Below are 57,671 nucleotides of genomic sequence, written 5' to 3'. Positions count from 1 at the left end.
CGTCCGTTCAGCCGTCCGCCCCCGGCCGGAAGCGCCGGCGCAGGACGACTCCCCCGACCACCAGTGCCGCGCTCGCCGCGACGGCCTGGAGGGTGTGGTCCGTGCCTGTGCGTGCCAAGGCGCCGGTGGCACGGGGGGCCGTGTGTGGGGCGGGTTCGGGGGCCGGGTGAGGCCGGGGTGGAGTGGGCGGCTTCGAGGCCGGCTCCGGTGGGTGGTGGGGGCGGACCGGGCGGTCGCCCGGTGTGTTCGAGGACTCGTTTCCGGTCGACGCGTTGCCGGCGCCGACCACGTTCACGGTGTTGCCGGTGACGTTGACCGGCACGTCGACGGGCAACTGCACGCCGTTGCCGGAGACCACACCCGGTGAATGCTTTCCGCTGCCTTCCGCGACCGCGCCGCCGGGCTTGCCGGGCCGGCCTGCCCGCCCGTCGTCCTTGTTCGCGCAGCTGTTGCCCGCGGCGGGGTTGAGGAGCCCCACCACGTTCACGGTGTTCCCGCACGCGTTCACCGGGACGTGCACCGGCAGCTGGACAGTGTTGCCGGAGACCACCCCGGGCGAACCGGCCGCCGAGCCGTCCGCCCCGGAACCGGCGTACGCGGGGACGGTCAGGGCCATCGCGCCAGAGGCGGCGGCGACGGCGATCACGCCGTTTCGGGTAACCCGTTTCATAGGTTCCCTGCCTTCCAGACATCGTCGCGGGCACTCGCCCGCACGAGATAAAACGCGGACAGCCGATCCGAGTTATGGCTTATCGGCCTTTCACTCCATCGAGCGGCCCGGTTGTCGAACTAGCGGTAAAGCCCTTCGTATACGCGACGCGGCCGCGCAGCATAGGGCACTCCGCCCACGCCCGCCCGTCCGGAGGCGCGGCTCCCGGTGCCCGCTTATGGTGAGCGAGGGCGCCGGTCCCCGGTCCGCTGCGGGGCGCCCCCTGGAGGCATCGATGCTGGCCAAGCTGTCCACGCGCCCCACGGTGAGGCGCTGCGCGGTCCCCTGTGCGGCCGGGCTCGCCCTGCTGGGTGCGGGGCTGCCGGCGGCGGACGGCCCCGGGCCCGGCCTGGGGCGCTTCTACGACCAGAAGGTCAAGTGGTCGGCGTGCGAGGGCGAGGACATGCCGAAGGACCTCCAGTGCGGCAAGGTCACCGTCCCCCTCGACTACGCCGAACCCGGGAAGGGGACCCTCGATCTCGCCCTGGCCCGCTACCGGGCCACGGGAAAGTCCCGGGGGTCGCTGTTGCTGAACTTCGGCGGCCCGGGCGGTCAGGGCGTGGGCCAGCTCGCCATGGCCGGCAAGGACTTCATGGGCCTGACGAACGGCTACGACGTGGTCGCCTTCGACCCCCGGGGCGTCGGTCGCTCCTCGCCGGTCAGCTGCGGCAACGCTCCGGACGACCCACTGGACGCGACGGACGGCGACGCCGCCGTGGCCGATCCGCAGGCCGTGCTCGAAAAGCTGCGCGACGCGGCGGCCGAGTGCACCGAGCACTCGGGTGCCGTCCTGCGCCACATCGGCACGGTGAACGCCGCCCGCGACCTGGACGTCATGCGCGACGCGCTCGGCGACGGCGAGCTCAACTACCTGGGCTTCTCCTACGGCAGCCGGCTCGGCGCGGTGTACGCGGCCCAGTTCCCCGACAAGGTCGGCAGGATGGCGCTGGACGGCGTCGACACACTCACAGAGCCGCTGTCCGAGCAGGGTGTGGTGAGCGCACAGGGGCAGCAGACCGCGTTGGAGAACTTCCTCGCCTGGTGCACGGAGGACATCGCCTGCCCGTTCGGGCAGAATCCGCGGGAGGCCAGGGAGCACGTCGTCCAGGTGGTCGAGTCGCTCGACGAGGACCCGGTGCCGACCGACTTCGGCGAGGCGTTCTCCGGCCAGGACTTCGCGGGCGCCCTCGCACAGGGGCTGTACAGCAAGGAGCTGTGGCCCTCGCTCCAGCGGGCCGTCGCGCAACTGCTCGAGGACGGCGACACCAGCCGCCTGGAGGCCTTCGCGTCCGGAGGCGTCGGCCTTCCCCCGTGGCGGGCGGCCCACGGCGGGCTCGTCGACCCGCAGGACGTGCCCCCGGACAACCTGTCGGCGGCGCTGATGGCGGTCAACTGCGCGGACGATCCCGACCGCCCCTCCGCCGCGCAGGTCGGCAGGGACCTCGGCCGGCTGCGCGCCCGCTACGAGCGGGCGTCGCCGGTCTTCGGCCGGTACCGGCTCACCCAGGTGCTGATGTGCTACGGCCGCCCCAAGGGCACCGACTTCATCCGTGACGAGGTCAAGGACCTCGATGCCCCGAGGATGCTGCTCGTCGGCACGCGGGGCGACCCGGCCACGCCGTACCGCTGGACGGTGGAGACGGCCGAGCGGATCGGGTCGTCGGCCGTGGTGCTCGACAACCGGAGCGAGGGCCACACCGGCTACGGCTCCTCCAAGTGCGTGCACCGCAAGGTCGACGCGTTCCTGCTGTACGGCACTCTTCCGCCGGACGGCAGTTCCTGCGGCTCCGACCACGACTCCGAGTGAGCGGGTGCGGCCACGGGCCCCATGGTCAGGCGAGTGAGACCTCGGGTGCGTAGAGGTCCAGCCACATCGCCAGGTCGCCGGTCCGCTCCAGGCCCCGCCGTGCCGCCTGGCTGCTCACGGGAGTGTCGCGGTGCGCGGCCTGCCGGAGCCGTTCGGGGTCGACGAGGTCGAAGACCGGGTGGTCCGGCCGCGCCAGGAGATCCTTCGCCTGGTTCCGGAGGGCGACCGCGTACTTCGGGCCCTGCGTGGACGCGTAGGGGCTCTTGACGCCACGCGCCGGCGGGCCAGCGGGTTGGCGAGGATCGCCTTCGACTCGGAGCCGAACAGGACGCCGTCGGGAGTGGGGTGGTAGTAGAGGGGCTTGATGCCCATGCGGTCGCGGATCAGCACGAGCCGGTCGGTGCGGCCGTCCCAGACGGCGAAGGCATACATGCCGTTCACGCGCTCGGCGACGGCATCGCCCCACTCGAGATGGCCGCGCAGGACGACCTCGGTGTCGGAGTCGGTGGTGAAGCGGTGGCCGCGGGTGGTGAGCTCACCGCGCAGTTCGGTGAGGTTGTAGGCCTCGCCGGAGTAGACGAGGGCGACGGTGCCGTGCGGGATGGCGGCGGTCATGGGCTGGCGGCCGCCGGGCAGGTCGATGATCAGGAGCCTGCGGTGTCCGAGGCCGGCGGGCCCCTCAGCCCAGACGCCGCGGTCGTCCGGTCCGCAGCAGCCCATCGTCTCGGTCATCGCGTCCAGGGTCGCTGCGTCGGCACTCAGGTCGCGGTCGAAGGAGACCCAGCCGACGTCGCACGTACGCGCATCTCCGCAAATCAGCTGTATTGACCATCTAGATTTCGAGCGTGCGACAGCGACCGGCCTCCGGTCGACTCGCCTGCAACCTGAGCGCGACCTACCCCCCGGTTCCCGAAATTTGCACGCGCAATGTCCGAGGATCCGCTCCCTGACGGGGGTCTCCGTCGGAAATCGGCCAGCGGCAAAAACTTCCCCAACTCCCGGGCGACGCGGCCGCATCCCCACACACCCGAACCGGTGGGACGGTTGCCCCAAATGCCCCAATGGTGAATCGGTTCTATCGTTCTGTCATGGAGCACGTTATGAGTCCCGCGACCCTTGCCGAGCTGCGGCGCCCGCGCCCCTACCCCGCGGTCTCCGTGCTGACGCCGACCCACCGGCGCGATCCCTACAAGACCCAGGACCAGGTCCGGCTGCGCAACGCGGTGGCCGAGGCCAAGCGACAACTGGAGGCGGATCCGGCGGTAAGCCGCGAACGACGGGCCGAGGTCGCCCGGCACCTCGACCAGGCCCTGTCCGAGGTCGATCTGACGCACGCCGAGGACGGCCTGGCGATCTTCGCCGCTTCCGGCGAGCACCAGGTGTGGTCGCTCGCCCGGCCCGTGCCCGAACGCGTGGTGCTCTCGGACACCTTCCTCACCCGCAACCTCGTCTCCGCCCAGACGGCGGAGCGGCCGTTCTGGGTGCTGTCGCTCTCCGCCGACCGCGCCACCCTGTGGAACGGCGGTGTCGACCGCGTCGCCGAGGAACGCGCCGACGGCTTCCCGTTGACCCGCCGCGTGGAGAACTTCGACCCGGAACGGCAGCAGCGGGTCGGCGACCTGGCGAGCGCCTTCCGGGAGGAGCGCACCCGCCAGTTCCTGCGTGAGGCCGACACCGCGATGAGCACCGTCCTGCGCGAGCACCCGCGACCGCTGTACGTCACCGGCCCGCCGGCCGCCCTCGCCCTGCTGGACGAGGTCGGAAGCGCCACCAAGGGGGCGGTGCACGTCCCGCACGGCGGTCTCGCACACGGGACGCCCGAGTCCGTGTGGCAGGCCGTTCGGCCCGTGATCGAGACGGAGGCCCGCAGGAACACGGAAGCCGTGACCCGCACCCTCGAAACAGCCCGCGGGCGGAGGGAGTTCGCCGCCGGTGTCGACGAGCTCTGGCAGAGCGCCCGGGACGGCCGTGTCCGGCTGCTGGCCGTCGAGGAGAACTACCGGGTGACGGTCCGCGAGGCCGGGGACCATCTGATCCTCGCCGAGAGCGGCGACCTCGAGGGCCGCGAGGACATCGTGGACGAGATCGTCGAGCAGTGCCTGGAGACCGGAGCCGACGTCCGCTTCGTACCGGACGGCACACTCCGTGAGGCGGACGGCATCGCAGGAGTTCTGCGGTACTGAAACCATCGAACACAGGGTCGTCGAACACTCGCGGCAACTGAGTGCCGCCTTCCCGACGGGTCGTCAAACTCCCTGTGTAATCTACGACTTGATCCTCCGGGGAGCCTGCTCCGCACCTACCTCGGAGTAACTCCGTGAGACTATGGCATATGCCAGAAGCACCACCGTATCGTGTGTTGCCGATTCCCTTACAGGGCGTCGCGGGCTGTGCAACAGTCGTAACGGTCCCTCCGTCCGCCTTGGTCGAACCGTCCCCGCATCGGAGTGCGTCATGCCGTCCCACCTCTCCGCGGACCGCCCAGCCGCCCAGCCGCCCGGACGCGGCTCGGTCGAGTCGCTGATATCGCAGACGCGGCGGCTCAAGGGCGACGTGGACGCCGTGCGGCGCGACGCCGAGGAGGACGGATCGGACCACCCCCGGGGACGCTGGCAGCGCGCCCTGTGCGACCTGGCCCTGCACCAGCTCAACGACCTCGACGAGTACCTGGCCCAGCTGCGGGACGAGCCCCTGCCCACGGCGGCCCCCGAAACCGCCGCGCCCGCACCCGGCTCCCTGCTCAGCCGGGTCGGCAGCGCCGAGTGGAACCTGCTGACGGACGAGGCCAGTTGGTCCCGGGAGCTCTACCAGATCCTGGGCCGCGGCCCCGCCGCTCCCCCGCTCACCCTTGACGAGCTGCCGTCCCTGGTGCTCGACGAGGACCGGCCGAAGCTGACGGCGATGGTCACGAACTGCCTCGTCGACGCCCGGCCCATCGACGGCGAGTTCCGCATCGCACGTCGGGACGGCGACGTACGGACCGTGCACATGATGGGCGAACCGGTCCTCGACACTGACGGAAGCACCGCGTCGATGTGGGCCGTGCTGCGGGACGTCAGCGAACTGCGCCGCAGCCAGCGGGAGGTGAGCGAGACCCGTGACTCGCTCACCGACCGGCGGCAGGAAGCGCAGACCGAGCACCGGATCGCGGTCGAGTTGCAGGAGGCCGTGCTGCCGCAGTGGCGCGGCTCCCTGCGGCTCCCGTGCCAGGGTCCCAGGACCCTCGACCTCGTGGCCCGGCACCTGCCGGCGTCCACGAACACGCTGATCGGCGGCGACTGGTACGACGCGCTCGAACTGACCGACGGCGAGACGCTCCTCGGCGTCGGCGACCTCACCGGACACGGCGTCGGCGTCACGTCGAACATGGCGATGCTGCTCGGTGCCGTACGCGGCATGGCCATGGCCGGCGCCCCGCCCGGCCGGCTGATGGCCTGGCTGAACCAGTTACTCGACGCCACCGTGCAACCCACCCTCGGCAGCGCCGTCTGCTGCCGCTACCGCCCCGGGACCCGCACCCTGGTCTGGGCGCAGGCCGGACACCCCGCCCCGCTGCTGTTCCGCGACGGGACGGGGCGCGTGCTGAACGCACCGGACGGCGTCCTGCTCGGCGCCACCTCGGGCGCCGTCTACGGGCAGACCGAAGAGACCCTCGAGGTGGGCGACCTGCTGCTCCTGCACACCGACGGGCTGGTACCCGGGCACACCGGAACAGCTGCCGCGAACCTCCTCCTCGGCCTGGCGCCGCGCCTGGCCGCTGACCGCACCGCGGAGGACTGCCTGCGGACGGTCGTCCAGGAGTTCGGCGCGAGCGATCGAGCGGACAACGCCTGCGTGCTCGTCGCCAAAGTCACCTCATAGGAATCTCAGGTCTGTGCGTTGTTGCCGCCCCTGCCCTTCGTCTTCGGAAGCGCGAGTTTGATCTCCTCCCGCAGCTCCTGGATCTTCGGGTAGCCGGAGTACTCGGCCGTGAGCCGGTACATCTGGCGCAGCCGGTCCCAGGTGCGGTGCGAGGAGTTCGATCCCATCGACACCAGGGCCAACCTCGCGTACCGGTCCGCCTGTTCGGGGTCGTCGGCGATGAAGCAGGCCGAGGCCATGGACAGGTAGTCGAAGATCTTCGACCGCTGCCGCCCGTCGATCCGCAGGGCGAGAGCCCTCTCCGCGTAGTACTGCGCGTGCACGGCCGCGTCCGGTTCGAACTCCGCCAGCGTGCGGTAGGACAGGGCCTGCATTCCGTACAGGTCGGCCTCGTCGAACAGTTGCATCCAGCTCGGCGCCGGGACGTCACCCTTGTCGGAGACGAAGAGGTCCTCCGCCTGCCCCAGGGTGCGTCGCATCGCCTGGCCCTTGCCCATGGAGGCCTGCGCCCAGGCCTCCACGGTGCACAGCATGGCCTTGGTGCGCGGCAGCACCTCCTCGCCGGAGCCGGACTGGGCCAGCTTCATCAGGTCCAGGGCGTCGTCCGGCCGGCCCAGGTGCACCATCTGGCGGGCCGCGCGGGAGAGTGCCTCGCCCGCGCGGGGCCGGTCCCCGCCCTCTCTGGCCGCGTGCGCGGCGATGACGAAGTACTTCTGGGCCGTGGGCTCCAGGCCGACGTCGTGCGACATCCAGCCCGCGAGAACGGCCAGGTTGGCCGCGACGCCCCACAGGCGCCGCTGGAGATGGGGTGGGTGACGGTAGGCGAGCATGCCGCCCACCTCGTTGAGCTGGCCCACCACGGCCTTGCGCTGGAGCCCGCCGCCGCGGGCCGCGTCCCAGGCGCGGAACACCTCGACCGAGCGCTCCAGTTCCTCGATCTCCTGCGACCCGATGGGGGCGGCCTCGTAGCGGTCGAACCCAGCGGGGTCGGCGTGCAGGGGATGATCGAGGTCGGGAGCGTCGGCGGTCAGGGCAGGGTCGGTGTGCAGCCAGTCGTACATGGCGCTGCTGAGTGCGGATCCCGCGGCGAGCGCGGCGCCCGCGCCCACCAAGCCGCGTCGGTTGAGCATGAGGTCCATTCCCGTGAATTCGGTGAGGACCGCGGCGGTCCGCTCGGGCGCCCACGGCACTCCGTCGGGAGACTCCGCACTCCCGCCGCCCTGCCGTTTCCCCGCACGCCCGTGCCGGACCAGACCGAGGTCCTCAATGGTCACGACACGGCCGAGACGCTCGGTGAACAGAGCCGCCAGCACCCGCGGTACCGGATCGCGCGGGATCTCTCCCATGTCGATCCAACGCCGCACCCGGGAGGTGTCGGTCGACAGCTGGGGGTGGCCCATGGCCGCCGCCTGCCGGTTGACCAGCCTCGCGAGTTCGCCCTTGGACCAGCCGGCCAGGCCGAACAGGTCCGCGAGCCGGGTGTTGGGTTGTCCGCTCACGTCAAGCCCCCAGGTTCTCGGCTGAGTTGACAGTAGCCCGGGGAGACTTGCCGGGCGACTATTCGCCAGGGTTCGCCAGGGTGCGCCAGATGGTGTGCCACTGGGCATCGGGTGTCAGGTAGGAACGCGCCACCCCGACCCGGTCGCCGCAGGGACATTCCCCAGGGTGCTCCCGGGAGCCCGGGCCGGGTGGTGCGTTGTCGTCGCAGGCACACGAAGGGATCTGTTCAACCCATGTACGCAGCATCGTCCTCCGTGTCCGCACCGCCCCGGTCGCTGCACTCCCGTCCCACGGACAGCGGCCCCTACCTCGCCCCCGCGCGTTCGGCGTCCCCCGTGCTCGGTGCGGGCAGGGCACGGCGCGGCGCGGTACTCGGCACCCAACCGCTCAGCGGGAGACTCGACTTGTCCGGCCCCCAGGGAGCGCAGCTGCGCACGGCGATCGCGTCGGTGCACCGCATCTGCCCGGAGTTCGCCCCGGTGCAGGTCCTGCGCCGCAACGGACGGGCCGTGCTCCTGGTCGGTACGACCGGTCGCAGCTCGGCCGTCGCCAAGTGTTTACTGGACCACTCCCCCGCCTGGTCCGAGCGGATCCGCCACGAGATAGCGGCGTACCGCTCGTTCGTCCGGCACCGCCCTCCGGTGCGGGTGCCGAGACTGATCGCGGCGGACCCGGACAACTGCACACTGGTGATCGAGCGGATGCCGGGGCGGGTGGCGGCGCTCCAGCGGCACCCGGCCGAGGCGCCACCGCGGGCGGACATCAGGGCGGCACTCGGCGCGATCTGCCGGCTGAACGCCTGGCGGCCGCCGACGGGCACCTTCGACGCACCGCTGGACTACGCGGCCCGCATTTCGCGGTACCACGAGCTGGGCCTGCTCACCGACCGGGACCTGGGTGATCTCCAGAAGCTGCTGCACGGCATCGCTCAGGCAGCCGGGCGGCAGGGCATGGGCCAGTTCTGCCACGGCGACGCACTGTTGTCGAACATCCTCCTGTCACCGGCCGGTCCAGTGCTGGTGGACTGGGAACACGCGGGCTGGTATCTGCCGGGGTACGACCTGGCGACGCTGTGGTCGGTGCTCGGGGACGCGCCGGTGGCACGTCGCCAGATCAGCCAGATCGCCCAGTCGGCGGGCCCGGCGTCCAGGGATGCCTTCCTGGTGAACCTGATGCTGGTACTGACCCGGGAGATCCGTACGTACGAGACGGCCGTGCAGCGTTCGATGCACGACGCGACCCCGGCGGCACCGGGTACGGCCCACCCTGGTGCTGCGCCGTCCGGCGAGGAGCAGCGGCTGCTGCTGCGGCGGCTGCACGACGACTGCCAGATGGCCCGGCGGGCCGTGCGCGCGGCGGTCGGCACTCGCTGACGGGGACGAAGAGGCCGCTGTGCGCCTGGTCAGGCGCACAGCGGCCCTTTCGTGTGCGGGCTGCCGCCGGGTTCAGCCCTGCTGGAAGAGCTCCGCGGGCAGTGGTTTGAGGAGGGCGTAGAGGTCGTCCGTGATGGGGCGGTCCCAGGCGGCGATGGTCACCAGGACGTTGTCGCTGCGGTCGAACTGCACGCAGGAGATGCGGCCCTCGGAGAGCTTGACGCGGCGCACGATCAGGAGGTTGTCGCCCTGCATCACCGGCACGTCCTCGGTGCCGACGACGGTGACCTCCTCGTCGTTCTCCAGTGCCAGCAGCAGCTGCGCCACCTCGAAGGGGACCTGTCCCTCGGGGACCTCGCGGGCCGGGGAGCCCTCCGGCAGATTGCCGATGATCATGGCGGGGCCGCGGCCGCCGAACAGGTCGTAACGCAGGAAGACGCCCTGGCAAGTGCCGTCGGGGGCGGGCAGCAGTCCCGCACCGAGGTTGCCGGGCCAGTCGCCCGGGTCCATGGCCAGTACGTCGAAGTCGGGCCCGGCGGGCGTGGCGCTGCGGCGGCGGAGGAACGACATGCCGCCATGGTACGTGGCCCGGCCTGCGAAGTGTCGGGAGGGCGGTGACCCGATCGCAGCTACACCGTCGTCCGGTGCCGTTGGTGGTGGCGGGCCACCCGGGCGCGGTTGCCGCAGGACGGTTTGCACCACTCCTGGCGCGGGTGGTCCTTGAGGAAGTACCGCACGCAGCGGGGCGCGTGGCAGGCCCGCAGCCGGTCGCGGTCGGGGCTCGCGAGGAACACGATCACGGCGTGTGCGAGGGCGGCCGTCAGGTCGTCGCCGGCGCGTACGGGCTGTCGGCGGACGTCGGGTCCGGCCCCCTCGGGCCAGTCCAGGACGGGCACGGTGGGGATTCGGGCGGCGGCCTCGTTGAGGCGCCGTACGGCCTCGGGTACGGGCAGGAGGCGGGTCGCGTCGGCGGGGCTCGGCTCGCCGGGGCGCACGGCGCGGGCGAAGAGCGCGCGGACGGCGGCCCGCAGGTCTCGGACGGCGGCGAGCTGCGCGGCGTCGGCGGTGAAACGGCCGGCGTCCGGCAGGACCTCGGGGTGTGTCCGGACCCAGGCGGTCAGGCCGGCCGGTTCGGTCAGGTCGTCGGCGACACCGCCGTTGGCGTCGTGCCGGACGGTGAGGGCCAGGTCCAGGGCGAGCCGGGCGTCCCTGCTGATCGGTTCCCGCATGTGCCTAATGATAGGCCTGCCGGTATCCATTACAGCGGGGTCACTCCTCCGGCGGTGCCGGCGGGACCACCGCGACGGGGCTCGCGGCGTGCAGCAGGACGGCGTGGGTGACCGAGCCGAGCATGCGTGCGGGTGCCAGCAGGTGCCGCCGGTGGCGGCCCACGACGACGAGGTCGGCGCCCGGGGAGGCCGCCACGAGGTGTCCGGCGGCGTCGCCCGCCGCCGCGACGGGCTCGACCGGGACGTCGGGGTGCCGTTCGCGGTACGGGGCGAGGAAGCCCTCGGCGAGGATCCGGGTCTCGTCCTCGATCACGTCCTGGTCGACGATCGGCGGTGGCAGTTCGCCGGGCGTCATCCAGGGCTGCGCGGGCCACGGGTAGGCGGCGACCGCCTGGAGCCGGGCGCCGCGCCGGGCGGCCTCCGCGAAGGCGAACTCGAGCGTGGCCTCGTCGGGGCCGTCCACCTTCAGGCCGACGACCACGCGCGAGCCGGGGCCGCCCCCGGTCCCGCCCTGGACCTCGCGTCCGGGCCGGGGCACCACCACGACGGCGCATTCGGCGTCGCGGGCGGCGGCGATGCCGTTGGAGCCGAGCAGCAGGCCGGCGAAGCCGCCGCGGCCCCGGGAGCCCAGGACCAGCAGCTGGGCGGAGGCGCTCTGTTCGGGCAGGACGGCGCCGGGCGCGCCCTCCAGGCCGAGGTACTCCGTGTCCGGCAGATCGTCGAGGCCCTCCAGGCCGGCGCGGACCCGGTCGAGCACCGGGTCGTCCTGCGGGTCCGGCGGTCCGGCCGCGAGCACCTCGGGCTGCGCCCAGTGGGCGTACTGGCGTACGTGCACCACACGCAGAGGTGCCGAACGCCGGCGGGCCGCGTCGAGGGCCCACTCCAGGGCACGCATGCTGTGGTCCGAACCGTCGACCGCCGCGATGACCGGCAGGGTGCTCATGGGTTCCTCGCCTTCCGGAATACGACCGTGCCTCCGGGCTCAGCCTGGCTCAGGCGGGGCCCCGGGAGGACGTCTCAGGTCGCGTGTCCGCAAATGCGGGCGGAACACCCCCGGATCGGCCGTGGGGTCACGGCCGTCCGGAACGGTTCCCAGGGTGCCGCCGTCGAGGTCGCACGGCAGCGCGTCAGGTGAGGTCGAACTCCCCTTCCCGCGCTCCCGACACGAACGCGCCCCACTCGGCGGGCGTGAAGATCAGAGAGGGGCTCTCCGGGCGGGCACTGTTCCGCATGGCGATGAAGCCCTCGACGAAGGCGATCTGGACATCCCCCCGCCCCCGGCTGCTGGACTGCCACTGTGCGTTGGTGAGGTCCAGCTCCGGCTTGTCCCAGCCCGTGAGCGGGCGCTGCTGGGTGGTGGTCTCGGCCACGTCCGTGCTCCTCCCGGTTCGTCGTCCGCGGCCAGCCTAGCGATCGTGTCCCATGGCCAACAGGGCACGTGAGGGGGACCTTTCAGGAGTCCGGGGGTTCGGCTCCCACGAGCCACATGGAGAAGAACTGCGAACCGCCGCCGTAGGCGTGGCCGAGGACCCTGCGGACGCCGTCCACCTGGTGTTCCCCGGCCTGTCCGCGCACCTGGAGCGCCGCCTCCGCGAAGCGGATCATGCCGGAGGCACCGATGGGGTTGGTGGACAGCACGCCGCCCGACATGTTGACGGGCAGGTCCCCGTCCAGTTCGGTCACGCCCGCCTCGGTGAGCTTCCACCCCTCGCCCTCGCCCGCGAAGCCGAGGTTCTCCAGCCACATCGGCTCGTACCAGGAGAACGGGACGTAGATCTCGGCGCCGTCGATCTCGCGGCGGGGGTCGGTGATGCCGGCCTGCCGGTAGACGTCGGCCGCGCAGTCCTGGCCGGCCTGCGGTGAGACGAAGTCCTTGCCGGCGAAGAGGGTGGGTTCGCTGCGCATCGCGCCGCCGAGCATCCAGGCGGGCGGTCGCGGTGCCCGGGCGGCTCCGGCGCGGTCGGTGAGGATCATGGCGCAGGCGCCGTCGGAGGAGGGGCAGGTCTCCGAGTAGCGGATCGGGTCCCACAGCATGGGCGAGGCCATGACCTTGTCGAGGGTGATGTCGTGTTCGTGCAGATGGGCGTAGGGGTTCTTCAGCGCGTTGCGCCGGTCCTTGTAGGCGACGAGGGCGCCGATCGTCTCGGGCGCGCCGCTGCGCCGCATGTACGCGCGGATGTGCGGGGCGAAGAACCCGCCGGCTCCGGCGAGCAGGGGCTGCTGGAAGGGGATGGGCAGGGACAGGCCCCACATGGCGTTCGACTCGGACTGTTTTTCGAAGGCGAGGGTGAGGACGGTGCCGTGGACACGGGCCGCGACGAGGTTGGCGGCGACGAGCGCGGTGGATCCGCCGACCGAGCCCGCGGTGTGCACGCGGAGCATGGGTTTGCCGACGGCGCCGAGGGCGTCGGCGAGGTAGAGCTCCGGCATCATGACGCCCTCGAAGAAGTCGGGCGCCTTGCCGATCACGACGGCGTCGATGTCGGCCCAGGTCAGCTCGGCGTCGTCCAGGGCCCCTCGGGCCGCCTCCCGGACGAGTCCCGCGATCGACACGTCCCGACGTGCCGCGACGTGCTTGGTCTGGCCGATGCCGACGACGGCCACGGGCTCCTTGCTCATCGGGGCTCCCCTTCGAGTACGGCGACCAGGTTCTGCTGGAGGCAGGGGCCGGACGTGGCGTGGGCGAGGGCGCGGTCGGACTCGCCGCGGTGGATGCGGGCGGCGGCTTCTCCGATACGGATGAGACCGGCGGCCATGATCGGGTTGGCGGCGAGGGCACCGCCGGAAGGATTGACGACGACACCGTCGCCGAGGCGGAGGGCCTTGCGCAGGACGATCTCCTGCGCGGTGAAGGGTGCGTGCAGTTCGGCGGTGTCGAGGGGACTTTCGAAGGCACCCGCCCGCTCGGCGGCCAGGCGGGTGGACGGCGAGTCGGTCAGGTCGCGCACGCCGAGGCCGTGGGCCTCGATGCGGTGGTCGATGCCGCGGATCCAGGCGGGGCGCGCGCACAGTTCACGGGCCCGGTCGCCCGCCGCGAGGACGACGGCGGCGGCCCCGTCACCGATGGGCGGGCAGTCGCCGCTGCGCAGGGGCCGGACCAGGTACTCCCCCTGCGCCACCGGCCCCTTGAGCTGGGCGTGCGGGTTGGCGGACGCCGCCTCACGGTCGCGGGCGGCGACGGCCGCGAGGGCGGGCTCGTCGGTGTCGCCGGCGTCGATGAGGGCCTGCGCCTGGAGGGCGGCGAGCGCCACGGAGTCGGGCCACAGGGGTGCCACGTAGTACGGGTCGAGCTGGCGGGTGAGGACGTCGCGGACCGAGCCGGGCGAGGACTTGCCGTACGCGTAGACCAGCGCGGTGTCGGCATCACCGGTGAGGAGTTTGGTCCAGGCCTCGTACAGGGCCCAGGCGCCGTCCATCTCGACGTGGGACTCGGAGATGGGCGGCCAGGCGCCGACGCCGTCGAGGGCGAGGGTGAAGGAGAAGGCGCGGCCGGCGAGGTAGTCGCTGGAGCCGGAGCAGGTGAAGTCGATGTCGGCGGTCTTCATGCCGGTGCGGTCGAGGACCTCGTGCAGGACCGGCATGAGCATCTCCACCTCGGAGAGCTCGTCGCTGGTGCGCCGGTGGACGGTCTGGGCGAAGGCGACGACGGCGATCTGGCGGTCCCCCGGTGCGCTCGTCACAGCAGCTCCTTGTAGGTGTCGTAGTCCGCGTCCGGTTCGCCCGTGGGCCGGTAGTGGTCGGGATAGCGGGCGCCGTCGGTCCACACCGGTTCGACGCGCAGCCCCATGCGGACCTCGTCGTAGGGGATGCCGCCGATCCGGCCGTGCAGTGCGAGGTCGGCGCCGTCGAGGGCGATGTGGGCGTAGACGTAGGGCACCTCGATGTCGAGGTTCTTCGCCTTGATGTTGACGATGCAGAACGTGGTGACGGTGCCGCGCGGCCCCACCTCGACCTGTTCGGATGTGGCCACCCCACATGTGGGGCACGCACCCCTCGGGGGGACGTAGACCTTGCGGCAGGCGGGGCAGCGCTCGCCCACGGTCCGGCGGCCGGAGAGGGCGTTGATGTAGGCGGTCTGGGCGCGGCCGGGTGAGTAGGTGTAGTCGAGGCGGGCGGCGGCGACGATGCCGGTGACCGGGTCTGCGAACTCACCCGTGTGCCCTGCTGGTTCGGCCCGGGCGCCGTCGTACGGCTCGAAGCAGGCGATGTCCGTGATGGCGCCGGTGCGTTCCGCCGCCCAGCGGATGCGGACGCGCATGCCGGTGTGCACGGAATGGGGGTCCGGGGCGTCGAGGGCGTGCAGCAGGGCGGTGTCGGCGCCGTCGAGGCGGACCAGGACCCAGGCGAAGGGGGTGGTGAGGGGCTGGCCGCGGCGGGGGGCGTGGTTCCAGGCCCAGGTGGTGACCGTGCCGGTGGGGGCGACCTCGATCAGGTCGCGGATCTCCTCGGCGGTGACGGGGTCGTACTCGACGGGCGGGACGAGGGTGCGGCCGTCGCCGGTGCGCACGCCGAGGACGACGCGTTCGCGCAGGCCGGTCAGGAAGGCGCTCTGGACGGGGCCGAGGGAGCGAGTGAAGGGGAACTCGACGACGAGAGGGGCTTTGAGGACTTCGGGCATGCCGGAGGGCTCCTTCGGTCAGGCGCGCTTGTAGACGGGCGGTCGCTTCTCCGCGAAGGCGCGGGCACCCTCCTTGGCGTCGGCGGTGTCGAAGACCGGCCAGCCGCGAGTGAGTTCGGCCGCGAGGCCGTCGGACTCGGTCATCTCGGCGGTCTCGTAGACGGAGGCCTTGACGGCCTCGACGGCCAGCGGGCCGCAGGAGTTGATCTGTTCGGCGATCTCCAGCGCCTTCGCAAGCGCGGTGCCGTCCGGGACGACGTGTCCGATCAGGCCGATGGCGGCGGCTTCGCGGGCGCTGTAGGGGCGGCCGGTGAGGAGCATCTCCAGGGCGTGGGTGCGCGGGATCTGGCGTTGCAGCCGGACCGTGGAGCCGCCGATGGGGAACAGGCCGCGCTTCACCTCGAACAGGCCGAAGGTCGCGGACTCGCCGGCGACGCGGATGTCCGTGCCCTGGAGCATCTCGGTGCCGCCCGCCACGCAGTAGCCCTCGACGGCGGCGATCACCGGCTTGCGCGGGCGGTGATGGCGCAGCATCGCCTTCCAGTGCAGGTCCGGGTCGGCCTTGAGCCGGTCGCGGTACTCCTCGTCGGCCATGCCGTTGCCGGCGAGGGCCTTGAGGTCCATGCCGGAGCAGAAAGAGCCGCCCGCGCCGGTGAACACGATGGAGCGGACCGAGTCGTCGGCGTCGGCCTCCAGCCAGCCGTCGTAGAGGCCGACGAGCATCGGCAGCGAGAGCGCGTTCCTTGCTTCGGGCCTGTTGAGCGTGAGCACCAGTGTGGCGCCTTCGCGCTGCACGGTGAGGTGTTCCGTCCCACCCATGGCCAACTCCCCTCTCGTGGAACGAGAACAGGTTGCAGTAGGGCGGGAAGCACTTCAAGAGTTTTCTGACAGGTAGTCAGTTTTCTTCGCCCGAGCCCTTCACAGTTGGACCGCCCTTTGCTCTGATGACCGGCGAACCGTCCGATGCCAGGCACGTCCCGGGGTCAGGAGGAGCGGTGGAGTACAACCTTGCCGACCTGTTCGAGTCGGTCGTCGACGTGGTTCCCGACCGTGAGGCGCTGGTGTACGTCGACCATCCGGGCACGGGCGCGGAGCGCCGCCTGACATACGCGGCGCTGGACGCGGCGGCCAATCGCGTCGGCCATCATCTGCTCGCCAGCGGGATCCGGCCCGGTGAGCACCTTGGGCTCCACCTCTACAACGGCGTGGAGTACCTCCAGACGGTGCTGGGCTGCCTGAAGGCGCGGATCGTCCCGGTGAACGTCAACTACCGGTACCTTGAAGAGGAGTTGGTGTACCTCTACCGGGACGCGGATCTGGTGGCGCTGGTCTTCGACGCGGAGTTCACGGACCGGGTGGCGGCTGCGCGGCCCCGGGCGGAGAGGCTGCGGCATCTGGTCCGGGTGGGTGCGCCGGCGCCGGGGGCCGCCGCGGTGCCCTGTGTGGAGTTCGCCCAGGTGGAGGCCGCGGGGTCGCCCGAGCGCGGCTTCCCGGACCGCTCGGGCGATGACCAGTTCATCATCTACACCGGCGGTACGACCGGGATGCCCAAGGGTGTGATGTGGCGGCAGGAGGATCTGTTCTTCGCGGGACTCGGCGGGGGCGCGCCGACCGGTGAACCGGTGAAGAAGCCGGAGGAGGTGGCCGAGCGGGTCGCGGCCGGTGGCTCGGGGATCACCTTCTTCCCCACGGCCCCGCTGATGCACGGCACCTCCACCCTCACGGCGTTCATCGGCTTCAACTTCGGGCAACGGGTGGTGATCCACCGTAAGTTCTTGCCCGAGGAGGTGCTGCGGACCGTGGAGAAGGAGAAGGTCAGCAGCATCTCGCTGGTGGGGGACGCGATGCTGCGGCCGCTGATCGACGCGCTGCGCGGTCCGCTGCGGGACATCGACCGCTCGTCGCTGTTCAGCGTGTCGTCGTCCGGCGCGGTCATGTCGGACACGGTGCGCCGGCAGTTCCAGGAGCTGGTGCCGAACGCCATGCTGCTGAACAACTTCGGCTCGTCGGAGTCCGGTTTCAACGGGACGGCGACCGAGGACTCGGGTCCCGAACGGGGCTTCCGGGTCCGGGTCAATGCCCGTACGCAGGTGGTGGACCCGGCCACATACGAACTGGTGGCGGCCGGCGAGGTCGGCCGGGTCGCCCAGTGCGGACATGTGCCGCTCGGCTACTACAACGACCCGGCCAAGACCGCCGCGACCTTCTTCGACAAGGACGGCGAGCGGTGGGTGCTGCTCGGCGACATGGCCACCGTCGACGAGCAGGGTGTGGTCACTGTCCTGGGCCGTGGCTCGCAGTGCATCAACACCGGCGGCGAGAAGGTGTACCCGGAGGAGGTCGAGCAGGCCCTCAAGTCTCACCCGGACGTCTACGACGCGCTGGTGGCCGGGGTGCCGGACCCCCAGTGGGGCCACCATGTGGCGGCCGTGGTGCAGTTGCGGGAGGGTGCGGCGCGGCCGTCGCTGGAGGACATCCAGACGCACTGCCGTGACCGGCTCGCCGGTTACAAGATCCCGCGCCAGCTGGTGATCACGGAGTCGGTCCAGCGGTCGCCGAGCGGCAAGGCGGACTATCGCTGGGCGCGGGAGGTGGCCGTGGCGGCGGACGGGTGATTCTCCGGCCGGTCGATTGAACCTAAGGTGACGTGCGGACGTACTGGTGGTGGCAGGCTCGGTCACCGGGCTCTGTTTGCCATGCCTAGCAAGACCGCACGGAAGGACCACCGGGTGTCGCTCTTCACTCGCTCCCAACAGCAATCGGGCACGACCGGGAGCGGGGCGGAACCGGATGACGACACCGGCGCGGCGGAGTCGGACGGGGACGCGGGCACGGCGGAACGGGACGACGACAGGGCCACGGCGGAGCCGGGAGGCGACGCCGGCACGGCACGCCAGGAAGGCGACGCCGGCACGACGGAACCGGACAGCGGCGCGGCTCTGGCGGACGCGGACGGTGACACTGCCGCGGCGGAATCCGACAGCGGCACAGGCCCGGCGGCACCGGACACCGACGCCGACGCCGACGCGGTGGAGCCGGACGGTGACGTCGGCGCGACGGAACCGGACAGCGGTACAGCCGCGGCAGGCCCGGACGGCGGCGCCGGCACGACAGAACAAGACAGCAACACCACCCCGACGCACACGGACGACGACACAGCCGCGGCAGAGTCGGACAGGGGCACCGCCGCGACGGCCCCCGGCCGTGACACCCCCGCGACGCAGCCCGACCACACCCCTGTTGCCCGAGAAGAAGGGGACGACGCCGGCGGGCAGGAAGCAGGCGCCGTTGAAGGGGCGGCGGAAGACGGGGCGAAGCCCGGCTGGTTCGGATGGCGGCGTCGCCACCCCCGTGCGGCGCGCGGCGTCAGTGTGGGGACGACGGTGCTGGCCGGTGCGCTCGTCGTGTTCGCGCTACTCCTGCCGAACCGGATCGAGCGGATCGAGTTCGCATCGTTCGTCCGTATCCCCGCCGAGGGCGTGCTGCTCGCGGGACTGCTGCTCGCGCTGCCGCCGAGGCCCCGGCGGATCATGGCGGTCGTCACGGGCGTGTTCCTCGGGCTGGTCACGGTCCTGAAGTTCGCCGACATGGGCTTCTACCAGGTGCTGGCCCGGCCCTTCGACCTGGTCCTGGACTGGATTCTCATCGAGCACGCCACGGACTTCCTCCGGGAGACGTTCGGCCGGGCCGGACAGGTGATGGCCGTGATCGGGGTGATCGTGCTGCTCGTCGCGGTGCTGGTCCTCACGACGCTCGCCGTGGTGCGGCTGACGAACCTGATGGTCCGGCACCGTCCCGTCGCCGCCCGTACGACGCTGATCCTCGGCACGGCGTGGATCACCTGCATGACTCTGGGCGTGCAGATCGGCACCGTGCCGATCGCCACCAAGGGCAACGCGGAGTTCATCGGCAACCGGGTGGAACAGGTGCGGGCCGGTCTGAAGGACGCGCGGGTCTTCGAGAAGCAGGCCGCCGTGGACGCCTTCGCGAAGACGCCGCCGGACCAGTTGCTCACGGGGCTGCGCGGCAAGGACGTCCTGTTCACCTTCATCGAGAGCTACGGCCGGGTCGCGATCGACGACCCGGCGATGGCGAAGCAGACCGACGCGGTGCTGAAGGAGGGCACCGCGTCGCTCAAGGCGGCCGGGTTCGACTCGCGCAGCGGCTGGTTGCAGTCGCCGGTGACGGGCGCGGGCAGCTGGCTCGCCCACTCGACCTTCCTGTCCGGTCTGTGGATCAAGAACCAGCAGCGGTACCGCAGCCTGACCACCAGCGACCGCATGACACTGACCAACTACTTCCGCAAGACCGGCGCCTGGCGGACCGTCGGCATCGTCCCCGGCGTACGCCGGGCCTGGCCGGAGGGGAAGTACTTCGGCCTGGACCACATCTACGACTCCGAGCACCTCGGCTACCACGGCCCGTACTTCAGCTGGACGCCCGTGCCCGACCAGTTCAGCATGGAGGCCTTCCAGCGCCTGGAGCACGGCAGGAAGGACCGTGAGCCGATCATGGCGGAGATCATCCTGGCCTCCAGCCACAACCCCTGGTCCCCCATCGCCCGCATGATCGACTGGGAGGACCTCGGCGACGGTTCGGTGTTCCATCAAATCAAGAAGGAAGGTACCAACCCCACGGAGGTCTGGAAGGACCCGGAGAAGGTGCGCACCGAGTACCGGCGCGCCATCGAGTACTCGATCCGGAGCCTGACCGAGTGGGTCGAGCGTTACGGCGACGAGGACACGGTGCTGGTCTTCCTCGGCGACCACCAGCCGGTGCCGACGGTCACCGCCGGGGACACCGGCAAGGACGTGCCGATCACGATCGTCGCCCGCGACAAGAAGGTGCTGGACCGGGTCGCCGACTGGAGCTGGACCGACGGCCTCAAGCCGGCCCCGGACGCGCCCCGGTGGGGCATGGACAAGTTCCGTGACCGATTCATGACGGCGTACGGTCCGCAGGGCTGAGGAACTCCGTCACGGCCGCGAGGAACTCCTCGGGCCGTGCCTCGTGCACGAGATGCCCGGCGTCGATGGTGACGCGCCGGGCATCGGGAAGCAGCTCGGCGAGAGCGGCGATCTGCTCCTGGGGGATCAGGCTCGTCGGCCCGCCACCGATCAGCAGGGTGGGCATGGTGATCCGCCCCATATGGTCCCACCACACGGGATCCGGGGCGTTGCGCTGTTCGTCGGTGGCGAGGATCATCGCCCAGTCGTACGGCAGGTCTCCGTCAGGCCGTTCGGCAGGGGGGCGCGGCGGGTCCAGCGGGAAGGGCGCGGGTACCTCCTCCAGAACGAGCCGTCGTACGCGCTGCGGGCTGTGCTCGGCGAGCAAGTAGGCGACGGCACCGCCGAGCGAGTGGCCCATGACGTCGGCGCGAGAGATGCCGAGCGCGCCGAGGAAGGCGAGCACGTCGTCACGCATGGCCTCGTAGGCGTATCCGCCGGGCCAGTCGCTGCGGCCGTGCCCGCGCAGGTCGGGTGCGTACACCCGGCGTGGTCCGGCGGCCAGCGCGGGGGCGATCTCCGCCCAGTCGGCACCATCAGCCCCGCGGGCGTGCAGGAGTACGACGGGCGGCACGTCCTCCGGCCCCCAGACGCGGTAGGCCAGGGTGATGCCGTTCGCCCGTACGGTGCGCGGTTCGATGTCCATGCCGGGCACGGTAGCGGGGTGAGGAGCGCGGACCGGGCTCGCTCTGCGGAGAGCAGAGGATCTCAGTCCCGTGCGCGGAGGAAGCGCGCGACGCGTCGTACGAACCATTCCGGGTCGTCCAGCCACGGGTAGTGTCCGGCCCCCGGCTGTACCGCGAACTCGGCCGCCGGGAACACCTCGGCCGTACGCCGGGCCAGGCCGGGACGCGGGCCGCCGTCCATCTCGCCGGCGAGGACGAGCACCGGGGCGGTGACGCGGGCGAGCGCGGCCCGGGTCGCATCCGGGTTGTAGGCGCCGTCGGCCCCGTAGCGGTCCCCCGCGTCGTCGTTGGTCTCGTCCTCCTCGCGGTCGGCATGGGCCCGGGTGGTGTCGTCCCAACGGCCGTAGAAGAACGGGGAGAACACGGGGTCGAATTCACCGGTGCCGGACAGCCAGGCCTCGAACGCCGGGAAAGCCTCGGCGAACCAGGGTTCCGACGCGCGCAGCCGGGCCGCCGCCAGCCGGTCCTCGGCCGTCGCCGGCAGGCCCAGCGCCCAGGGGGTGGCGGTGATGAGCGCCAGCCGTGCCACCCGGTTCGGATACCGAGCCGCGTACAGCATGGCGAGACTGCCGCCCGCGGAGTGCGCGAGCACGTCCATCCGCTCCAGGCCCAGGTGGCGGCGCAGCGCCTCGACATCGTCCACGAGGCGGTCGCAGCGGTAGGTCGCCGGGTCCTCGGGCACCGCGGACTGTCCTGTGCCGCGCAGGTCGAGGAAGACCAGCTGTCGGTGGGCGTCCAGTCCGCCCAGGTTCCCGAGGTACGCGGAGGCGCGCATGGGTCCGCCGGGCAACACGACCAGCGGCTCGCCCGCACCGCTTGTGTGACAGGCGAGTTCGGTCCCGTCCGGGGCGCTGAAGATCGGCATGGCGTCGGTCCTCACGGTCTCGGGGTCTTCGGCACAACGGGGTTTCGTATGGAGGGGCGGTGCGACGTCAGCCGTCCGAGGCCGCGAGGCCGGGCTCGGACCCCATGCTCTGCCTGAGCTCCCGCTTGAGGATCTTTCCGCTGGCGTTGCGCGGGAGTCCCTCCACGAACACCACCCGCTTCGGTGCTTTGAAGGGGGCGAGCTTCTCGCGGGTGTGGGCGATGAGTTCCGCCTCGGTGACCTCGCCGCGTGGGACGACGACGGCCGTGACGGCCTCGATCCAGCGCTCGTCGGGCAGGCCCACGACCGCGGCCTCGGCGACCTGGGGATGGGTGTACAGGGCGTCCTCGACCTGGCGTGAAGCCACCAGCACGCCACCGGAGTTGATGACGTCCTTCACCCGGTCGACGATGGTGTAATAGCCGTGTGCGTCCCGTACCGCGAGGTCGCCGGAACGGAACCAGCCGTCGCGGAAGGCCTCGGCGGTCTCCTCGGGCTTGTCCCAGTAGCCCTCGCACAGTTGCGGAGAGCGGTAGACGATCTCGCCGGGGGTGCCGTCCGGTACGTCCTTGCCGTCCTCGTCGACCACTCGCGCGTCGACGAACAGCACCGGACGGCCGCAGGAGTCCATACGCCCCTTGTGTTCGCCGGGGGCGAGGACCGTGGCCAGGGGGCCGATCTCGCTCTGCCCGAAGCAGTTGTAGAAGGCCAGTTCCGGCAGGCGTTCCTTCAGCCGCTCCAGGACGGGGACCGGCATGATCGACGCCCCGTAGTACGCCTTGCGCAGGCCGCTCAGCTCGCGGGTGGCGAAGTCGGAGCGGTTGGACAGGGCGATCCAGACGGTGGGCGGGGCGAACAGGCTGTCCACGCGGCCCGCTTCGACCAGGTCGAAGAGCCGGTCGCCGTCGGGGGCGTCGAGGATGATGTTCGTCGCGCCGACCGCGAGGTAGGGCAGCAGGAAGACGTGCATCTGCGCCGAGTGGTAGAGGGGCAGCGCGTGTACGGGACGGTCGCCCGCACTGAGGTCGAGGGCGGTGATCGCGCTCAGGTACTCGTGGACCAGGGCCCGGTGCGTCATCATCGCCCCCTTGGGCAGGGCGGTCGTCCCGGACGTGTACAGCAGTTGCACGAGGTCCTCGGCGCGCGGCTCGGGGCCGTCGTACGGCGGCGCGCCGGTGAGCCGCGCGAGGAGTGAGTCGTCGGCGTCGCGCAGGGACAACATCCGGACACTGTCAGGGAGTTGTCCGGCGAGAACCGGGTCGGCGAGGACCAGGGAGCTGCCGGACTGGCCGACGATGTAGGCGAGGTCGTCGCCGGTCAGGTTCTGGTTGACGGGCACGTGCACCAGGCCCGCGCGGGCGCAGGCCAGGAAGGCGATCAGGTAGGCGTCGGAGTTGTGGCCGTACGCGCCCACCCGGTCGCCCGGGGACAGCCCCTGGCCGAGCAGGACGCTCGCCGCGCGGGAGACGGCGGTGTCCAGTTCGTCGTACGTCCAGGTGCGGTCGCCGTACTCCACCGCGACGCGCGCCGGGGTCCGCCGGGCGCTGCGCCTCAGGATTCCGTCGACCGTGCTGCCGTGTCCGGGCGTCGTCATGACACCTGATCCTCGGTTCACCGCCGGGCGAGGTCAAGCACCGGCCGGCTCAACCCTGCCGCCGCCGGAGGCGTCCGGTGTTTTGTACAGACGTGCGCACGCAGCACATTCGTACGCTCAAGTCTCTCTTCCCCCAATGATGTTGGAGGGCACGATGCGCAGCCGCCTGAGACGACTCGTTCTCGGGGCCACGGCCCTGTTCACGGCCGCGTCCGCGTTACCCGCGGCCGCCGCCCCGAGCCAGGGACGAGCGGAGCAGCACCCGTCCCGCGACGGCCTGTCCGCCGTCATCCGCTACACCGAGTACGGCATTCCCCACATCCTCGCGAAGAGCTACGCCGACCTGGGCTTCGGCACGGGCTGGGCACAGGCGTCCGACGAGGTCTGCACGCTCGCCGACGGGTTCGTGACCCTGCGGGGCGAACGCTCCCGGTACTTCGGCGCCGGCGCGGCCGCCGGTGGTGCCCTGTCCGGGGCCAGGACGAATCTCGCCAGTGACCTGTACTTCCGCGGGGTCCGTGAGACCCGCACCGTGGAGAAGCTGCTCGCCGAGCCCGCGCCCGTGGGCCCGAGCCGTGAGGTCCGGGACATGATGCGCGGCTGGGCGGCCGGTTACAACGCCTGGCTGAAGCAGAAGAAGATCACAGATCCCGCCTGTGCGGACGCCTCCTGGGTCCGTCCGGTCACCGAGCTCGACGTGGCCGCCCGCGGCCTCGCCATCGCCTCGATCTCCGGCGAGGGGCGCTTCGTGGACACGATCACGGCCGCGCAGCCACCGACCGGAGCCGGCACCGCCTCCGGTACCCCGTCCTCCCGGCCCGCCGCCCGCACGCCGGACGCGAAGGCCGTGGCGAAGGCGGCCGACGAGCTGTGGGGCGACCCCGGCATGGGCTCCAACGCGGTCGCCTTCCGCGGCGACACCACGGCGAACGGCAGTGGTCTGCTGCTGGGCAACCCGCACTACCCGTGGCAGGGCGGGCGCCGGTTCTGGCAGTCGCAGCAGACGATTCCCGGCGAGCTGAACGTCTCCGGTGGCTCCCTGCTCGGCACCCCGGCGATCTCCATCGGGTTCAACTCACATGTGGCGTGGAGCCACACGGTCTCGACCGGCATTCCGGCCAACTTCCACCAGCTGACGCTGGATCCGGCCGATCCCATGACGTACCTGGTGGACGGCGAGCCGGAGCGTATGAAGAAGCGGACCGTGACGGTCGCGGTGAAGGACGGCGCGCCGGTGACCCGCACCCAGTGGTGGACCCGCTACGGCCCCGTCGTCACCTCCCTGAACTCCCAGGTCCCGCTGCCGTGGACCGGTACGACGGCGTACGCCCTGCACGACCCGAACGCCGCGAACCTCCGCTTCGCCGACACCTCGCTCGGCTTCGGCAAGGCACGGAGCACGGAGGACGTCCTCGCGTCCCTCGACCGGCACCAGGGCATCCCCTGGGTGAACACGATCGCCGCCGACCGCGCGGGGCATTCCCTCTACACCCAGTCCCAGGTACTTCCGCGCATCACCGACGAGTTGGCGCAGCGCTGCTCGACGGCGCTGGGCAGGACCACCTATCCGGCGTCCGGTATCGCGATCCTCGACGGCTCGCGCGGCGACTGCGCCCTGGGCACCGATCCCGACGCGGTGACGCCGGGCATCTTCGGGCCGGCGCGGATGCCCACGCTCCAGGACGCGCCGTACGTGGAGAACTCCAACGGCACCGCGTGGATGACCAACGCCGACCGGCCGATCACCGGATACGAGCGGGTCTTCGGCACGGTGAAGACGGAGCTCGGCCTGCGCACGCGCGGCGGGATCGAGGACGTGGCGGCGATGGCGGACCGGGGCCGCCTGACCGTACGCGACCTGCAACGGCAGCAGTTCGCCAACCGGGTGCCCGCGGGTGATCTCACCGCGGCGGACGTGACACGGGCGTGCGCCGCGCTGCCCGGCGGCACGGCGACGGGCAGCGACGGAAAGGCCGTCGACGTGTCGGAGGCCTGTGGGGTGCTGACGGCGTGGGACCGCACCATGGACACCGGCAGCCGGGGAGCGCTGCTGTTCGACCGGTTCTGGCGGAAGCTGGAACAGGCGGTGCCGCCGGCCGAGTTGTGGAAGGTGCCGTTCTCGGCGGCGGACCCGGTACGCACGCCGAACACGCTGAACACGGACGCGCCCGGCTTCGCCGTCGCCCTCGCCAACGCGGTGGCGGAGCTGCGCGCCGCGGGCATCGCGCTCGACGCGCCGCTGGGCGCGCACCAGTTCGTCGTCCGCGGCGGTGAGCGCCTTCCGATGCCCGGTGGCTCGGGCAGGCTCGGCGTGTGGAACGTGCTCGAACCGCAGTGGAACGCGGCCGCAGGCGGTTACACGGAGGTGCCGTTCGGCAGCAGTCACCTCCAGGCGGTGGGCTGGGACGGCAGCCGCTGCCCGGTGGCCCGCACCCTGCTGACGTACTCCCAGTCGTCGAACCCCGAGTCGCCGCACCACGCGGACCAGACCCGGCTGTTCTCCGGTGAGAAGTGGGTGACGTCGCGCTTCTGCGAAAAGGACATCCTGTCCTCGCCGAAGCTGGAGGTCGTCCGGGTGCACGAGCGCCGCTGACCGTGGCGCAGGGGTGCCGCTCCCGGTGGGGCGGCACCCCCGCACCCCGTTCGTCTCGTCATCCCCGCCCGGCCCCAGGCCCGTACATCAGCCGGCGCAGCACCACTTCGGCGGGACCCCGGCGGCCGTCCCGTTCCAGGACGTACGCCCCGGCCACGGTGACCAGCCAGACGGCGAACGCGAAGAGGGCCATGGTCGTGCTGCCCAGGTGCGCGCCGAGGCCGAGTCCCCAGGCGGCCAGCACCGGGGCGAAGAGCAGCGAGTGGGCGAGGTAGCAGGACAGGGACCGCTTGCCGACGGCGGCCACCGCCGTCACCGCCGTCGTGCCGCGGCGAGGCTTGCGGGTGGTCCACCAGTGTGCGAAGAGAGCGACGGCCGCGACATAGCCGAGGCCCGCGGCATTGCCGGTGATGTCGCGCAGGGCCGTGAGCGCCCCGGATTCGCTCTGCATGTCGTCCGGCACGCGCAGGACGCCGATGTGGGCGAGGGCGGCGGGCAGCGCGCCGAGCCAGCCGGCCGCGATGCCGATGACCGCCGTCCGGCGCAGCAGCGTGCGGTGGCGGCCCGGTTCCTCCAGGATGCGGCGGCGCGCGGCCCGGAAGCCGAGCAGGAAGATGATGTACCCGCCGCCGAGGAGGGTCAGCGGGGCGGCGGCCAAGGTGATGAACAGGCCGGTCCGGAGCCGGGTGCCAGCAGCGGTGAGCCAGTTCTCCTCGTCCGATGCGTACGCCTTGAAGCCGGCCTCGGCGTCGGCGTCACCCAACGTGCCCAGCTCGCCCTGGAGCAGCGCGGCGATGACGGGCCCGGCCGTGACGAGCGCCATCAGGGCGACTCCGATGCAGATCCACCACGTCAGGGCGCGTTCGCCGCGGCGCAGGAAGGCCAGGCCCAGGACGAGGCTCAGAACGCCGTAGAAGCCGATGATGTCCCCGGACATCAGCAAAGTGGCGTGGATCAGGCCGATGACGATCAGCCAGAGGCTGCGCCTGCGCAGGAGTTTCGCGGCGTCGCGCCCTTCGGTGCCGGCGGCGGTCTGCCGGAGGTAGAGCTGCATCATGCCGTAGCCGAAGAGGAAGGCGAAGAGCGGGTAGATCCGCAGGTCGAGCACCATGATCATGGTGAACTGCACGGCGTGGTCCAGCCACGAGCCGTCCACGGGCTGCCAGCCGGAGGGCCCGCGCCGGGCCGCCCACAGATGGAAGGCCGTGTTGGACAGCACGATGCCCAGCAGCATGATCCCGCGGGCGAGATCGGGGGCGAGTGCCCGTTCGCCCGGCCGTACGCCCCCACGCCGCAGCGGTCCCTCTTCGGTCGCGATCGTCATGACCTCACGCTAGGAACGCGGGGCCCGGCCGGACATCGGCCGGAGGGCGAGCGGGCGCCGACCAAAGGATGACGCCCGTGCCCGCCGGTACGACCAAAGCCGCACCGCCGCCTCACACCGGTCGGGTCCGGCCCTCCCAGTACGGCTCCCGCAGCCGCCGCTTGTACAGCTTGCCGTTGGGGTCGCGGGGCATCCCGGTGATGAAGTCGACGCTTCTTGGCCGCTTGTAGCCGGCGAGCCGGTGCGCGCAGTGGTCGAGGAGGTCGGCTGCGAGGGCGGGCCCGGGCCGGTGTCCGGGGGCCGGTTCGACGACCGCCTTGACCTCCTCGCCCCAGTCGTCGTGCGGGATGCCGAAGACGGCGGCGTCCGCGACGGCCGGGTGGGCGAGCAGGGCCGACTCGATCTCGGCCGGGTAGATGTTGACGCCGCCGGAGATGATCAGGTCGATCTTGCGGTCGCGCAGGAAGAGGTAGCCGTCCTCGTCGAGATGGCCGAGGTCGCCGACGGTGAAGAAGTCGCCGATGCGGTTCTTGCGGGTCTTGGCCTCGTCCTTGTGGTAGGAGAAGCCGCCGGTGTTCATCTTCATGTGGACGGTGCCGAGTTCGCCCGGTGGCAGCCGGTTGCCGTCGTCGTCGAAGATCGCGAGTTCGCTGATGGGCCAGGCCTTGCCGACGGTGCCGGGTTTCTTCAGCCAGTCCTCGGCGGTGGCGAAGGCGCCGCCGCCCTCGCTGGCCGCGTAGTACTCCTCCACACAGGGGCCCCACCAGTCGAGCATGGCTCGTTTGACGTGGTCGGGGCAGGGCGCGGCGCCGTGGATGGCGTGCCGCATGGAGGAGACGTCGTAGCGGTCCTTCACCTCGTCGGGCAGGGCCAGCAGGCGGTGGAACTGGGTGGGGACCATATGGGTGTGGGTGCAGCGGTGGGCGTCGATGAGGCGGAGCATCTCCTCGGGCGTCCACTTGTCCATCAGGACCAGCCGGTGACCGATGTGCAGGGACGCGCCCGCGAACTGGAGGACGGCCGTGTGGTACAGCGGCGAGCACACCAGGTGGACGTTGCCGTCGAACGGCCGGATGCCGAAGATGCCGAGGAAGCCGCCGAGGTAGGCCTCCTCCGGTGGTTTGCCGGGGAGCGGGCGGCGGATGCCGCGCGGGCGGCCGGTGGTGCCGGAGGTGTAGTTCATGACCCAGCCGAGGGTGCGGTCGGCGGGTGCCGACTCGGGTCGGCCGTCAAGGAGTTCGGCGTACGGACGGAAGCCCTCGACCCGGCCGACGGCGTACCGGTGGGCGGCCGGCAGGCCCGCCTCGTCCGCGGCCGGGCGTGCCTCGTCGCCGAAGCGCTCGTGGGCGAGGAGGACCTTGGCGCCGGAGTCGGAGACGATCCAGGCGATCTCCGGTCCGACCAGGTGGTGGTTGACGGGGACGAGGTAGAACCCGGCCTGGCTGGCGGCGAGGTACGCGGTGAGGAACTCGACGCCGTTGGGCAGGACGACCGCGAAGGTGTCGCCGCGTTCCAGCCCGGCCGCGCGCAGGCCGTGGACGAGCCGGTTGGCGGCGGCGTGCAGGCGTCCGGCGGTCCACTCCTCGCCGTCGGGGGCGACGAGGACCGCGCGGTCGGGGTCTGCGGTGGCCTGGGCCCAGAAGCCCGGGGGAACGCTGTTGTTCACTGGCCGCTCCTTCCGGCGATGCGGTTGATGCGGTCCACGGCCTGTTCGAAGCCGCGGGTGAGGTCGTCGAAGACGGCCTGGACGCTGCGTTCGCTGTTCATCCGGCCGACGATCTGCCCGACGGGGGTACCGAGCAGCGGTTCCACCTCGTACTTCTGGATACGGGAGACGGCCTCGGCAACCAGCAGGCCCTGCAACGGCATGGGCAGCGTGCCCGGGCCGTCCGGGTCCTCCCACGCGTCGGTCCACTCGGTGCGCAACTGGCGTGCCGGCTTGCCGGTCAGTGCGCGGGAGCGGACGGTGTCGCCGGAGCCGGCCGCGAGCAGCTTGCGGGTGAGGGCGGGCGAGTGGAGGTCCGCCTCTGTGGTGGTCAGCCATATGGAGCCCAGCCACACACCTTGAGCGCCGAGGGTGAGTGCGGCAGCCACCTGCTGTCCGCTGCCGATGCCGCCGGCGGCCAGCACGGGCAGCGGGGCGACGGCCTCGACGACCTCGGGGGTGAGCACCATGGAGGCGATCTCGCCGGTGTGGCCGCCGGCCTCGTAGCCCTGCGCCACGACGATGTCGATCCCGGCATCCTTGTGCTTGCGGGCGTGCCGGGCGCTGCCCGCGAGAGCCGCGACGAGGACGTCCTGGTCGTGGGCGCGGGCCACGACATCGGCGGGTGGGGAGCCGAGGGCGTTGGCGAGGAGCCGGATCGGGTAGTCGAAGGCGACGTCGAGCTGGCTGCGGGCGACCTGCTCCATCCAGCCGGTGATGCGCCAGCCGGACGCCTCACCCTCGGCGAGCTCGGGCACGCCGTGTTTGGCGAGGGTGTCCCGGACGAACTGCCGGTGCCCCTCGGGGATCATCGCCTCGACATCCGCCTCGGTGACGCCCTCGACCTTCTTCGCCGGCATCACGACGTCCAGGCCGTACGGCCGGCCGTCGACGTGCGCCTCGATCCAGTCCAGGTCGCGTTTGAGCTCGTCGGGGGCGGTGTAGCGGACCGCGCCGAGCACGCCGAAGCCGCCGGCCCGGCTGATGGCCGCGGCGACGGCGGGGAACGGCGTGAAGCCGAAGACGGCGTGCTCGACTCCCAGTTTCTGGCTCAGCTCCGTCTGCATGGGCGCAGGATGCCGGAGTCCTCCGGAGGACGGAAGAGGTTTTCTGATGCGCCGTCAGATTCCCGTAGGATTCTCCGCCAGATTCACGGAGGCGGGCGACGGACATACTTCCGGGGACACGCGGGACGGTTGAGGCGAAGGGGTACGCGGTGACCGACAGAGCGGCGAGCAGTGAACTGACCCGGCGTCAACTGGGCAGAGCGGGGCTGGCCCTCGGCGGTGCGCTCGCCCTCGCCCCGCTGCCCGCCGGACCCGCCGAAGCCGCCCCGGCGGGCACCGCCCACCGCCCCACGCTGCGGCGCGGCCCGGCCGCCCGCGCCGGGCTGCTCTCCGCCCATCTGCGGCAACTCGTCACCGACGCCGAGGCGTTCCTCGGCCCCTCCCCCGAGCACCCCTGGTACGCGGGCGCCGTCCTGCTCGCCGGACGGGGCGGCACCGTCGCCCTGCACCGCCCCATCGGCATGGCGGTGCGGTACCGGGCCTATGACGAGAAGACCGACACCGGTGTCGAGTTACCGGCCGGCGAGCAGATCCCCATGGCCGAGGACACCGTCTTCGACCTGGCGTCGGTGTCGAAGCTGTTCACCTCGATCCTGGCCGTGCAGCAGATGGAGCGGGGCGCGCTGGAGCTGGAGGCGAAGGTCGCCTCGTACCTGCCGGACTTCGGACGTGTGGGCAAGCAGGACATCACGATCCGCCAGCTCCTCACGCACACCTCGGGCTTCCGCGCCTGGATCCCGCTGTACAGCGCGCCGACGTACGAGGAGAAGCTCCGGCTCATCTGGAACGAGGCTCCGGTCAGCGCGCCGGGCACGGCGTATCTGTACTCGGATCTGAACCTCGTCTCGCTCCAACTCGTGCTGGAGCGCACCACGGGCCGCTCCCTGGACGTCCTCCTCCGCGACGAGATCACCGCGCCGCTCGGCCTGCGCCGCACCCGCTACAACCCGCCCGCCTCCTGGCGGCCGAGGATCGCGGCCACGGAGGACGCGCGCCCTCCGTGGTCCGGGCTCGACCGGGGCCTGGTGTGGGGCGAGGTGCACGACGAGAACGCCTTCAGCCTGGGCGGGGTCGCGGGCCACGCGGGCGTGTTCTCCGACGCGTGGGACCTCGCGGTCCTCGGCCGTACGCTGCTCAACGGCGGCGTGTACGGACGGGCGCGGATCCTGAAGCCGGAGTCGGTGGAGCTGATGTTCACCGACCTCAACACCGCGTTCCCCGGAGATGAGCACGGCCTCGGCTTCGAGCTCTACCAGCACTGGTACATGGGCGCGATGGCCACACCGCGCAGCGCCGGGCACACCGGCTTCACGGGCACCTCGCTGGTGCTCGACCCGACGACCGACTCGTTCCTCGTCGTCCTGGGCAACTCGGTGCACCCGGTGCGCAGTTGGCGATCCGGCTCGGCTCCCCGGGTGGCCGCCGCGAACAATCTGGCGCGGGCCGTCCCGGTCCGGCCGGTGCGGGGGCGCGGGGCCTGGTTCTCCGGGATGGCGGTCTCCGCCACGGCGACGCTCACCCTCCCCGCGCTCGACACGTCGTCCGGCCGGGCGCGGCTGCGCTGCGCGCTGTGGTGGGACACCGAGCCCGGAGCCGACGCCCTGGTCCTGGAGGCGACAGCCGACGGGGGCACGACCTGGCTGCCGGTGCCCTTCACGACGTCCCGCCGGGGCGAGGATCCCCGGCGGCACCCGTCGGGTTCGGTCACGGGCTGGTCCGGCCGCGTCTGGCACGGGCTCACCGCCGATCTCCCCGCCGCGCGCCGGCTGGCACTGCGGTGGCGGTACGCGACGGACCGGCGGTACGTCGGCCGCGGGGCCTACGTGGACGGGCTGCGCGTGGACGCGGCCGACGGCGTCCTCTTCGACGAGGCGCGCCCGGCGGACGCGTCGCGCGTCGAAGCGGTGGGATGGACGCCGTCGGCCGACTGAGCGGCTCCGGTCACTGGTTGAAGACGGCCTTCTGCACCTCGTTCGGGCCCTCGAAGCGGTCCTGCTTCAGGCTGTCGAGGCGGCTGACGACCTTGTCGTCGGCGTGGTTGCTGCGGGCACGTTCCACCAGGTGCTTCTTGTCCGTCGGGTAGTCCATGCCCTTCAGGGCCTTCTGCAGATCGGTCGGGCTGAGGTCGGCCATGAGAGCCTCCCGTGGGTGGTGCGACCGTCCGCGCGGGGCGGCCGGCTGGTACGGATGCCTTCGTGCTGTCGGAGTGCCCCGCAGGACGGCAGTGATTCAGTCGTTCCCGATGTCCAGCACCGCCATGGCCGCGTTGTGCCCCGGCACCCCGCTCACCCCGCCCCCGCGGACCGCGCCGGCCCCGCACAGCAGCACGTTCGCGTGCCGGGTCTCCACGCCCCAGCGGCCGGTGCCGTCCTGGGCGTGGGGCCAGCTCAGCTCGCGGTGGAAGATGTTGCCGCCGGGCAGCCCGAGGTCCCGCTCCAGGTCGAGCGGGGTCCGGGCCTCGATGCAGGGCCGTCCGTCCGCGTCGGTGGCCAGACAGTCGGCGAGCGGTTCGGCCAGGTGGGCGTCGAGCTGGGCGAGTGTCGACTTCAGCAGCTCCTCGCGTACGGCGTCGTTGTCCCGCTCGAACAGGCGGGCCGGGGTGTGCAGGCCGAAGAGGGTGAGCGTCTGGTGGCCCTGGTCGGCCAGGTCCGGGCCGAGGATGCTCGGGTCGGTGAGCGAGTGGCAGTAGATCTCGGAGGGCGGAGCCGCGGGCAGGTCACCGGCGGCGGCCTGGGCGTGGGCGGTGGCCAGCTGCTCGTAGCCCTCGGCGATGTGGAAGGTGCCGGCGAACGCCTCGCGCGGGTCGACGGCGCTGTCGCGCAGCCGGGGCAGCCGCGTGAGCAGCATGTTCACCTTGAGCTGGGCGCCCTCGGCGGGAGCCGGGGGTGTGTCGCCGGTCAGTTCGGCCAGGGCTTGCGGGGAGGCGTTCACCAGGACGTGCCGGGCGGCGACGGTGCCCTCGCCGTCGGCGGTGCGGTAGGTGACCTCGGCCGTGCGGCCGTCCGTGGCGATGGCCAGCGCCTCGTGGCCGGTGGCGAGGACCGCGCCCGCGGCTCGTGCCGCGTCGGCCAGTGCGTCGGTGAGGGCGCCCATGCCGCCGACCGGCACGTCCCAGTCGCCGGTGCCGCCGCCGATCACGTGGTAGAGGAAGCAGCGGTTCTGCTTCAGCGACGAGTCGTGGGCGTCGGCGAAGGTGCCGATGAGCGCGTCGGTGAGGACCACGCCGCGCACCAGGTCGTCCCTGAAGTGCTCCTCGACGGCGACTCCGATCGGCTCCTCGAACAGCATCCGCCAGGCCTCCTCGTCGTCGAGGCGGCGGCGCAGTTCCTCGCGGGTGGGCAGCGGCTCGGTGAGGGTCGGGAAGACCCGCTGGGCGACGCGGCCGGTCATGCCGTAGAACTCCTGCCAGGCCCGGTACTCGCGGTCGGAGCCGGTGAGCCGGGCGAACGCCTCCCTGGTCCGCCGTTCACCGCCGCCGACGAGAAGCCCGGTGGGGCGGCCGTCGCGTTCGGCGGGCGTGTAGGAGGAGATGGTCCGGGTGCGTACCCGGAAGTCCAGGTTCAGGTCCCGCACGATCTTCTTCGGCAGCAGACTGACCAGGTACGAGTAGCGCGACAGCCGGGCGTCGACCCCGGCGAAGGGCCGGGTGGACACCGCCGCGCCGCCGGTGTGGTCCAGCCGTTCCAGCACCAGCACGGAACGGCCGGCCCGGGCCAGGTAGGCGGCGGCGACCAGGCCGTTGTGGCCGCCGCCGACGATGACGGCGTCGTACGTCCGGTGTGCGCGGGGTCCCAGGGGTGCGGTCATGGTTCTTCGTAACACGGGGTGATCCGGATCGGCCAGACGAACGGCGACCGGGCATCTCGACAGTGCGGCACGGCCCGGCGGACGCAGGGCTGCCTGCTTTGGCCGGCTGCCGGCTGCCGGCTGCGCACGGTCGCCACCGGCGCACCGCGCGCCCCCGCGGCGGACGCCCGTCCCCACGCGACGCCGCCCCCGGCACACCAGCGCGCGTCACCGCCCGGCCAGCGCGCGCTGCCCGCGTACGACCGCCACCTGGCACACCCGCCCGTCGCCACCCCGCCGACGCCCGCTGCCCGCGCACGGCCACCCACCGGGCACAGCGAGTCGCGTCATCCTCCAGCCGACGCCCGCTGCCCGCGCAGGGCCGCCACCCTCCGGTACAGCGCCACCGCCTCGTCGCTCCGGCCCAGCTGCTGGAGGCAGTGCGCTTCGTCGTTGCGGCTGGCGAGGGTGTCGGGATGGTCCGGGCCCAGGACGCGTTCGCGGGCGGCGGCCACCCGGCGGTACTCGGTGAGGGCGTCGGACCAGCGGCCCAGCCAGCCGAGGCCCACGGCGACCTCGCGGCGGCTGACCAGGGTGTCCGGGTGGTCGGGGCCGAGGACCCGCTCGCGCACGGCGCTCACCTCGCGGGACTCGGCGAGGGCCTCCTCCCAGCGGCCGAGCCGGCCGAGGTTGACGCAGCGGCCGTGGCGGGCGCGCAGGGTCTCGGGGTGCTTGGGGCCCTGGACCCGGGTGCGGTCCGCGGCCAGGGCGCTGTAGAGGTCCAGGGCCTCCGCGCTGCGGCCCAGGCGGCCCAGGCTGATGCCGATCTCGTGCCGGGCGGCCAGCGTGTCGGGGTGGTCGGGTCCGAGGGCACGGCCGCGGGCCTCGGCGACCTCGCGGTACGTCTCCAGAGCCTCGGCCCAGCGGCCCAGCTGGCCGAGTGCGTAGGCGACCTCGTAACGGGTCACCAGGGTGTCGGGATGGTCGGGGCCGAGCACCCGGGCGCGGGCGGCGGCCACCTCGCGGGCCATGCGGTAGGAGTCCTCCAGGCGGCCCAGGCGGCTGAGGTTGAAGGCGAGGTTGTGCCGGCAGCGCAGGGTGTCCGGATGGTCGGGACCCATCGTGCGCTCCCGGGCGGTGAGCACCGACGTGTACACCCGGTGGGCGTCGAAGGGGCGGCCGAGCTGGCCGAGCACGTAGGCCATCTCCTGGCGGGCCGCGAGCGTGTCCGGGTGGTCGGCGCCGAGCGTGCGGATCCTGGCCTGGGTGACGTGCTTGTACTCGCGCAGGGCGTCCGCGGCGCGGCCGGTGCGGCTGAGGGTGAAGGCGACCTCGTAGCGACTGGCGAGGGTGTCCGGGTGGTCGGGGCCGAGCAGGTGCTCGCGTTCGGCGGCGACCGCCCGGTGCACCTCCCCCGCTTCCGCCCAGCGGCCGAGCCGGCCGAGGCTCAGCCCCGCGTTGTGCCGGCCGGCCAGGGCGGTCAGGACCTCCGGGGACGGGACGGGCCGCTGCTGGGGGGCGGGTTCCTCGACGGGGCCGGTGGCGGGCCGCGCGATCCACTCGCCGGACAGGCCGGACGCCGGGTCCGGCGGCGTGGTGCGCAGTCCGGCGCCTGCCGCCTTGTGGCCGGTGGTCATGCCGTGCGTCCAGGCCGGCAGCCGGCCGGCGTGCGCCACCGCGTCGGGAGCGGGCCGGGCCGCCACGACGGTCGGCACGTACGCGGGCGCGGCCCGGTGCGCGCTGATCCGGCGGGCCAGCTCGCGGGCGTCGTCGGGCCGTTGCCCGGGTTCCTTGGCGAGCAGGTCCAGGATGACCCGCTCCAGGTACCCGGGCAGTTCGGGGCGGTGCTCGCGCGGCGGACGGGGCGGGGTGTCGCGGTGGCCGACGAGGATCGCCCATGCGTCGTCGAGGTCGAACGGCGGTACGCCGGTGGCGAGCTCGTACAGCACGCACCCGAACGAGTACAGGTCGCTGCGCTGGTCGACCTCGTCACCGCCGATCTGCTCCGGCGACATGTAGTGCGGGGTGCCCATGGCGATGCCGGTGCCGGTCAGCCGGGAGGTGAAGCCGATGTCGTGGCCGAGACGGGCGATGCCGAAGTCGCAGATCTTCACCGTGCCGTCGCCGATCCGCACGATGTTGGCGGGCTTCAGATCGCGGTGGACGATGCCCTGTTCGTGGCAGTAGGCGAGGGCGGCGGCGACCTGCTCGGCGATCTCCACTACGTCCGCGACCGGCAGCGGGTGCTGCTTGTTGTCCTCCAGGAGCTGGCTGAGGTTGCGGCCGTCCAGCAGTTCCATGACGAGGTAGAGGACGCCGTCGGACTCGCCGAAGTCGTGCACGACGGTGATGCCGCGGTGCTGGAGCGCGGCGGCCACCCGGGCCTCACGGCGGAACCGTTCCCGCAGCACGCGGGTGAACGCGTGGTCGTGGTTCGGGCCCAGCGGTTTGAGGCACTTGACGGCGACGTGCCGGCCCAGGGACTCGTCCCGTGCCCGCCACACCTCACCCATGCCGCCGCGCCCGATCCGGTCGAGCAGCCGGTACCGGCCGTGGATCAGCCTGGTCTCCCCCATCTCGCGCGACGCTCCCCCCGGTAGCTGTTCGCCCGCCCCTCCCCTGGCCCACCCAGTATGGCGGGCTGTCGTCCGAGTTTGTACGGTGCCGGACGCGCGTCCGGGCCGAGCCTCGCCATGGCCCGCAGGATGTGTTTGGGCGGGAGTTGCCACCGCACACGTGCGGGAACGCGGCGCAGCAGGAGGCCGGTGAGACGCAGTTGCCGGGTGACGGTGGCGGGTGCGGGGGCCGGTCTGCCGTACAACTCGTGGGCGTACGGAGGCAGGGAGGCGTACGCCAGTTGTGCCACGCGCCGCCACAGCACCTCGCGCAACGGTACGAGAAGGGGATGCGTCGGCGGGCGGAGCAGGAAGTCGTCCACCTCGCGCGCCTCGGGTCCGGCGGCCAGTTCGGGGCGCACCTTCTCGAAGTACGCCGCGAGTCGGGCCCTGTCGGCGGGTACGGTGCCGGGGTCGAGGCCCACCAGGCGTGCGCTCTGGCGGTGTTCGGCGACGTAGCGGTCGGCCTCGGCGTCGGTGAGCCGGAACCCGGACCTGCGCAGGACGTCCAGGTAGGAATCGATCTCGGCGCAGTGCACCCACAGGAGCAGACCGGGTTCGTCGACACCGTAGCGCTCGCCGGTGTCCGGGTCGGTCGCCGTCAGCATGCGGTGGATCTTCCGGACACGGGCGCCCGCCCGCTCGGCGGCCTCGGTGGTGCCGTACGTCGCCGTGCCGACGAAGTTCGCGGTGCGCATCAGGCGTCCCCAGGCGTCACGCCGGAAGTCGGAGTTCTGCATGACGCCGCGTACCGCGCGGGGGTGCAGGGCCTGGAGGTAGAGCGCCCGGATGCCGGCGATCCACATCATGGGGTCGCCGTGCATCTGCCAGGTCACCGAACCGGGTCCGAACAGCCCGGGGTCCGCGCCGGTCATGTGACTCACCTCCGCCCGGCGCCCACGATGACACAGTTCGAACAATCGGTCGATGCCGCCGGGTTCGTCGCCCCGCCCTGCCGTTCACCCCCTGCCGTCCGATTGTTGAGATTTAACCCACCCGGCTCAAGCTTTGGTAAGGCTCTCCTTATATGCTGACGCCGCCGATCAAGCTCCACACGGAGCCGCTGCGGCATGCCCCACCTCCGCACGACAGGACTGACATGCGCACCACCTCCCGCGGTCTCATAGCGGCGCTCGTTCTCCCCCCTCTGCTGGCCGGCTGCTTCGCGCCGAGTGACAGCGGCGACGGCACGGGGGCCGGAGCGGGATCGGGCGGGCGGCTGCGGGTCGCGCTGGCCGTGCCCCCGGTGCAGGCGCTCTCCCCCTACAGCAACGACGCCACCGTGCTGAGCAAGCTGTCCGTCGCCGAGGGCCTCACCGCCCTCGACCGGAACGGCACGGCCAAGCCCGCGCTGGCGAAGTCCTGGAAGCAGGACGACGACACCAACTGGACCTTCGAACTGCGCAAGGCCGAGTTCCAGGACGGCACCGAGTTCACCGCCCAGTCCGTCGTCAACGCGCTCGACCACGCGAGCGCGGCCAAGCCCAAGCCCCGCGTGCTGAGCGACGTGGCACTCACCGCCAAGGCCGAGGACGCCGACACCGTCACCCTCACCACCAAGTCGCCCGACCCCGTGCTGCCACTGCGGCTGGCCAGTCCCGCACTGGCGATCCTGTCGGCGAAGGCGTACGGCAAGGACGGCGCCGCCAGCCCGGTCGGCACCGGCACCGGCCCGTTCGAGATCACCCGGCTCAGCGGCAAGACCAAGGCGAAACTCGACCGCTTCGACGGCTACTGGGGCGGCAAGGCGAAGGCGCCCGGCATCGACGTGAGCTGGATCGCGGACGGCACGGCCCGCGCCAACGCGCTGCGCGGCGGCGAGGCCGACATCGCCGAGTGGATCCCCACAGCCCAGGCGAAACTGCTCGACAAGGACACGCGGCACGAGGTGCCCTCCGTCCGCACCGACAGCCTGATCCTCAACACCGGCAGCGGCCTGTTCACCGACGCCGGTCTGCGCGCGGCCGCCCGTGAGGCCGTCGACGGTTCCGCCCTCGTCGACTCCGTCTTCGGCGGGTACGCCGACCCCGCGCAGGGCCTGTTCGGGCCCGCCGTGCCGTGGGCCGCCGACAAGCGGGTGGACGTGACCGGCCGCGCCAAGGCCGACACCGCCGCCCAGGTGAAGGCCGGGACCAAGGGCAGGACGCTGCGGCTGGCCACCTACACCAACCGGGCCGAGCTTCCCGAGGCCGCGACGGTGCTCCAGCAGCAGCTGGAGAAGGCCGGGTTCACCGTGAAGCAGGACGTGCGCGAGTACACGCAGATGGAGGCCGACCTCCTCGCCGGGAAGTACGACGCCCTCGTCTTCTCCCGGGTGACGCTCCTCGACACCGGTGACGCGGTCGACTACCTCGCCAGCGACTTCACCAGTGAGGGCGTCTACAACATCCCCGGGCTGAAGGACGGGGCGGTGGACAAGGCCATCCGGGCCGCCGCCGCGGAGCGCGACACGAAGCGCCGCCAGGAGAAGATCATGCGTGCGGAGGCGGAGATCCTGCGCACCGACGCCGTCGTTCCGCTGGTCCACGAGCAGGCGGTGCAGGGCATCGCCACCGGTGTCGAGGGCGTGATCCTCGACCCGCGCGAGCGCTCTCTCGTCGACGTCGACACGCACGCCGGGTAGCGCATGAGCGTCGCCCACGCCCCCGCCGTCCGCCTGTCCCTCTGGCCGGCGGCGGCCGGCCGTTTGCTCGCCGGAGCCGCGCTGCTCGGTGCGGTGGCCCTGCTGCCGTGGCTGACCGGCGCGGACCCGGCCCGCACGGTGCTGCGGGCCCGCTCCGCCGACCAGAACCCGACAGCCGCGGAACTGGCCGCCGTACGGGAGCAGCTGGGACTGGACGAGGGGCCGTTCGCACATCTGACGCACTGGCTGGGCGGCCTGCCGCGCGGGGACGCGGGCGTCTCGTGGGTCTCCGGCGAACCGGTCATGCCGCAGGTGGGGACCGCCCTGTCGGTCTCCCTGACGCTGATGCTGGGCGCGTTCGTGGTGACCGCCCTGGTCACCGCACTGGTGTGTGCCCGCACCGTGTTCCTCGGCTCCCGGCGACGGCTGCGGCAGGACCGGGCGGGCACGACGGCCGCCGTGCTGGCCGCCCTGCCGAAGTTCCTGCTCGCCTCGGTGCTGGCGACCGTGTGCGGGGTCTGGTGGGGGTGGTTTCCGTCCAGCGGCTGGGAAGGGCCGCAGTCGATGGTGCTGCCCTCGCTCGCCCTCGGCATCCCGTCGGGTGCGATGCTCGGCGGGCTGCTCGACCAGGCGCTGCCCGCCGCCTTCCACGAACCGTGGGCGCGCACGGCGTACGCCGTCGGGCTCCCGCCCGGCAACATCGCCCGCAACGCGCTGCGCCGCACCCTGCCCGGCATGCTGCCGCAGTTGCTGCCGACCGTCGTGGCCCTGGTCGGCGGTGCGGTCGCGGTGGAGAAGATCTTCAACATCCCGGGGCTCGGCCGGCTCGCCCTGGAGGCCGCCGTCGCGCAGGACCTCCCGGTGCTCCAGACCGCGACCCTCGCGCTGGTCCTGCTCGGCGTGAGCGCCGGCATCCTGATCCGGGCCCTGCGCCACGCGCTCCTCGGCCGCCCCCTGCGCGACGGCGCCCTGCCGACCCTGCACCGGCCCCCGCTCGTCCCGCCGCGTTCCCTGCGCTGGATCACCGCGGCATGTTCGGTGGTCCTGATCGCCCTCGTCACGGCGGGCCTCCTGCGCGACCCCTTGCAGGTCGACACGGCGGCGCGGCTGGTGGCCCCGTCCCCCGAACACCCCCTGGGCACGGACGCGCTGGGCCGGGATCTGCTGGCCCGGCTGGGCCACGGGGCGCTGCGCACGGCCGGTGTCGCCCTCGCTGTGACGGTGGTCAGCGCGGTCACCGGTCTTCTGCTGGGCATGGCACCGCGGGCGAGCGCCGGTCCCACGGAGGTCGTGTCGACCCTGCCCGCGGTCCTCTCCGGACTGCTGATCGCGGGCGTGACCGGGCCGTCGGTGTGGGGCGCGGCGTGCGCCGTGTGCGTGGTCGGCTGGAGCCCGTACGCCGCGCAGACCGCCGCGCTGCTCGAACAGGAACGCGCGAGCGGTCACATCGCCGCGTCCGTCGCACTCGGCGCGGGACGGCTCCACCTGCTGCGCCGTCACCTGCTCCCCACGGTGCTGCCGGCCCTTCTGCGCAACGCCCTGCTGCGGCTGCCGACCGCCGTCCTGGTGCTGGCCTCGCTCGGCTTCCTCGGCCTGGGCGAACAGCCGCCCACCCCCGAGTGGGGCCGGCTCCTGTCGGAGAACCAGCCGTACGCCGAACTCGCCCCCTGGACGGTGCTCGGGCCGGCCGCCGCGCTGGTGGTGCTCTCCGTGCTGGCGGTGACGGGCAGCGCGCTGGGCCGCGGGAAGGGCGAGTAGCAGGCGCCCCGGCCGGTGGACTCCACGGGCCGGGGCGCCTGCTGCTCGCCCTTCAGACGGGGCGCGTCTCGTCGACCACGTAGCCCCGCCGCTTGTCCACGACGTTGCGCAGAGGGCGACCTTCGATGTGCCGGGTGAGGTTGTCGAGGAACACCTCGACGAGTGCCTCCCGCTCGCTGGTGGTCTCGCCCGCCGTGTGCGGGGAGATCATGACGCCGGGCATGTCCCACAGCGGCGACCGGGCCGGCAGCGGCTCCTGGCCGAAGACGTCCAGGGCGGCGCCGGCGAGCCGGCCGGCGGCGAGGTGGTCGATGAGCGCCTCCTCGTCGACGAGTCCGCCCCGGCCGACGTTGATCAGCCGGGCCCCCGGCTTCATGGCCGCCAGCACGGAGGCGTCGACCATGCCCCGGGTGTCCTCGGTCAAGGGCGCGGCCAGGACGACGTAGTCCGCCTCCGTCAGGGCGGCGGACAAGGCCGTCGAGCCGTGGACCGTACCGAAGTCGGGGTCGTCCGTGCGGGCCTTGCGGCCGGCGCCGCAGACCCGCATCCCGGCGGCACGCAGCAGCCGGGCGATGGCCCGGCCGATGGGCCCCGTGCCCCAGACCAGCACCCTGCGTCCGGTGATGCCCTCACTGGGTCGCGGACGCCACTCGCGACGCCGCTGGTGCTCCCAGGTGCCCGGGAAGTCCTTGGCGAGGGCGAGGATCAGGCCGAGGACGTACTCGGCGGTCGGCCGGTCGTAGACGCCGCGGGCATTGGTGAGAACGACGCCCGGATCGTCCACCAGGGCGGGGAAGAGCAGGGAGTCCACGCCCGCGGAGGAAGCGTGCACCCAGCGAGGTGCCTTCTCGGGGTTGTCGGGCCAGGCTTCGCGGATGGCCGGGGTGATGGTGACCCAGGCCAGGAGGGCGTCGGCGCCGGGGAGGAGGTAGGGCAGTTCGTCCTCGGTGGCGTAGACGGTGTCCGCGAGGCGTTCGATGAGTGCGGTGGCGGGTGGCCGGTTGCCCCGGTAGAGGACGACGAGTCGGTCGGGCATGTCAGGCTCCGACAGGGACTGCGATGTACTTGTACTCCAGGAACTCCTCGATGCCGACGCGTCCGCCCTCGCGGCCCAGGCCGGACTGCTTGACGCCGCCGAAGGGGGCGGCGGGGTTGGAGACGAGCCCGGTGTTGAGGCCGATCATGCCGCTTTCCAGACGCTCGCTGACGCGCAGGGCGCGGTCGAGGTTCTGGGTGAACAGGTAGGCGGCCAGGCCGAATTCGGTGGCGTTGGCGGCGACGACGGCCTCGTCCTCGGTCTCGAAGGAGAGGAGGGCGGCGACGGGGCCGAAGACCTCGGTGTCGTTGATGGCGGCGTCGGCGGAGACGTCGGTGAGCACGGTGGGCGGGTAGAAGCAGCCGGGCCCTTCGGGGAGTTCGCCGCCGGTCAGGATCGTGGCGCCGCGCTTGACCGCGTCGCGGACGACGTCGTGGGCCTTGGCGCGGCCGGCGACGTCGATGAGGGGGCCGACGTCGGTGCCGGGTTCGGTGCCGGGGCCGACCTTCAGGGCCGCCATGCGGGCGGTGAGGCGGGTGGCGAACTCCTCGGCGACGGAGGTGTGGACGTAGATGCGGTTGGCGGCGCAGCAGGACTCGCCCATGTTGCGCATCTTGGCGACCATCGTGCCTTCGACGGCCACATCGAGGTCGGCGTCGTCGAAGACGATGAGGGGGGCGTTGCCGCCCAGCTCCATGGAGGTGCGGATGACGGTGTCGGCGCACTGGGCGAGCAGGATGCGGCCGACCTGGGTGGAGCCGGTGAAGGAGAGCTTGCGGATCTGCCCGCCGCGCAGCAGGGGCTCGACGACTCCGGCCGCGTCCGAGGTGACGACGATGTTCAGCACACCCTCGGGCAGGCCGGCTTCGGTGAGGATGCCGGCCAGGGCGAGGGAGGACAGGGGGGTCTGGGGGGCGGGTTTGAGGACCATGGTGCAGCCGGCGGCGATGGCGGGGCCGATCTTGCGCGTGCCCATGGCGAGCGGGAAGTTCCACGGGGTGATGAGCAGGCAGGGGCCGACGGGCTGGCGGGTGACCAGCAGGCGGTTCCGGCCGTCCGGGGCGGTGGTCATGCCACCGTCGATGCGGACGGCTTCCTCGGAGAACCAGCGGAAGAACTCGGCGGCGTAGGCGACTTCGGCACGCGCCTCGGCCAAGGGCTTGCCCATCTCCAGCGTCATCAGCAGCGCGAGGTCCTCGGTGCGCGCGATGATGATGTCGTAGGCACGGCGCAGGATCTCGCTGCGCACCCGGGGCGCGGTGGCGGCCCAGGCCGCCTGCGCGGCGACCGCCGCCTCGGCGGCACGCCGGCCGTCCGCGGGCGAGGCGTCGGCGACCCGGCACAGCTCCTCACCCGTGGCCGGGTTGTCGACGGACAGCGTCCGGCCGGACTCCGCGTCCTGCCAACCGCCGCCGATGAAAAGCTGCTTGGGAACGTCGTGGACGACAGTCATCTCGGGGTCTCCTTGTATGCGTAGAGGTGCGCTGCCGCACGGTCAGCGGATGCGGTCCAGCGTCTTGTAGTAGGCGCCCGCGAAGGGCAGGAACCAGGCGGTGCCGTTGTAGAGGGGGATGCGGGGCGGGGCCAGGTCGCGAACCGGGCTGACCTCGGGGTGGCCGTCCATCACCTCGGCCATGACCTGCCCCATGTGCGTGGCCATCTGCACGCCGTGGCCCGCGTATCCCATGGAGTAGTACACGCCGTCCTCGGTCTGCCCCGCGTGCACGATACGGTCCATCGCGAAGCCGACGGAGCCGCCCCACACGTACTCGACCTTCGTCCGGGCGAGCTGGGGGAAGATCGCGCACATCTCACGGAACAGGACCTGCCCGCTCTTCTTGTCCGAGGTGGGGTCGGACGGTGCGAAGCGGGCGCGGCCGCCGAACAGCAGCCGGTTGTCCGGGGTGAGCCGGAAATAGTGGCAGACCTGGTTGGAGTCGACGATGAGGCGGGCCTTCGGGATGATGTCCCGGGCGAGCTCCTCGCCGAGCGGCTCGGTCACGATGATGAAGCTGCCCAGGCAGACCTGCTGGCGGCGCAGCCACGGGAAGTTCTTGTCGGTGTAGGCGTCGGTGGCCATCATGACCTGCCCGGCGCGGATCACACCGCGTTCGGTGCTGACCTCGTAACGGCCGGTTGCGGTGCGCCGCACGCCGATGGCCGCGTTGCGCTCGTGGATCTCGACACCGGAGCGCTCGCACGCCTCGGCCATGCCACGCACGAAGCGGCCGACGTGCAGTGCGGCGCTGAACGGGTCGAGCAGGCCGCCGTGGTAGGCGTCGGATCCGATCTCGGAACGCAGCTCGGACTTACCGATCAGAGTGGTCTCGTGGCCGAAGTACTTGGCCAGGTCGCGTTGTTGGGCCTTCTTGCTCTCGAAGTGCGCGGGGCGGGACGCGACGCCCAGGCGTCCGACGCGGCTGAACTGGCAGTCGATGGACTCGTCGTTCACGAGCCGCTCGACGGTGTCCACGGCCTCGCCGTAGGAGTTGTAGATCTCGCGGGCCCGTTCGAGTCCGTATCGGCGGATGGCCTGGCTCACGCCGATCGTGAAGCCCAGGTTCGCCATGCCGCCGTTGCGCGCTGAGGCCCCGGAACCGATCTGGCCCTTCTCGACGAGGGTGACACGGGCGCCCTTGCGGGCGGAGTGGAGGGCTGTGGACAGACCCGTCAGGCCGGCTCCGATGACCACCAGGTCGGTGTCCTCGGTCAGTGGCTTGCCGGACCGGTCGGGGAAGGCCCCGGCGGTTTCTATCCAGTACGGGATCGTCTTCATTTCGGTCTCCTGCGGGGAAGTTTTCAGCCGGGGGGGATCCCGGCCGGGCACCGCTCGGGGGCCCGGCCGAGGGCGCTGTCAGCGGTAACGCGGCCCGTGCCGGCGCGAGGCTCAGGTGAGGGGTTCGACGGGCAGCACGCCCTGCTGATCGTGCCGATGACCGCCGAGTTTGCGGACGAGGGCGACCAGGGCGAGGGCGAGGATGGCAAGGGCGATGAGGACTGCGCTGACGGCGGTGACGGTCGGGTCGACGTCGAACTGCAGCGCGTTGAAGACGAGGACCGGCAGCGTCCGGGTGTCGGGTGTCGACATGAACTGGGCGATGAAGAACTCGTCGAAACTGGTGATGAACGAGAACACGGCGGCGGCGATCAGGCCGGGTGTGGCCAGGGGGAAGGTGATGCGCCGGGCGATGGTCATCCGGCTGGCGCCCATGCTGGCCGCCGCGTCCTCCAGACGTTCGTCGATGCCGCGCAGGGTCGAGATCATGATGAGGATGGCGATGGGTGCGGCCAGCACGGTGTGCCCGAGGGCGATGGCCAGGGGGCTGCCGAGCATGCCGGCCGGTTCGAAGAACAGGAACAGCCCGAGCGCGATGACCACTTGCGGGATGAGCAGTGGCGCGAGGACGAGTCCGTAGACCGCCGCGTGGAGCGGGAGCCGGCCGCGGGCCAGCGCGGTGGCTGCGGTGACTCCCAGCACGAGGGAGAACACCGTGGTCAGCGCGGCGACCAGGCTGGACAGGGCGATGGAGGTGGCCCAGTTGCCGCCGGGCGCGGCCATCTGCTCGTACCAGCGGGTGCTGTACTCCTTCGGCGGGAAGGTGCCGACGCCGTCGGCGCCGAAGGAGGTGACCAGGATGATGACTATCGGCATCGCCAGGAAGAGCAGGATCGCGGTGGCGCTGACGGCGCGGGCGACGTGTCCGGCTCGGGTGGCGGGCAGTTCCATCATGAGCTGCTCCTTCGTGCGTGCGCCTTCTTGCGGCGGAGCTTGGCCAGGCCGAGCACGCCCAGACCGGCGAAGGTGAGCAGCAGCAGGATCACGCCGAAGGCGGCGGCGGAGTTCCACTGGTCCTGCTTCATCACCTGCTGGTCGATCAGAGCCGCCACCACGGTCTGCTTGTCGCCGCCCATCAGGGCCGGGGTGATGTAGTAGCCCAGGCAGAGGATGAAGCTGAGCAGGCCGGCCGTGCCGACTCCGGGCGCGACCAGGGGCAGGTAGACCCTGCGGAAGATGGTCAGGCGTCCCGCGCCGAACCCGGCGGCCGCGGCGAGCAGTCTGCGATCGACGCCGCGCATCACACCCTGAAGGATCAACACCGTGTAGGGGAGCATGACCGAGGTGGTGCCGATGACCACACCGGTCTCGTTGTAGAGCAGCGAGTACGGTGCGCCGGGGGCGTCCACGGACGTCAGCAGCGTGTTGATGAGGCCGTGTTCACCGAGCATGATGATCCAGCCGTAGGTGCGCACCAGCGCACTGATGAAGTGCGGCACGACCACGATCAGCATCGCCAGTGCGGCGAACACCGGCCGCATCCGGGCGATGGCGTGCGCCAGCATGAAGCCCACCAGCAGGCTCAGTACCGCGGTTTCCGCGGAGATCCTCAGCGTGGAGATCAGCACGGACAGGTTCACGCCGCTGAGGGCGTCGGTGTACCAGTGGAGGGTGAACCCGCCGCTGTCGCCTTCCAGGCTGAGGGAGAGGACGCCGATGATCGGGTAGACGAAGAGCACCAGCAGGAACACCGTGACAGGGACGGCGTTGACCAGTGCGATGCGTGAGCGGTGCCCGCGCTTCGCGGATGTTTTCACACGCACCTTGCCGGGTGCGAGAGCGGTGCCGGCCACGGCTCACCCCCCGTCCGTGGCGTCGAAGACACTGACGTCGGCACGATCGGCGGTCACACAGACCCGCTCCCCGGGGCGCGGCGGGGTGAGGGCGGTCTCGATGCGCAGCGGCGGTGTGCCGGGGTCGGCTCCGTCCAGGCGGACCGTGAGACGGGTCAGTGAACCGACGTAGACCGCTGTTTCAACCGTGCCGGTACAGCAGCTGTCCTCGGCGCCGACCAGGCGGAGCTTGCCCGGCCGGACCGCGGCCCGGACCCGCTGCCCGGGAACACAGGGGTGCTCTCGGGCCGTGAGCACGCCGCCGGTGTCCAGCCGCACCCGGGTGCACCCGTCCGCGGCCGGCTCCTCGACCTTGCCGGTGAGGAAGTTGGCGGCGCCGAGGAAGTCGGCGACGAAGGGGGTGCGGGGGCGTTCGAACAGGCCGCGAGGCGTGTCGAACTGCTCGATCCGGCCGTCCTTCATGATGGCGATGCGGTCGGACAGAACCAGGGCTTCCTCCTGGTCGTGCGTCACGTACACGACGGTCAGGCCCAGTTCACGCTGAATGGACTTGATCTCGGTCTGCATCTGGTCGCGCAGCTTCTTGTCCAGCGCGCCCAGCGGTTCGTCCATCAGCACGATCGGCGGGCGGTAGACCAGTACCCGGCACAGGGCGACGCGTTGCTGCTGGCCGCCGGAGAGTTCGCGGGGCTTGCGGCCGGCGAACTTCGACAGGCCCGCCGCCTCCAGGGTCTCGCCCACGCGGCGGCGGATCTCCGCCTTCGGCACTCCCCGCAGTTGCAGCGGGAAGGCGACGTTTTCCGCGACCGTCATGTGCGGGAAGAGCAGGTACTGCTGGAAGACGAAACCGAAGTCGCGCTTGCCGGGGTTGAGCCCGGTGATGTCCCGGCCGTCTACGGTGATGCCGCCGGAGTCGGGCTCGGTGAACCCGGCGAGCATCATCAGCGTGGTGGTCTTCCCGGAACCGGAGGAGCCGAGGAAGGTGACGAACTCACCGGCCGCGATCTCCATGTCCACACCGTCGACGACCGTCGTCCCGCTGTAGGACTTGCGCAGGCCAGTCACGGACAACGACTTACCGGTCAGCGAGTTGGACTCCGGGGCCAGGGCCGAGGCGAGAAGTCCGGTCTGCTCAGGCATCGGCCCACTCCCGCCAGCGCTTGGTGACCGCCTCCAGGTTCTCGTCCCACCAGGCCACATCGGTGTCGAACCCGGTCTTCAGGTTCTGCGGCGAGGTCGGCAGCGTGGCCAGGACATCGTCCGAGAGCAGCTTGGTGGCGGCGGGGACGACCGGGCCCTGCGGAAAGACCTTGGCGAACGCCGCCTGCACCTCGGGACGCAGGGAGAAGTCGATCAGCTTGTAGGCCGCCTCCGTGTTGTCCGCGCCCTTCGGGATCCCCCAGCCGTTGGTGAGCCGACGTGCGCCGTTCCACTGGTAGGCGACCGGCTGGCCCTGCTTGATCAGCTCGTCCGCGCGGCCGCTCCACAGGCTGGTCATGACGACCTCCTTGCGGCCCAGCAGCACCGCCGGAAGGGCGCCGGTGTTCCAGAACTTCTTCACCTCGCCGCGGATCCGCGACATCGAGGCGAACGCCCGGTCCAGGTCGAGCGGGTACAGCTTGTCCAGCGGCACCCCGTCGGCCAGCAGCGCGAACTCCAGTTCCGGGTAGTCCGCTTCAGCGCTCTGCAGGGAGCGCTGACCGGCGAAGGAGTGGGTGTTCCAGAAGTCGGCCCAGCCCTTCGGTGCGCGCTTCAGACTGTCCGTGCGGTAGGCCATCAGGCTCGCCCAGACGTTCTTGCCGACCGCGTGCTCCGGCAGGTTGTGCTCCGCGATCCCGGCGCCCTTGACGCTCTTCAGCCGGTCGTGGTCCACCGCCTCCAGACAGTCCAGGCGGGCCATCTTCTGGAAGATCAGCAGGGTGTTGTCCATCAGGTCGACCTGCGGCCGGCCCTGCCTGACCTGGGCGATGATCTGCGCGGACTGGTAGTTGACGGTGGTGACCGTGATGCCGGTCTCCTTGGCGAACGGCTCGTAGATCGCCTTGGTGAGGGCGTCGTTGTAGGCGCCACCGCTGTTGCTGACGACGAGCCGCTTCTTGCCGCCGCCGCCCGACGAGCTGCGGCTTTCGCCGTTGCCCATGAGGCTGCCGCATCCGGTCACTGCCGAGGCAGCGGCCAGAGCGCCTGCGGTGCGGAGTACGGTTCTGCGTCCTATCCGGTTGCCTTCCATGGCAAAGCTCCTGGAGATCGCTGGGGGTACGGGGAATCCGTGATGCGGGGGCGTGCGGGTCCCGTACGGAGGGGTGGAGGGTTCAGATGCCGAGCATGCGGTTGAGCTCGTCCAGGGACTTCACCGTCACGTAGTCGTAGCCGTGGGTCACCGGGTCGTATCCGCGGTCCAGGAGGATCAGGTTGCGGAAGCCCATGTCGTGCATCGGCATCAGGTCGTAGCGGGTGTGCGAGGCGACGTGTACGAAGTCCTCGGGGGAGGCGTCGAGCTGGTCGAGCATGTACTCGAACGCGGCGTACCGGGGCTTGTAGTAGCCGGCCTGCTCCGCGGTGAAGACCGCGTGGAAGTCCGCCCCGAGCCGGGGCACGCTCTCCTCCAGGAAGGCGTCCTCGGCGTTGGACAGGATCACCAGCTTGTAGTGCTCGCCCATCTTCTTCAGCGGCTCCGGCACGTCCGCGTGCGGGCCCCAGCTGCGGACGCCGTCGGCGAACCGCTTGCCCGCGTCCGGCGCCGCCTTCACACCCCACTTGCGGCAGACCCGCTCGAAGGAGTCCTGCAGCACCTGCTCGTAGGGGTAGAACTCGCCGCGGACCTGGTCGTAGCGGTAGCCGCGGAACTCCCGCACGAACTGGTCCCACTGCTCGGCGGGGATCTGGTCGCCGACGAGTTCACGCGTGATGGGGGTCATCGGCCACTCGATCAACGTGCCGTAGCAGTCGAACGAGACGTACTTCGGGCGGAACTGAAGCGAGGGAATGGGCATGAGGATGCTCCTGTCTTGGCTCAGGGGAACTGGTTACGGCCGGTGCATGCCTCTTCGGGCATGCCCATGACAGAGATGTCGGGGCGGGGGCGCTGCCGTCGGCGTCGCCGGGTATCAGGCGGCGCCGACTCCTGCCGGAGCGAGGAAGTCGATGGGGTGTTCCGTGGTGCCGTCGAGTGCCAGGTCGGCGGCGATCTCGCCCATGGCGGGCGAGAGTTTGAAGCCGCTGCCGGAGAATCCGGCCATGACGATGATGTCGTCCTCGCCGGGGAGGCGGCCGACGAGCGGGTTTCCGGAGTCGGTGTAGCCCTCCATGTAGACCGACAGCCTGATGGGGTCGGGGTTCAGGTCGGGCATCAGCTCGCCGATGAGCTCGCGGAAGGTGGCGAGTTCATCCGGGCGGACCGTGCGGTCGAGCCGTTCGGGGTCGGGTACCGGCAGATAGCGGGCGAAGGAGAGGCCCAGCTTGACGGAGATGCCGTCGGGTGACGGGAGTCCGTAGCAGTCATGGGGTGTGCTGCGTACGAAGGCGGGGGCGCCGCCCGCGAACCAGTCGTGGCGGGTGGGGAGATGCCAGGAGCTGATCAGCCGGCGGATGTCCACGGACCGCGGCAGGGCCGGGAGCAGGGTGTTGATCCAGGGGCCCACGGTCACCACGGCGGTGTCGACGTGGTCCGTGCCCTGGTCGGTGACGATGTGCACCCCGCCGCCCGCCGCGGGGGCGATCTCCCGCACCGGGGTGTAGCGGTGCAGCCGGGCGCCGAGTTGCTCGGCGCGGGCGGCGGCGGCCTGGATCGACGCCTCGGGCCTGATGATGGCGCCCTCGCGGTCGAGGACGGCGGTGTGCCCGTCCGGGAGGCGGTGCTGGGGGTAGCGGCGGGCGAGTTCTTCCCGGTCCAGTACCTCGTGGTCCAGCCGGTGGGTGGAGCTGGCGGAGAGGAGGAGGCGCATCGACGGCGAGGCGGTCTCACCCATCACCAGGCATCCACTGCGGCGTCGCAGCGAGAAGCCGGATTCGCGCTGGAGCCGGTCCCACATCCGGTCGGCGAGCCGCAGCAGCGGAATGTACCCGGGGTCACCGAGGTGCACGGCGCGGAAGATGCGGGTCTCGCCCCCGGCCGCGCCGCGGTCGTGACCCGGCGCGTACCGGTCGTAGCCGATGACCTCGGCTCCGCGGGCGGCCAGTCGCCACATGGCCTGGCTGCCCATGCTGCCGGCACCGATCACGGCGACCCGCTTCGGGATGCGCATGAGGTCTTCCTTTCGCCGGGTGCGGGCTGGGTGTCAGTGGTGTCCCCACACGGTGCGGACACCGTGCGGACCCTTCCGATTCGGTCCCTCTGGGGATGGCGTTCACTCTCGACCCCGGCGAACATGCAGGTCAACCCACACTCTGTTCCGCCATGGCGCCTTATCGAGACGATCTGTCACGGCGAGCGGGCCGACCACGGAAAGTACCTTTCCCCCTCTTGCCACGGTGATGTGCCGGTGCAAAGGTGACCCCCGACCCTTCGGACGAAAGCACTCTCTATGCCGCCCAGACGTCCCGCAACCGGGCACTTCCCGACGATCACGGAGGTTCTACGCCTCCCCGTGCTGGCCGAGGGGATGCCGCGCGTGCTGGCCGGTGGGTCACAACTGAACCGTGCGGTGCGCTGGGTGCACGTCACCGAACTGCTCAACCCCGCCGATTTCCTGGAGGGCGGCGAGCTGGTCCTGACGACCGGCATGCCCTATCCCGAGGACCCCTCCGAGCTGCGCGGATACGTCGACCAGCTCGCCGACGTCGGCGCGGCCGGCCTGATCGTGGAGCTCGGCTACCGGTACCGGAAGGTGCCCGACGAGCTGGTGGCGGCCTGCCGTGCCCGTGAGGTGCCGCTGGTCGAGCTGGCCCGCGGCGTCCGGTTCATCGACGTCACTCAGACGGTGCACGCGCTCATCCTCGACGCCCAGGGGGCGCTGCTGCGCCGCGGCAGGGACATCCAGGACATCTTCACCGCCCTGACTCTGCGGCGCGCGGACCCCGAGGAACTGGTGCACACCACCGCGGAGCTCACCGGGGCCCCCGTGGTGCTGGAGGATCTCACCCACCGGGTCCTGATGTGCGAACTGCTCGGCCGGCCGTACGAGCCGGTGGTGTCGGCCTGGTCCCGGCGTTCCCGGGCCGCCCCGACCCCGGAGAAGATCACGCCGAGCGGCCCGGAGGGGTGGCTGATCGCGCCCGTGCAGGACCACCAGGGGCCGTGGGGGCGGCTGGTCCTGCTGGAGGGCCGGCTGAACCCGGAGCCCGACCCGGAACACGTCCTGGTCCTGGAGCGCGCGGCGGTCGCCCTGAGCATGGCGCGGCTGGCCGGGGCGGCCTGGTGGGAGCGCCGGGCCCACCGCTCCGTGCTGCGGGACCTGTACGAGCGGCGCTTCCGCTCCCCCGCGGACGCCCGCGCCCGCGCCGAGGCACTGGGGCTGCCGACCCTCGGGCACCGCCTCTTCGCCGTCGTCATCCGCCACACGTACACCGGCACCGGTGAGCACCTCGACGAACGGATCGCGAAGGCGATGGCGCAGACCGGCATCCGCGCCCTGGTCGGCGAGACGGCCCCTGGCCGGATCGGCGTACTCCTCGCGCTGGCGCAGGCCAGCGCCTGGCAGCCGGTCGCCGAGCGGATCGGCCGTCTCTGCAGCGAGGAGCTCGGCCCGGAGGCCGTCGTCGCCGTCGGCCCCGGCGTGACCGACCTCTCCGGGATCGCCCGGTCGTGGCAGGAGGCCGAGCAGACGGCCGAGGCCATCACGCCCGCCTCGCCCGACCGCTGGTTCTACGTCCCCGCCGACGTCCAGCTGCCGGAACTCCTGGGCGTCCTGCGGGAGGACATCCGCCTCCAGCGGTACGCGGAACGGCAGCTCACCCGACTCATCGAGCACGACGACCGCAACGGCGGCGACCTGCTCCCGGCACTGCGCGCCTATCTGACGGCGGCCGGGAACAAGTCGGTGGCGGCGAAACAGGCCGGCATGTCCCGGCAGGCGTACTACCAGCGTCTCCACACCATCGAACGGCTCCTCGGCTGCGATCTGGAGTCGGGCCTGCAGTGCACGTCCCTGCACGTCGCGGTGCTGGTGCTGGACGCGCGGGGAGCGGCGGCGCCCCGCACGTGACGAGGTCAGGTGTCGCGCAGGGCCTTGTCGATCTCGCCGAGTGAGCCGGTCAGCCGTCCGTAGTCGTCGGGGTCCAGCGGCGCGACGAAGTAGCGCTCGACGACCTGCGCGTGGACGGCGGCGGCCCGGAGGAACACCGTACGGCCGTGATCGGTCGACTCGACGAGGACGCTTCTGCGGTCCCCCGGGGCCGGCACGCGTCGCACCAGCCCGGCTCCCTCCATGCGGTCGACCAGGCGGGTGACGCCGCTGCTGGTGAGCGTGAGGTCGTCGGCCAGCCGGCGCTGAGACACCTGCTCGTCCGGCCGTCGGCAGAGGCGGATGAGGACCTCGAACATCGTGTGGCTGATCTCGCACTCCTTGCGCAGCGCCGTGTCGATCCGCTGCTCCAGGCGGGTCGCGGCCTTGATCAGCAGCCCGAAGTCGTGCACGAGCCGGCTGCCTGCGGCGCGGGCGGCTTCGTAGCTGTCCCGGTTCACGGTGTTCACCCGGCCTACTTTACTGCCTTCTCACCAACTGCTACCTCAACTACTGAGCAATCAATTGCTGAGCAGTCAACAACATCTTATGGTGGCCCTCCACCGCCTCGGCAAGGCGACAGAAAGGGAGATCAGTGGACCTTCAGCACTGGCTCGGCCAGGCCAACGACGCGATACAGCAGTGGGCCGACACCTTCGGGCCCTACGAGCGGCACCCGTCCCTACTCGTCGAGGACGACCGCTTCGCCGCCGCCTTCGAGGAGTTCACGGGGCGGCTGACGGACAACTACCCCTTCTTCCACCCGCACTACGCGGGACAGATGCTCAAGCCCTCACACCCTGCGGCCGTGGTCGGCTACCTCACCACCATGCTGATCAACCCGAACAACCACGCCCTGGACGGCGGCCCCGCCACCGCCCGCATGGAACGCGAGGCCGTCGCGCAGCTCGCCGCGATGTTCGGCTACGACACCCACCTCGGCCACCTCACCACCAGCGGCACGATCGCCAACCTCGAAGCCCTGTTCGTCGCCCGCGAACTCCACCCCGGCCGGGGCGTCGCCTACAGTGCCGACGCCCACTACACCCACGGCCGCATGTGCCACGTCCTGGGCATGAAGGGCTACCCGATCCCCACCGACGACCGCGGCCGCATCAGTCTCGACGCCCTCGAAGAGACACTGCGCACGGGAGAAGTCGGCACGGTCGTCCTCACCGCCGGCACCACCGGCCTCGGAACCGTCGACCCGATCCACACCGCCCTCGCCCTCAGGGACCGCTACGGCGTCCGGCTCCACGTCGACGCCGCCTACGGCGGCTTCTTCACGCTGCTCGCGGGAACCGCCGGCCCCGAGGGAATCACCCCGGAGCCCTGGCGGGCGATCGCCCGGTGCGACTCGATCGTCGTCGACCCGCACAAGCACGGACTCCAGCCCTACGGCTGCGGCGCCGTCCTCTTCCGCGACCCCGAGGTGGGCCGCTTCTACCTCCACGACTCGCCCTACACCTACTTCACCTCCACCGACCTCCATCTCGGCGAGATCAGCCTGGAATGCTCCCGCGCCGGCGCCTCGGCCGCCGCGCTGTGGCTCACCTTCCAGCTCCTCCCGCCCACCCCCGACGGCCTCGGCCGCGTCCTCGGGGGCAGGCCGCCGGGCCGCCCTGCGCTGGGCCGAGCTGATCCGCGCATCCGACGCCCTTGAGCTGTACCAGCAGCCCGAGCTGGACATCGTCACCTACTTCCCCGCAGTGGACCCGGCCACCCTCACCGCCGTGGACGCGGCGTCGGCCCGCGTCCTCGCCGACGGCATGTCCGGCCCCGAGCCGGTGTTCCTCAGCACCCTCAAGGCCGACCGCGAGGCCTTCACCGCCCGCCACCCGAAGGTCACCGCGGACGCCGAGGGCGCGCGCATTCTCCGCAGCGTCCTGATGAAGCCGGAGTCCGAGCTGCATGTGGAGCGCCTCCACGACCGGGTCGAGCAGCTCACGCGACCCCGGCCCGCGCGACCAGGATCGCCGGTCGCGAGTGGGCGGGACGTGTGACCTGGGATCCCGTCGACGACCGACGGGGAGACCTGGGTTCGGTTGCGCCGGCCCCGGGACGCCCGCTCGTCCATCCGTGTGAGGACGTTCCTCCCAGACTCCTGGGCGAGTGCCTCACTCGGAGCCTCCAGGCCCAGTTCGAGGCGTTGCATCATCCGCGAAGCACGTCCGACAACAGGAGGACAGAGATGTCCTCACATGGGCCGCCCGGTGACCAGTGAGGTCCGGACTCGAGCCTGGGGCGGGGCCTGCGGCACGGTGGAGTCGCCGAGCCGGAACTCGACGCTGCGTACGGGCAGGCCCAGGGCGTCGGCGGCGATCTGGGTCATGGACGTGTAGGTGCCTGTACCCACGTCGTGGGTCGCGGACTGGACGACTGCGGCGCCGTCGGCATCGAGCCGGGCGTGGGCCTGTCCCCGGAAGACGTCGTAGCAGCCCGTGGCCACGCCGGTGCCGATGAGCCAGTCGCCGTCCCGCCGGGAGCGCGGCCTGGGGTCCCGTCGGTGCCGACCGAACTCGCGGGCAGCGACGCGGAAGCACTCGCGCAGCCGCCGGGTGGAGAAGGGCTGCTGCGTCGACGGGTCCACGCCGGGTTCGTTGCGCAGCCGCAGCTCGATCGGATCGATGCCGAGCCTGTAGGCGAGTTCGTCCATCGCGGTCTCGATGACGAAGGCGGCGCTGCCGTAGCCGGGGCCGCGCATCCACATCGGGGTACTGACGTCGAGCGGCACGATCCGGACGTTCCGACTGACGTGGGCACGGCGTAGAGCATCTGCCCGAACACGAGGAGTGGCCTGCTCCGGCAGAAGTTACCGTAACGTAACTTCATCGGACGCTACCGGATTTAACTAACAGTGCTAGTTTTCCCGCACCCTGCAACGAAGCAGTGCGAGGAGTGACCTGTGAGCCGTTACAGAATCCGTCCGCGTTCCACAGTCAGCCGCCTGACCGCCGCCGCGATCGCCACTGTGGCCTGCGTCTGCGTCGGCGCGGCCCCGGCCGACGCCACCGGGACCGGCACCGAACCTGTCGTGTCCCGGGGAGTCACCATCCCGGCCTTCTACACCCCGCCCGCCCAACTGCCCACTGCCAACGGCGCCTTGATGCGGCACGAGCCCCTCCCCCTGGGAATCTCGCTGCCCGGCCTGGACGGCCGCTCGCTGCCGGGCAAGGCCACCCGCCTGATGTACAAGTCCACCGACTCCAGCGGCCGGGCCGTCGCGGTGACCGGCGCCTACATCGAGCCGTCGGCGCAGTGGACGGGCGACGGGCCCCGCCCCCTGGTGGCGGTGGCCTCCGGGACCATGGGCCAGGGCGACCAGTGCGCGCCCTCGTTCGCCCTGCAACACCCGCTCACCATCAGCGGGGAAACCCTGTCCGTCGCCTACGACAACCTGGCGATCTACCGTCTCCTCGCCACCGGAGCGGCCGTCGTCGTCACCGACTACGTCGGCCTGGGCGCCACCGACCGTCTGCACACCTACGTCAACCGCCTGGACGAGGGGCACGCGGTGCTGGACGCCGTCCGTGCGGCGCGCGCCCTCCCCGGCACGTCCCTCACCGCAGGCTCCCGCGTCGGCCTGTACGGCTACAGCGAGGGCGGCGGCGCCACCGCGTCAGCGGCCGAACTTCAGCCCACCTACGCGCCCGACGTCCAACTGGCCGGAACCTACGCGGGCGCGCCGCCCGCCGACCTGACCGCCACCATGAAGGGGATCGACGGGAGCGCCCTGGTCAGCGCCCTGGGCTGGTCGATCAACGGCTTCGTCCAGTCCTACCCCGACCTGCGCGCGCTCCTCGATGCGAAGCTCAACGACGCCGGACGCAAGGCTCTCGCCGACACGTCGACCATGTGCGTCGGCGACGCCATCCTCCGCTACGGCTTCACCCGGAGCACGGCGTGGACGACCAGCGGCACATCCATCGCCGACATCATCGCCGCCGAGCCCCGCGCCCAGGCCGTCCTCGACGATCAGCACATCGGGACGCTGAAGCCGGTCGGCCCGGTCCGCGTGGCCACCGGCATCCACGACGACATTGTTCCGCACCGCCAGGCCCGTCAGTTGGCCGTGGACTGGTGCCGCAAGGGCGGCAATGTCACCTACGAGGCCGTCGACCTGCCCAACCTCGGCGACAGGATTCTCACCAACCATCTCGCCCCTCTCATCACCGACCAGGGAGCGGCGATCTCCTGGCTCACCGACCGTCTGAAGGGCGAACGGGCCGCGTCCAACTGCTGGACGATGCCCTTCCAGCCCTGATTGAGCCATCCGGCGGCCCGCCCACCGCGGCGGTTGCCGGCCGAGCCGCAGCGGATATCAAGGCATCATCTCTTCGACGAGGAGGCTCGGACGGACGTCCAACAGCCAGGGCCCCAGACGAAGCGGCTGACGGCGGCACCGCCCGCCGGGCCGACGCCCTTGCCCGGCCCGGGTGCGCGATCGGGTCCGCGATCATTGCGCCGACGGGGATGAATGCGGCGGCGTCTGCGCGGACGTCGCGGTGAGGTCGCATCGTGGAAGAGGCCCATCCAATGTGGTCGCGAAGGGTCGTCGGCGCCAGGTCGGGGCACCGCTCGTCCTGGCGCCCGAGCGGTGCTCCGACAGGTCTCGGGTCAGACGCGGCGGCGGGTGAAGCGCTGGTTGGGGTTGCCGGTGTAGGTCCACTGGGCGATGCGGGCGCCGTCGGCGGTCGAGTACTCCCAGACATCCATGGCCAGGCCGGACTCGCGGTTGACGAGGCTGATCACGTCACCGCCGTGGTCGACCACGCGCCACTGCTGGCCGGTGGCGCCGGTGCCGGCCTGTTGGACGACGTCCGCGCCGCTCGCCGTGCCCGTGGGCTGGAGGAACAGGCCACTGTGCCGGGCCTTGACGCGGACGTGGCCGTCGCCGGCGTCCACAAATTCGAACTGCTGGTTGGGGCGACTGTTGGTGGTCCACTGGACGAGCCGGGCGCCGGCGGCGGTGGAGGCCTCGTAGAGGTCGGCGGCCTTGCCGCTGTGCTGGGCCACCAGGGTGTAGGCGGCCGGGCCGCCGGGTGAGTCACCCAGCTGGGCTTCCCACCTGGTGTTGGAGCCGGCCGCGTCGGCCGGGAGGCGGTCCCGTGCGGCGGTGTCGCCGT

The 57,671-nt window shown here is 71.7% G+C and carries 43 protein-coding genes and 3 pseudogenes; 13 read left to right on the top strand and 33 right to left on the bottom strand.

Features of this window, described 5'->3' with window-relative positions:
• Positions 1-7 precede the first annotated feature (7 nt).
• A complete protein-coding gene (locus AOQ53_RS47630; RefSeq protein ID WP_078945173.1) occupies positions 8-670 on the bottom strand; it encodes a chaplin in 663 nt (220 codons plus the stop codon).
• 274 nt (positions 671-944) lie between these two features.
• Here AOQ53_RS47630 and AOQ53_RS05745 point away from each other — a divergent pair, with 274 nt between their 5' ends.
• A complete protein-coding gene (locus AOQ53_RS05745; RefSeq protein ID WP_059415526.1) occupies positions 945-2,516 on the top strand; it encodes an alpha/beta hydrolase in 1,572 nt (523 codons plus the stop codon).
• A 270-nt stretch (positions 2,517-2,786) separates the two neighbouring features.
• On the opposite strand, the pseudogene AOQ53_RS05740 reads toward AOQ53_RS05745, so the two are convergent.
• Positions 2,787-3,332, bottom strand: a pseudogene (locus AOQ53_RS05740) (asparagine synthetase B family protein); the annotation flags it as partial.
• Between the two features lie 272 nt (positions 3,333-3,604).
• Between AOQ53_RS05740 and AOQ53_RS05735 the strand changes: the two are divergent.
• A complete protein-coding gene (locus AOQ53_RS05735; protein WP_059415522.1) occupies positions 3,605-4,699 on the top strand; it encodes a baeRF3 domain-containing protein in 1,095 nt (364 codons plus the stop codon).
• 271 nt (positions 4,700-4,970) lie between these two features.
• Positions 4,971-6,377, top strand: a complete 1,407-nt coding sequence (locus AOQ53_RS05730; protein ID WP_059415520.1) for a PP2C family protein-serine/threonine phosphatase — start codon at positions 4,971-4,973, stop codon at positions 6,375-6,377.
• 5 nt (positions 6,378-6,382) lie between these two features.
• Here the strand turns inward: AOQ53_RS05730 and AOQ53_RS05725 are convergent, their stop codons facing one another.
• Positions 6,383-7,876, bottom strand: coding sequence for a DNA-binding protein NsdB (locus AOQ53_RS05725; RefSeq protein WP_059415518.1), 1,494 nt, complete (start codon positions 7,874-7,876; stop codon positions 6,383-6,385).
• Positions 7,877-8,110: 234 nt separating this feature from the next.
• Here AOQ53_RS05725 and AOQ53_RS05720 point away from each other — a divergent pair, with 234 nt between their 5' ends.
• Positions 8,111-9,250: an aminoglycoside phosphotransferase family protein gene (locus AOQ53_RS05720; RefSeq protein WP_059415516.1), complete on the top strand. Its 1,140-nt coding sequence runs from the start codon at positions 8,111-8,113 to the stop codon at positions 9,248-9,250.
• 72 nt (positions 9,251-9,322) lie between these two features.
• On the opposite strand, the gene AOQ53_RS05715 is transcribed toward AOQ53_RS05720, so the two are convergent.
• The 8 genes from AOQ53_RS05715 to AOQ53_RS05680 form a co-directional block, all read right to left on the bottom strand.
• Entirely contained in the window at positions 9,323-9,820 is a 498-nt protein-coding gene (locus tag AOQ53_RS05715) for a hypothetical protein (RefSeq protein ID WP_010033043.1), read from the bottom strand.
• A gap of 59 nt (positions 9,821-9,879) precedes the next feature.
• Positions 9,880-10,479, bottom strand: a complete 600-nt coding sequence (locus AOQ53_RS05710) for a CGNR zinc finger domain-containing protein (RefSeq protein ID WP_078945172.1) — start codon at positions 10,477-10,479, stop codon at positions 9,880-9,882.
• 40 nt (positions 10,480-10,519) lie between these two features.
• Positions 10,520-11,422 carry a universal stress protein gene (locus tag AOQ53_RS05705; RefSeq protein WP_059415512.1) on the bottom strand — a complete coding sequence of 301 codons (903 nt, stop codon included), beginning with the start codon at positions 11,420-11,422 and terminating at the stop codon, positions 10,520-10,522.
• Between the two features lie 184 nt (positions 11,423-11,606).
• Entirely contained in the window at positions 11,607-11,849 is a 243-nt protein-coding gene (locus AOQ53_RS05700; RefSeq protein WP_010033039.1) for a DUF397 domain-containing protein, read from the bottom strand.
• An 82-nt stretch (positions 11,850-11,931) separates the two neighbouring features.
• Complete coding sequence (locus AOQ53_RS05695; protein ID WP_059415510.1) at positions 11,932-13,098, bottom strand: thiolase domain-containing protein; 1,167 nt, start codon at positions 13,096-13,098, stop codon at positions 11,932-11,934.
• Positions 13,095-14,159: a thiolase domain-containing protein gene (locus AOQ53_RS05690; RefSeq protein WP_059415508.1), complete on the bottom strand. Its 1,065-nt coding sequence runs from the start codon at positions 14,157-14,159 to the stop codon at positions 13,095-13,097. Before AOQ53_RS05690 ends, AOQ53_RS05695 begins: the two co-directional genes overlap by 4 nt.
• Positions 14,156-15,097, bottom strand: coding sequence for a Zn-ribbon domain-containing OB-fold protein (locus AOQ53_RS05685; protein WP_059415506.1), 942 nt, complete (start codon positions 15,095-15,097; stop codon positions 14,156-14,158). The genes AOQ53_RS05690 and AOQ53_RS05685 overlap by 4 nt, the downstream gene beginning before the upstream one ends.
• A gap of 18 nt (positions 15,098-15,115) precedes the next feature.
• Positions 15,116-15,916 (bottom strand): crotonase/enoyl-CoA hydratase family protein, encoded by an 801-nt coding sequence (locus AOQ53_RS05680; RefSeq protein ID WP_059415504.1) that lies wholly within the window; start codon positions 15,914-15,916, stop codon positions 15,116-15,118.
• 176 nt (positions 15,917-16,092) lie between these two features.
• Between AOQ53_RS05680 and AOQ53_RS05675 the strand changes: the two genes are divergently transcribed.
• Both AOQ53_RS05675 and AOQ53_RS05670 read left to right on the top strand, forming a co-directional pair.
• A complete protein-coding gene (locus tag AOQ53_RS05675) occupies positions 16,093-17,712 on the top strand; it encodes an acyl-CoA synthetase (protein ID WP_059415502.1) in 1,620 nt (539 codons plus the stop codon).
• Positions 17,713-18,126: 414 nt separating this feature from the next.
• Positions 18,127-20,064: a sulfatase gene (locus AOQ53_RS05670; protein WP_408055140.1), complete on the top strand. Its 1,938-nt coding sequence runs from the start codon at positions 18,127-18,129 to the stop codon at positions 20,062-20,064.
• On the opposite strand, the gene AOQ53_RS05665 is transcribed toward AOQ53_RS05670, so the two are convergent.
• The 3 genes from AOQ53_RS05665 to AOQ53_RS05655 all read right to left on the bottom strand — a co-directional run bounded on the left by AOQ53_RS05665 (position 20,036) and on the right by AOQ53_RS05655 (position 23,248).
• Positions 20,036-20,749: an alpha/beta fold hydrolase gene (locus AOQ53_RS05665; protein WP_059415498.1), complete on the bottom strand. Its 714-nt coding sequence runs from the start codon at positions 20,747-20,749 to the stop codon at positions 20,036-20,038. The genes AOQ53_RS05670 and AOQ53_RS05665 overlap by 29 nt on opposite strands.
• Before the next feature lie 62 nt (positions 20,750-20,811).
• Complete coding sequence (locus tag AOQ53_RS05660) at positions 20,812-21,654, bottom strand: alpha/beta fold hydrolase (protein WP_059415496.1); 843 nt, start codon at positions 21,652-21,654, stop codon at positions 20,812-20,814.
• A gap of 67 nt (positions 21,655-21,721) precedes the next feature.
• The gene (locus tag AOQ53_RS05655; RefSeq protein WP_059415494.1) at positions 21,722-23,248 is read right to left on the bottom strand and encodes an acyl-CoA synthetase; all 1,527 of its coding nucleotides are present in this window, start codon (positions 23,246-23,248) and stop codon (positions 21,722-21,724) included.
• A 154-nt stretch (positions 23,249-23,402) separates the two neighbouring features.
• Here AOQ53_RS05655 and AOQ53_RS05650 point away from each other — a divergent pair, with 154 nt between their 5' ends.
• Entirely contained in the window at positions 23,403-25,841 is a 2,439-nt protein-coding gene (locus AOQ53_RS05650; protein WP_059415493.1) for a penicillin acylase family protein, read from the top strand.
• Between the two features lie 58 nt (positions 25,842-25,899).
• Here AOQ53_RS05650 and AOQ53_RS05645 read toward each other — a convergent pair whose 3' ends face one another.
• From AOQ53_RS05645 to AOQ53_RS05635, 3 genes are all read right to left on the bottom strand, one after another.
• On the bottom strand, positions 25,900-27,165 hold the full coding sequence (locus AOQ53_RS05645; RefSeq protein WP_059415491.1) for a DUF418 domain-containing protein: 1,266 nt from the start codon (positions 27,163-27,165) through the stop codon (positions 25,900-25,902).
• Between the two features lie 112 nt (positions 27,166-27,277).
• Positions 27,278-28,831, bottom strand: coding sequence for an acyl-CoA synthetase (locus AOQ53_RS05640; RefSeq protein WP_059415489.1), 1,554 nt, complete (start codon positions 28,829-28,831; stop codon positions 27,278-27,280).
• Positions 28,828-29,937 carry an NAD(P)H-dependent flavin oxidoreductase gene (locus AOQ53_RS05635; protein WP_059415487.1) on the bottom strand — a complete coding sequence of 370 codons (1,110 nt, stop codon included), beginning with the start codon at positions 29,935-29,937 and terminating at the stop codon, positions 28,828-28,830. The genes AOQ53_RS05640 and AOQ53_RS05635 overlap by 4 nt, the downstream gene beginning before the upstream one ends.
• A 149-nt stretch (positions 29,938-30,086) precedes the next feature.
• On the opposite strand from AOQ53_RS05635, the gene AOQ53_RS05630 reads away from it, so the two are divergent.
• Positions 30,087-31,868 (top strand): serine hydrolase domain-containing protein, encoded by a 1,782-nt coding sequence (locus AOQ53_RS05630; protein WP_059415486.1) that lies wholly within the window; start codon positions 30,087-30,089, stop codon positions 31,866-31,868.
• A gap of 10 nt (positions 31,869-31,878) precedes the next feature.
• On the opposite strand, the gene AOQ53_RS05625 is transcribed toward AOQ53_RS05630, so the two are convergent.
• From AOQ53_RS05625 to AOQ53_RS05610, 4 genes are all read right to left on the bottom strand, one after another.
• Positions 31,879-32,070, bottom strand: a complete 192-nt coding sequence (locus tag AOQ53_RS05625) for a DUF2795 domain-containing protein (protein WP_059415484.1) — start codon at positions 32,068-32,070, stop codon at positions 31,879-31,881.
• 96 nt (positions 32,071-32,166) lie between these two features.
• Positions 32,167-33,744, bottom strand: a complete 1,578-nt coding sequence (locus AOQ53_RS05620; RefSeq protein WP_099054532.1) for a phytoene desaturase family protein — start codon at positions 33,742-33,744, stop codon at positions 32,167-32,169.
• 326 nt (positions 33,745-34,070) lie between these two features.
• Complete coding sequence (locus AOQ53_RS05615; protein ID WP_059415481.1) at positions 34,071-36,299, bottom strand: serine/threonine-protein kinase; 2,229 nt, start codon at positions 36,297-36,299, stop codon at positions 34,071-34,073.
• Positions 36,281-37,213, bottom strand: coding sequence for an oxygenase MpaB family protein (locus tag AOQ53_RS05610; protein ID WP_059415479.1), 933 nt, complete (start codon positions 37,211-37,213; stop codon positions 36,281-36,283). Before AOQ53_RS05610 ends, AOQ53_RS05615 begins: the two co-directional genes overlap by 19 nt.
• Positions 37,214-37,437: 224 nt before the next feature.
• Here AOQ53_RS05610 and AOQ53_RS05605 point away from each other — a divergent pair, with 224 nt between their 5' ends.
• Both AOQ53_RS05605 and AOQ53_RS05600 read left to right on the top strand, forming a co-directional pair.
• On the top strand, positions 37,438-38,961 hold the full coding sequence (locus tag AOQ53_RS05605) for an ABC transporter substrate-binding protein (protein ID WP_059415477.1): 1,524 nt from the start codon (positions 37,438-37,440) through the stop codon (positions 38,959-38,961).
• A gap of 3 nt (positions 38,962-38,964) precedes the next feature.
• Positions 38,965-40,719: an ABC transporter permease subunit gene (locus AOQ53_RS05600; protein ID WP_059415475.1), complete on the top strand. Its 1,755-nt coding sequence runs from the start codon at positions 38,965-38,967 to the stop codon at positions 40,717-40,719.
• A gap of 52 nt (positions 40,720-40,771) precedes the next feature.
• On the opposite strand, the gene AOQ53_RS05595 is transcribed toward AOQ53_RS05600, so the two are convergent.
• From AOQ53_RS05595 to solA, 9 genes are all read right to left on the bottom strand, one after another.
• On the bottom strand, positions 40,772-41,755 hold the full coding sequence (locus AOQ53_RS05595; protein ID WP_059415473.1) for a D-2-hydroxyacid dehydrogenase: 984 nt from the start codon (positions 41,753-41,755) through the stop codon (positions 40,772-40,774).
• Between the two features lies 1 nt (position 41,756).
• Positions 41,757-43,208 (bottom strand): NAD-dependent succinate-semialdehyde dehydrogenase, encoded by a 1,452-nt coding sequence (locus AOQ53_RS05590; protein ID WP_059415472.1) that lies wholly within the window; start codon positions 43,206-43,208, stop codon positions 41,757-41,759.
• Between the two features lie 42 nt (positions 43,209-43,250).
• Positions 43,251-44,531 (bottom strand): NAD(P)/FAD-dependent oxidoreductase, encoded by a 1,281-nt coding sequence (locus AOQ53_RS05585; protein ID WP_059415470.1) that lies wholly within the window; start codon positions 44,529-44,531, stop codon positions 43,251-43,253.
• A 111-nt stretch (positions 44,532-44,642) separates the two neighbouring features.
• On the bottom strand, positions 44,643-45,485 hold the full coding sequence (locus tag AOQ53_RS05580) for an ABC transporter permease (RefSeq protein ID WP_059415467.1): 843 nt from the start codon (positions 45,483-45,485) through the stop codon (positions 44,643-44,645).
• On the bottom strand, positions 45,482-46,384 hold the full coding sequence (locus AOQ53_RS05575; protein WP_059415465.1) for an ABC transporter permease: 903 nt from the start codon (positions 46,382-46,384) through the stop codon (positions 45,482-45,484). The genes AOQ53_RS05580 and AOQ53_RS05575 overlap by 4 nt, the downstream gene beginning before the upstream one ends.
• Positions 46,385-46,387: 3 nt before the next feature.
• Positions 46,388-47,524 carry an ABC transporter ATP-binding protein gene (locus tag AOQ53_RS05570; protein ID WP_059415464.1) on the bottom strand — a complete coding sequence of 379 codons (1,137 nt, stop codon included), beginning with the start codon at positions 47,522-47,524 and terminating at the stop codon, positions 46,388-46,390.
• Entirely contained in the window at positions 47,517-48,524 is a 1,008-nt protein-coding gene (locus AOQ53_RS05565) for an ABC transporter substrate-binding protein (RefSeq protein ID WP_330219288.1), read from the bottom strand. Before AOQ53_RS05565 ends, AOQ53_RS05570 begins: the two co-directional genes overlap by 8 nt.
• A 172-nt stretch (positions 48,525-48,696) precedes the next feature.
• Positions 48,697-49,377, bottom strand: coding sequence for a haloacid dehalogenase type II (locus AOQ53_RS05560; RefSeq protein WP_059415460.1), 681 nt, complete (start codon positions 49,375-49,377; stop codon positions 48,697-48,699).
• A gap of 114 nt (positions 49,378-49,491) precedes the next feature.
• Positions 49,492-50,628 carry an N-methyl-L-tryptophan oxidase gene (solA, locus tag AOQ53_RS05555; RefSeq protein ID WP_059415457.1) on the bottom strand — a complete coding sequence of 379 codons (1,137 nt, stop codon included), beginning with the start codon at positions 50,626-50,628 and terminating at the stop codon, positions 49,492-49,494.
• Positions 50,629-50,907: 279 nt separating this feature from the next.
• Between solA and AOQ53_RS05550 the strand changes: the two genes are divergently transcribed.
• Positions 50,908-52,527, top strand: coding sequence for a PucR family transcriptional regulator (locus AOQ53_RS05550; RefSeq protein WP_078945170.1), 1,620 nt, complete (start codon positions 50,908-50,910; stop codon positions 52,525-52,527).
• Between the two features lie 5 nt (positions 52,528-52,532).
• On the opposite strand, the gene AOQ53_RS05545 is transcribed toward AOQ53_RS05550, so the two are convergent.
• Positions 52,533-53,015, bottom strand: a complete 483-nt coding sequence (locus AOQ53_RS05545) for a MarR family winged helix-turn-helix transcriptional regulator (protein WP_059415455.1) — start codon at positions 53,013-53,015, stop codon at positions 52,533-52,535.
• A gap of 125 nt (positions 53,016-53,140) precedes the next feature.
• Between AOQ53_RS05545 and AOQ53_RS05540 the strand changes: the two are divergent.
• Positions 53,141-54,548 (top strand): annotated as a pseudogene (locus tag AOQ53_RS05540) (pyridoxal phosphate-dependent decarboxylase family protein).
• 206 nt (positions 54,549-54,754) lie between these two features.
• On the opposite strand, the pseudogene AOQ53_RS05535 reads toward AOQ53_RS05540, so the two are convergent.
• Positions 54,755-55,329: pseudogene (locus AOQ53_RS05535) on the bottom strand (molybdopterin cofactor-binding domain-containing protein); the annotation flags it as partial.
• A gap of 178 nt (positions 55,330-55,507) precedes the next feature.
• Between AOQ53_RS05535 and AOQ53_RS05530 the strand changes: the two are divergent.
• Positions 55,508-56,809: a lipase family protein gene (locus tag AOQ53_RS05530; protein ID WP_423587492.1), complete on the top strand. Its 1,302-nt coding sequence runs from the start codon at positions 55,508-55,510 to the stop codon at positions 56,807-56,809.
• A 353-nt stretch (positions 56,810-57,162) separates the two neighbouring features.
• Here AOQ53_RS05530 and AOQ53_RS05525 read toward each other — a convergent pair.
• On the bottom strand, positions 57,163-57,671 hold a 509-nt coding region (locus AOQ53_RS05525; protein ID WP_148640292.1), incomplete at its 5' end, for an RICIN domain-containing protein.

The sequence above is a fragment of the Streptomyces azureus genome (assembly GCF_001270025.1).
Classification (GTDB): Bacteria; Actinomycetota; Actinomycetes; order Streptomycetales; family Streptomycetaceae; genus Streptomyces; species Streptomyces azureus.
Note: the sequence above shows the minus strand (reverse complement) of the source record. Positions and strands in the feature narration are given on the sequence as shown.

What these genes read in the sequence shown, in the direction of transcription:
- AOQ53_RS05660 (WP_059415496.1), bottom strand. Translation starts at nt 21,654, where the DNA reads ATGCCGATCTTCAGCGCCCCGGACGGGACCGAACTCGCCTGTCACACA.
- AOQ53_RS05625 (WP_059415484.1), bottom strand. Translation starts at nt 32,070, where the DNA reads ATGGCCGACCTCAGCCCGACCGATCTGCAGAAGGCCCTGAAGGGCATG.
- AOQ53_RS05635 (WP_059415487.1), bottom strand. Translation starts at nt 29,937, where the DNA reads ATGCAGACGGAGCTGAGCCAGAAACTGGGAGTCGAGCACGCCGTCTTC.
- AOQ53_RS05565 (WP_330219288.1), bottom strand. Translation starts at nt 48,524, where the DNA reads ATGGGCAACGGCGAAAGCCGCAGCTCGTCGGGCGGCGGCGGCAAGAAG.
- AOQ53_RS05680 (WP_059415504.1), bottom strand. Translation starts at nt 15,916, where the DNA reads ATGGGTGGGACGGAACACCTCACCGTGCAGCGCGAAGGCGCCACACTG.
- AOQ53_RS05600 (WP_059415475.1), top strand. Translation starts at nt 38,965, where the DNA reads ATGAGCGTCGCCCACGCCCCCGCCGTCCGCCTGTCCCTCTGGCCGGCG.
- AOQ53_RS05645 (WP_059415491.1), bottom strand. Translation starts at nt 27,165, where the DNA reads ATGACGATCGCGACCGAAGAGGGACCGCTGCGGCGTGGGGGCGTACGG.
- solA (WP_059415457.1), bottom strand. Translation starts at nt 50,628, where the DNA reads ATGCGCATCCCGAAGCGGGTCGCCGTGATCGGTGCCGGCAGCATGGGC.
- AOQ53_RS05710 (WP_078945172.1), bottom strand. Translation starts at nt 10,479, where the DNA reads ATGCGGGAACCGATCAGCAGGGACGCCCGGCTCGCCCTGGACCTGGCC.
- AOQ53_RS05590 (WP_059415472.1), bottom strand. Translation starts at nt 43,208, where the DNA reads ATGACTGTCGTCCACGACGTTCCCAAGCAGCTTTTCATCGGCGGCGGT.
- AOQ53_RS05615 (WP_059415481.1), bottom strand. Translation starts at nt 36,299, where the DNA reads ATGGGGGAGACCAGGCTGATCCACGGCCGGTACCGGCTGCTCGACCGG.
- AOQ53_RS05655 (WP_059415494.1), bottom strand. Translation starts at nt 23,248, where the DNA reads ATGACGACGCCCGGACACGGCAGCACGGTCGACGGAATCCTGAGGCGC.
- AOQ53_RS05650 (WP_059415493.1), top strand. Translation starts at nt 23,403, where the DNA reads ATGCGCAGCCGCCTGAGACGACTCGTTCTCGGGGCCACGGCCCTGTTC.
- AOQ53_RS05665 (WP_059415498.1), bottom strand. Translation starts at nt 20,749, where the DNA reads ATGGACATCGAACCGCGCACCGTACGGGCGAACGGCATCACCCTGGCC.
- AOQ53_RS05695 (WP_059415510.1), bottom strand. Translation starts at nt 13,098, where the DNA reads ATGAGCAAGGAGCCCGTGGCCGTCGTCGGCATCGGCCAGACCAAGCAC.
- AOQ53_RS05730 (WP_059415520.1), top strand. Translation starts at nt 4,971, where the DNA reads ATGCCGTCCCACCTCTCCGCGGACCGCCCAGCCGCCCAGCCGCCCGGA.
- AOQ53_RS05745 (WP_059415526.1), top strand. Translation starts at nt 945, where the DNA reads ATGCTGGCCAAGCTGTCCACGCGCCCCACGGTGAGGCGCTGCGCGGTC.
- AOQ53_RS05560 (WP_059415460.1), bottom strand. Translation starts at nt 49,377, where the DNA reads ATGCCCATTCCCTCGCTTCAGTTCCGCCCGAAGTACGTCTCGTTCGAC.
- AOQ53_RS05595 (WP_059415473.1), bottom strand. Translation starts at nt 41,755, where the DNA reads ATGCCCGACCGACTCGTCGTCCTCTACCGGGGCAACCGGCCACCCGCC.
- AOQ53_RS05550 (WP_078945170.1), top strand. Translation starts at nt 50,908, where the DNA reads ATGCCGCCCAGACGTCCCGCAACCGGGCACTTCCCGACGATCACGGAG.
- AOQ53_RS05685 (WP_059415506.1), bottom strand. Translation starts at nt 15,097, where the DNA reads ATGCCCGAAGTCCTCAAAGCCCCTCTCGTCGTCGAGTTCCCCTTCACT.
- AOQ53_RS05735 (WP_059415522.1), top strand. Translation starts at nt 3,605, where the DNA reads ATGGAGCACGTTATGAGTCCCGCGACCCTTGCCGAGCTGCGGCGCCCG.
- AOQ53_RS05720 (WP_059415516.1), top strand. Translation starts at nt 8,111, where the DNA reads ATGTACGCAGCATCGTCCTCCGTGTCCGCACCGCCCCGGTCGCTGCAC.
- AOQ53_RS05605 (WP_059415477.1), top strand. Translation starts at nt 37,438, where the DNA reads ATGCGCACCACCTCCCGCGGTCTCATAGCGGCGCTCGTTCTCCCCCCT.
- AOQ53_RS05580 (WP_059415467.1), bottom strand. Translation starts at nt 45,485, where the DNA reads ATGATGGAACTGCCCGCCACCCGAGCCGGACACGTCGCCCGCGCCGTC.
- AOQ53_RS05715 (WP_010033043.1), bottom strand. Translation starts at nt 9,820, where the DNA reads ATGTCGTTCCTCCGCCGCCGCAGCGCCACGCCCGCCGGGCCCGACTTC.
- AOQ53_RS47630 (WP_078945173.1), bottom strand. Translation starts at nt 670, where the DNA reads ATGAAACGGGTTACCCGAAACGGCGTGATCGCCGTCGCCGCCGCCTCT.
- AOQ53_RS05570 (WP_059415464.1), bottom strand. Translation starts at nt 47,524, where the DNA reads ATGCCTGAGCAGACCGGACTTCTCGCCTCGGCCCTGGCCCCGGAGTCC.
- AOQ53_RS05610 (WP_059415479.1), bottom strand. Translation starts at nt 37,213, where the DNA reads ATGACCGGCGCGGACCCCGGGCTGTTCGGACCCGGTTCGGTGACCTGG.
- AOQ53_RS05620 (WP_099054532.1), bottom strand. Translation starts at nt 33,744, where the DNA reads ATGACCGCACCCCTGGGACCCCGCGCACACCGGACGTACGACGCCGTC.
- AOQ53_RS05705 (WP_059415512.1), bottom strand. Translation starts at nt 11,422, where the DNA reads ATGAGCACCCTGCCGGTCATCGCGGCGGTCGACGGTTCGGACCACAGC.
- AOQ53_RS05585 (WP_059415470.1), bottom strand. Translation starts at nt 44,531, where the DNA reads ATGAAGACGATCCCGTACTGGATAGAAACCGCCGGGGCCTTCCCCGAC.